Genomic DNA, 57,671 nt, shown 5'->3' on the forward strand with positions numbered 1-57,671 from the left:
GCAGCGCCGACCATTCGGTGATCGCGTTCATCTTGATCGTCTTCGCCTGCTCGTCGGTGAGCAGCGAAGCGTCGAACTTGTCCCACGGAATGTCCTTCTCCATGTCCCAACGGACGGCTTCGAGCGACCTGTAAAGTTCCGGATAAAGCATGGTGTTCATGATGGTCCCACCCCTGTTCTGCGCAATGCGACTTCTCTAAACGTGACTGTTGCCGCGCAAGCGCGCCACGCGCTTTTTGCAGCCAAGACTGTAATTTTACGCGGGAAACCGGCCCGCCGGACGCCGATTCCTTGTCCGGCGGCCAGGCGGCCGCGTTGCCGCCATGGAGCATGCCGCCACCCCGCTCAATTCGGACGGGGCCGGACGCGCATGCCTGAGTGGGGGCCGGCGCTGGCCGGCTCGATGGCGCACCCGTCCCCTGCCCCACGCGGGTTCCCCGAAAGGTCCCGTGCGGATGCCGAATCGGCGGGCTGCTCGATATGGTATATACGGCGGCGGCCATGATAGCACGCGTGCATGACGGTTCCGAGACGCCGGCCCGGTCGCGTGCCGCCAGCCGCGGTGCGGCGATCGGTCGCGGCCCACCGTCGCGAAAACACAACCTTACAGTGCGCCTGCGCGTGTCAGACCCGCATTTCGCCGGTCGCGAGTCCGTCTTCGGGCGGCGTGCCGGCCGCCGGCGCGCTGCCGCCGTCCGCGTGCGCGATCCAGTCGGCGAGCGTCTCCCGCTGCGCCCGGCCGTCGCGGTAGCCGAGCTCGATCAGCTCGCGCGTGAACGCCTCCTCGAACAGCAGGTAGCTGGCGAACGACGCGCCGGCCGGCTGGCTGCCGCCGATCGCGCCGAGCAGCCCGCGCATCGTCGCCGGCATCTGCTTCAGGTGCTTCGCGGCAATCAGCTCGATGCGCTCGGACGGCGCGATCGCGAGCACGTCGACGTGCCGCCAGCCGCTGTCGACTTCGACCTGGTGCGGCAGGTGCTCGATCATCCGGTTGATGTGCTCGATCCGTTCGATGTCCGAGCCGATCGAGTCGAGGAACACGCTCGCGAGCACCTGCTGGCCGATCTGCGCGAGCGTCGGGTAGCCGCGTGCCCGGCCCGCGCCGTTCGCGGCCGGAATCTCGGGCCGCGGATCGGCCGCGCCGATGACGACGATCCGGTGCGCGCCGAAGTGGATCGCCGGCGACAGCGGCGCGATCTGTCGGATCGAGCCGTCGCCGAAGTACTCGATCTGCCCGTCGAGCACGAGCGGCACGGCCGGAAACACGAACGGAATGGCCGACGACGCGAGCAGGTGCGACGCCGACAGGTCGACGAGCCGCGCGGTGCGTTGCGCGCGCCGCCACGCCTGGATCGGCTCGGCGGCCTGGTAGAACGTGAGATGCCGGCCGCTCGAATAGCTGAGCGCGGTGATCGCGAGCGCGTGCAGCAGGCGCGCCTCGAGCATCTGCTCGATCCGGTGAAAGCTCAGCTCGCGCTGCAGCAGGTGCGCGAGCGGCGTGTTGTCGAGCAGCCCGCGCGGCGAGCGGCGAGCCGCCCAGCCGAACGTCATCGTCGCGAGCCAGCGCGCGCCGGCGGCCGCGATGCCGAGCCAGTCGGTGCGGTACACGTATTCGGCGCGCAGCGGCTCCCAGAATTCGAGCAGGCGCCGCACGCCATGGGAAAAGTCGTCCGCGTGGCTGGCGATCGACGTCGCGTTGATCGCGCCGGCCGACGAGCCGCACACGACCGCGAACGGCAGCGTGTGCCGCCGCGGATCGGCCTCGCGCGCGATCTCGGCCAGCGCCTTGAGCACGCCGACCTGGTATGCGGCGCGCGCGCCGCCTCCCATCAGAACGAGCGCGAGTCGCATGATCGCCCTGCTACCTGCGCCGCATCACGTCGAGCGCTTCGGCGGACGCGTTTCGGGCGACGAAGCGGCCGCCGCGCGGGCCGCGGCCGAACCGGACGGCTTCGCACGCTTCGCGGCGGGCTTGCGCGGCGCAGCCGCGGCCGGCTTCGCGGCCGGTTCCGGCGCGGCAGCGGCCTGCGGCGGCGCGGCGCCCGGCGCGGCAGGCTGCATGCCCGGCTGCGCCATCGCGAGGCTCGCGAGCTGGTTGAATTGCGTTTGCAGCAGATTCCACCAGCCGGCCGGGTCGAACGGCTGCTGCGCGGGGTCGCCCGCCGGCGCATCCGGCGCATCCGGGGCGGACGCTGCGGCGGCCGATGCCGCAGGGTCGGGCGCGGGCGCGGGCGCGGCCTCGCCCGCCGACGCGGTTTTCGCGGCCTGCGCGGCGGCCACGGCCGCTTCCTCGGCCGCCGACATCGAGCTTTGCGCGAACGCACCGAACGCGCGCAGCGTCGCGAGCGTCGCGCGCTGCACCTCGAGCGCCTGGATCGCCGACTGCAGCATCCCGAGATTGAGCTTGAGCCACTGCTCGACCGCACGCAGGTCGGTGATCCGCTTGTCGAGCTCCTCGACGTTCGTGAGCGGCGACATCATGTCGGACATGCTCGACAGCGACGGCGGCAGCCCGTGCGCGGCGCCCGGAAACGGCGCCATCCCGCCGAACGGCGACATCCGGATCATGTCCCACATCCGGTCCATCATGTCGGCGGGCTGGAACCCGGCAAAACCGGCGAAAGGGTTGGCGCCGGAGGCATCGGTCGTCATACGGGCATCCTGGTTGACTGGGGGAGCGAGGCGGCCGCCGTGCGTCGCGCAGCCGCGCGTGGTTCGATCATAGCGCGCACGTCAGAACGGCACGTCGCCGGGAAACGCGGGCGGGCGCCGCTCGCGCAGCGAACGGATGCCTTCCTGCACGTCGGGCCCCGAAAAACCCATGAATTCGAGCGCGAGCGACGTATCGAAGGTCGGCCCGGCGGTGCGCAGCCAGTTGTTCAGCGCGTACTTGGTCCAGCGGATCGCCGACTGCGACCCGTGCGCGAGCCGCTCGGCCACTTCGTACGCCTTCGGCAGCAGGTCGGCCGGCTCGACCGCGAGCGAGACCAGCCCGATCCGCTCGGCCTCCTCGCCGCTCACGGGCTCGCACAGCATCAGGTAGTACTTCGCCTTCGCCATCCCGCACAGCAGCGGCCACACGATCGCCGCGTGGTCGCCGGCCGCGACGCCGAGCCGCGTGTGGCCGTCGATGATGCGCGCGTCCTTCGCGGCGATCGAGATATCGGCCAGCAGCCCGGCGACGAGCCCCGCGCCGACGGCCGGGCCATGCATCGCCGACACGATCGGCTTGCTGCAGTTGATCACGTTGTAGACGAGGTCGCGCGCCTCGCGCCATACGCGGGCGCGCACGTCGAAATCGTTCGCCATGTCCTCGACGAGCGCGAGATCGCCGCCCGCCGAAAAGCCCTTGCCTTCGCCGCGGATCACCGCGACGCGCGTGTCGGGATCGCGATCGACGTCGCGCCAGATGTCGGCGAGCTCGCGATGCATGCGTGCGTTCGCGGTCGCGAGGCCGCTGCGGTTCGCGCCCTCGCCGCTCATCACGATGTCGAGCACGCCATGGTCGCGGCGCGTCACCTTCAGTGCTTCGTAACCGCCGTACGCGGCAAGATCGGCCATCTGCTGCTCCTTGTTCGACGTGCTCGAACGCTTGAATCGAGTGTAGCCAAGCCCGCGCGGTCAAACATCGGGCGAAACCCGGCGCGCGGACCGAAGGGTTTCGCCGCTGCGTGGCGTGCGCCGCGCGGCTTATGCCGCGCCGTCGGGCGGGGCGACCGACTGCTCGATCGCGCCGAAGATCGACTTGCCGGCCGCGTCGAACATCTCGATGCGCACGGTATCGCCGTAGCGCATGAATTCGGTCTGCGGCGCGCCGTGCTCGATCGTCTCGAGGCAGCGCTTCTCGGCGATGCAGCAGTAGCCGCGCTTCGCGTCCTTGTTCGATACCGTCCCGGAGCCGACGATCGAGCCGGCACGCAGGTTGCGCGTTTTCGCCGCGTGCGCGATCAGCTGGCCGAAGTGGAACACCATGTCGGTGCCGGCGTCGGGCTGGCCGACCTTCTTGCCGTTCCAGTGGACGATCATCGGGCGGTGCACGCGGCCGGCGCGCCACTCGTCGCCGAGCTCGTCGGGCGTGACGGCGACCGGCGCGAACGCGGTGGCCGGCTTGCTCTGGAAGAAGCCGAAGCCCTTCGCGAGTTCGGCCGGAATCAGGTTGCGCAGCGACACGTCGTTTGCGAGCGTGACGAGCCGCACGGCCTTCAGCGCGTCGTCGGGCGACGCGCTCATCGGCACGTCGCCGGTGATCACCGCGACTTCCGCCTCGAAATCGATGCCCCATTCCTCGGACGGGCACACGACGTCGTCGCGCGGCCCCAGGAAATCGTCGCTGCCGCCCTGGTACATCAGCGGATCGGTCCAGAACTCGGGCGGCATCTCGGCACCGCGCGCGCGGCGCACCAGCTCGACGTGGTTCACGTACGCGGAGCCGTCGGCCCACTGGAACGCGCGCGGCAGCGGCGCCATGCAGTTGGCCGGATCGAACGCGAACGCATTGCGCGCGCGGCCGTGGTTCAGCGCGTCGTACAGGTCGCGCAGTTGCGGCGCGTAGAACGCCCAGTCGTCGAGGACGCGCTGCAGCGTCGGCGCGATCGCATCGGCAATCGCCGCGGTGTGCAGGTCGCGCGACACGACGATCAGTTGGCCGTCGCGCGTGCCGTCCTTCAGCGAAGCAAGTTTCATAAGGGATTGGCCGTTTTAGTGACGATGGAGGGAATCTATTTTACGATGGTGAATCCATGCGGCGCGCCATGATGGCGCACGCCGTTTTCGCCCCGTTTCCTGTCGCATTTTCGCGCACCCGTTGCCCATGCCCGCCAGCCCGCTTCCCGACGACGATCTCGCCGACTCCGATACCGACGACGCCGCCTCCGGCGAGCACGGCGAGAAGGTCCGTTCCGGCATCCAGTCGATCGAGGTCGGCTTCCGCCTGCTCGACGTGCTGACGAGCGAGCCGCGCGCGATGATGCTGCGCGATCTCGCGCAGCGCGCGGGCATGAGCCCGGCGAAGGCGCACCGCTATCTGGTCAGCTTCTCGCGGCTCGGCGTCGTGTCGCAGGATCCCGTCTCGGGCCGCTACGAGCTGGGCGGCTTCGCGTTGCAGATGGGCCTCGCGCGGCTCGCGCGCGTCGACGGCGTGAAGCTCGCGCGGATCGCGCTGACCGAATTCCGCGACCGTCTCGACCAGACGGTCGGCATCGCGGTATGGGGCAACCAGGGGCCGACGATCGTGCACTGGATGGAATCGAGCCATCCGGCGAAGGCGTCGCTGAAGCTCGGCGACGTGATGCCGCTGCTCGGCTCCGCGACGGGGCTGCTGTTCGCCGCGTACCTGCCGCGCAGCAAGACCGCCGCGATGCTCGAGCGCGAACTCGCCGATACGCGCCGCTCGCCGCACCACGGCGGCCCGCGCACGCTCGACGAAGTCGATGCGGTGCTCGCCGACGTGCGCGCGCACCAGGCCGCGCGCGTCGAAGGGATGCTGCTGCCGACGATCCACGCGTTCTGCATGCCGGTGTTCGACGCGGTCGGCGAACTCGCGCTCGCGATCGTCGCGCTCGGCCAGGAAGGCTCGTTCGACATCGCGTGGGGCGGCGAGATCGACACCGCGCTGCGCGCCTGCGCACGGAAACTGTCTTACGAACTCGGCTATAGTCCCGACGCACGCGACGCCTGACGCATCGGTTCACGCCACGTCACGCATCGCGAACGCGCGGCGCATCCGACGGTCCGATTCCTGTGGCGCGCGCCGCGCGCCCGACGTCAAGCAAGCGCCCCGATCCCGTTCCGATGCCCATGCAGCCTGCCGACCTTCGCCCGAGTCACGCCCTGCCCCGCCGCTGGCCGCGCGTGGCCGTCGCGCTCGTCGCCGTGCTGGCGCTGCATGCGCTCGCCGGGTTCTGGCTGATGCGCAACCGCGAATCGTTCACGCCGCCGCCGCCCGCCGACATCCCCGTGCAGATCGAATTGCTGAAACCGCAGCCGATCGAGCGCCGGCCGGAGCCGCCGGAGCCGAAGCCGGTCGAACGCCCGGCCGCGCCCAAGGCCGCCGCGCCGCAGGCGGCCCCGCCGAAACCCGCGCCGTCGCAGGAGCCGGTTCTCACGTCGACGCAGACGGCCGAGCACGGCGAACCGCCGGCTGCCGCCGCATCCGCCGCGAGCGGCGCATCGGGGCCCCCGGGCGCGTCGAGCACACACGCCGCCTCGTCCGCCAGCGCCGGCGCCGCGACACCGGGCCCCGCGACGAGCGGCGTGAAGTTCGCCGTACCGCCGTCCGGCGACCTGCAGTACGACACGTTCTACAACGGCATGCAGAACATGATCGGCACGATCCACTGGCGCACCGACGGGCACACCTACGACCTGTCGGTATCGATGCCCGTGCCGTTCGTCGGCCCGTTCGCCTATCGCAGCGAAGGCCGCATCGACGCATTCGGCGTCGCGCCCGACCGTTACGTCGAGAAGCGCGGCAAGCGGCCGGAAGACATCGCGATCTTCAATCGCGAGATCCGGCAGGTCGTGTTCACGCGCACGCCGAACAATGCGCCGCTGCCCGACGGCGTGCAGGACCGCTTCAGCATGCTGATGCAGTTGTCGGGACTCGTGCGCGGCAATCCCGCCGCCTACAAACCGGGCGTCACGCAGCAATTCTTCGTGATCGACAACAACAGCGGCGAGACCTGGCCGATCACCGTGATCGGCGACGAACAGGTGCAGACACAGGCCGGCATCATCGCCGCGCGGCACTTCATGCGCTTGCCGCGCCGCGCCGGCGACACGCGCCGCATCGACATGTGGCTCGCGCCGTCGCTCGGCTGGCTGCCCGCGCGGCTCGTGCAGAGCGAGCCGAACGGTGCGCAGATCGAGCTGCTGTGGCACGGCCGCCTCGCCGCACCGAACGTGCCTGCCGATACCGCACCGCCAGGCGGCGCAACGAACGCGCCCGCCGCCGCACCGGCCGCCGATGCATCGGCCGCGCCGCCCGCGCAAACTGCACCGCCCGCGACGATGCAACCGCCTGCCTCATCGGCTGTCACACAGTGAACGCGCACGAATCGGCAATTTCGACCGACTACAGATTTCCGGAAAATGGCCGATGACACTCTTTAACAACTATTTCAGTCCACCGGCTCACAATGAGAAACGTTTGATAGACATCGGCTTCTAACCGATACACCCCACGCAAACGGGAGAACGGGGTGTGCAGCGCAAGCCCCTTGAAACCGGCAAGGCTCGCCCCACCTAGGGGACAACAAGGCCAGATGCCACTGCGAAGAGGAGTGCCGCCATGCAAATGATCTACAACAGCCCCAACTACTGCGTCGTCGAATTTGCGCCGCAGGCCGGCCATCACCTGATGAATGCCGGCGGATACGAAATCGTCGACAAGAACGCGCAGCGCGAAATCTTCATCGACGGCGAACTTGCCGAGCGATTCCGCGCGCACGTGAAGCAGCTGATCGAGGATGAACCGTCGCTCGACGAAGTCGACGAATTCCTCGGACAATTCGACAGCCTGATGATGATGCCCGTCGTGCTGCACTGACGACTCGCGGCCCGGCGCGTCGCGCGGCCGGGCCATTCGCCGCGCACCGACGCGGCGCCGCGTGCACTCCGATCCTGCCCCCGTCCGGTTCGCCGGCGGGGGCTTTCATTTGACGGGCCGTCCGGCCGGCGCGGCAAGGGTCGGCACCCCCTTGACGCACCGGCTACAATGACGGTTTTCCGTCTTCGCCGGTCTTCCGCCCATGTCTGCGACTCCTCTCGCCGCTTCCGTCCCGCTCGACGCGCCCTACACGCGCGGCGCCGCCCTGCCCGCGCTGCTGAAATCGCGCATCCTGATCCTCGACGGCGCGATGGGCACGATGATCCAGCGCTACAAGCTCGACGAGGCCGCGTATCGCGGCGAGCGCTTCAAGGATTTCCCGCGCGACATCAAGGGCAACAACGAGCTGCTGTCGCTCACGCAGCCGCAGATCATCGGCGAGATTCACGACCAGTACTTCGCGGCCGGCGCCGACATCGTCGAAACCAACACGTTCGGCGCGACGACCGTCGCGCAGGCCGACTACGGGATGGAAGAGCTCGTCGTCGAGATGAACGTCGAATCCGCGAAGCTCGCACGCGAATCGGCCGCGAAATACGCGACGCCGGACAAGCCGCGCTTCGTCGCCGGCGCGATCGGGCCGACGCCGAAGACGGCCAGCATCTCGCCGGACGTCAACGATCCGGGCGCGCGCAACGTCACGTTCGACGAACTGCGCACGTCGTACTACCAGCAGGCGAAGGCGCTGCTCGACGGCGGCGTCGACCTGTTCCTCGTCGAGACGATCTTCGACACGCTGAACGCCAAGGCCGCGCTGTTCGCGCTCGACGAGCTGTTCGAGGACACCGGCGAGCGCCTGCCGATCATGATCTCGGGTACCGTCACCGATGCGTCCGGCCGAATCCTGTCGGGCCAGACGGTAGAAGCGTTCTGGAATTCGCTGCGTCACGCGAAGCCGCTCACGTTCGGCCTGAACTGCGCGCTCGGCGCGGCGCTGATGCGCCCGTACATCGCCGAGCTCGCGAAGCTGTGCGACACCTACGTGTCGTGCTACCCGAACGCGGGCCTGCCGAACCCGATGAGCGACACCGGTTTCGACGAAACCCCCGACGTCACGTCGGGCCTGCTGAAGGAATTCGCGCAGGCCGGGCTCGTGAACCTCGCGGGCGGCTGCTGCGGCACGACGCCCGAGCACATCGCCGAGATCGCGAAGGCGCTCGCCGGCGTGAAGCCGCGCCGCTGGCCGAACCAGTACAGCGACAACGCCTGACCCGACCGCCCCACGTCCTTCATCACCAGAATCTGCACCGCCATGACCGATCACATGATGCGCCTTGCCGGCCTCGAGCCGTTCAACGTCACGCCCGGGACGCTCTTCATCAACGTCGGCGAACGCACCAACGTCACCGGCTCGAAGGCGTTCGCACGGATGATCCTCAACGGCCAGTTCGACGAGGCGCTCGCCGTCGCACGCCAGCAGGTCGAGAACGGCGCGCAGGTGATCGACGTCAACATGGACGAGGCGATGCTCGATTCGAAGGCGGCGATGGTGCGCTTCCTCAACCTGATCGCGTCGGAGCCCGACATCGCGCGCGTGCCGATCATGATCGACTCGTCGAAGTGGGACGTGATCGAAGCCGGCCTCAAGTGCGTGCAGGGCAAGGCGATCGTGAACTCGATCTCGCTGAAGGAGGGCGAGGATGCGTTCCGCCACCACGCGAACCTGATCCGCCGCTACGGCGCGGCCGCGGTCGTGATGGCATTCGACGAAACCGGCCAGGCCGACACCTACGAACGCAAGACCGAGATCTGCAAGCGCTCGTACGACTTCCTCGTCAACGAAGTCGGCTTCCCGCCGGAAGACATCATCTTCGACCCGAACATCTTCGCGGTCGCGACCGGCATCGACGAGCACAACAACTACGCGGTCGACTTCATCGAGGCGACCCGTTGGATCAAGCAGAACCTGCCGTACGCGAAGGTGAGCGGCGGCGTGTCGAACGTGTCGTTCTCGTTCCGCGGCAACGACCCGGTGCGCGAGGCGATCCACACCGTGTTCCTGTATCACGCGATCCAGGCCGGGATGGACATGGGGATCGTGAACGCGGGCCAGCTCGGCGTGTACGCGGATCTCGATCCCGAGCTGCGCGAGCGCGTCGAGGACGTGATCCTGAACCGCCGGCCGGATTCGACCGACCGCCTGCTCGAGATCGCCGACAAGTTCAAGACCGGCGCCGCGAAGAAGGAAGAAAACCTCGAATGGCGCAACCAGCCGGTCGAGAAGCGGCTCGCGCATGCGCTCGTGCACGGGATCACGAACTTCATCGTCGAGGACACCGAAGAAGCGCGCGCGAAGATCGCCGCCGCCGGCGGCCGGCCGATCAACGTGATCGAAGGGCCGCTGATGGACGGGATGAACGTCGTCGGCGACCTGTTCGGCCAGGGCAAGATGTTCCTGCCGCAGGTCGTGAAGTCGGCGCGCGTGATGAAGCAGGCGGTCGCGCACCTGATCCCGTTCATCGAGGAAGAAAAGCGCCTGCTCGCGGAAGCCGGCGGCGACGTGCGCGCGAAGGGCAAGATCGTCATCGCGACCGTGAAGGGCGACGTGCACGACATCGGCAAGAACATCGTGTCGGTCGTGCTCCAGTGCAACAACTTCGAAGTGGTCAACATGGGCGTGATGGTCCCGTGCAACGAGATCCTCGCGAAGGCGAAGGTCGAAGGCGCGGACATCATCGGGCTGTCGGGCCTCATCACGCCGAGCCTCGAGGAAATGGCGTACGTCGCGTCCGAAATGCAGCGCGACGACTACTTCCGCGTGAAGAAGATCCCGCTCCTGATCGGCGGCGCCACGACGTCGCGCGTGCACACGGCCGTGAAGATCGCGCCGCACTACGAAGGCCCGGTCGTCTACGTGCCGGATGCGTCGCGCTCGGTGTCGGTCGCGTCGAACCTGCTGTCCGACGAAGGCGCCGCGAAGTACCTCGACGAGCTGAAGTCCGACTACGAACGCATCCGCGACCAGCACGCGAATCGCAAGGCGCAGCCGATGGTCACGCTCGAGCAGGCGCGCGCGAACAAGACCAAGGTCGACTGGGCCGGCTACCAGCCGGTGAAGCCGAAGTTCATCGGCCGTCGCGTGTTCAGGAATTACGACCTGAACGAGCTCGCGAACTACATCGACTGGGGCCCGTTCTTCCAGACCTGGGACCTCGCGGGGCCGTACCCGGCGATCCTGAACGACGAAATCGTCGGCGAATCGGCCCGGCGCGTGTTTTCGGACGCGAAGTCGATGCTCGCGCGCCTGATCCAGGGCCGCTGGCTGACCGCGAACGGCGTGATCGCGCTGTTGCCGGCGAACACGGTGAACGACGACGACATCGAGATCTACAGCGACGAGTCGCGCTCGGAAGTGCTGCTCACGTGGCGCAACCTGCGCCAGCAGAGCGTGCGCCCGGTGGTCGACGGCGTGATGCGGCCGAACCGCTCGCTCGCCGATTTCATCGCGCCGAAGGAATCGGGCGTCGCCGACTACATCGGGATGTTCGCGGTGACGGCCGGCCTCGGCGTCGACGCGAAGGAAAAGCAGTTCGAAGCCGACCACGACGATTACAGCGCGATCATGCTGAAGGCGCTCGCCGACCGTTTCGCGGAAGCGTTCGCGGAAGCGATGCACGCACGCGTGCGGCGCGAGCTGTGGGGTTACGCAAGCGGCGAGACGCTCGACAACGACGCGCTGATCGCCGAGAAGTACGCGGGCATCCGCCCCGCACCCGGCTACCCGGCCTGCCCCGATCACCTCGTGAAACGCGACATGTTCGACGTGCTGCATGCGGACGAGATCGGCATGAGCGTGACGGATTCGCTGGCGATGCTGCCGGCGGCGAGCGTGTCGGGCTTCTACCTCGCGCATCCGGACAGCCGCTATTTCTCGGTCGGCAAAATCGGGCAGGATCAGCTCGAGGACTACGCGCAGCGCATGGCGCTGTCGCTCGACGACGCGCGCCGCGCGCTCGCGCCGCAGCTCTGATCGATGCAAACGGGAGGCTCGGCCTCCTTTTGATCAGACAAAAGAAAAAGCCCGCTCGAAAGCGGGCTTTTTCGTGTCTGGCGAACCTGTCGACCCGCCAAGCAAGGAAGCTCAGAAGCCCCAGTGCACGTCGGCCTCGCCGGCCTTCGCCTCGCGCAGCATCGCCAGGAACGGCGCGACGCGCTGGGCCAGGCTCGGCGGCACTTCGTGGTGCGCGTGGTCGGCTTCGTCCTCGTGGAAATGGCCGGCGTGCTCGGCACGCTCCTGCTTCGCCTGCGCAACCGCGCCTTCCAGCTTGGCGATCGCGTGGTCCAGTTCGTCGTGCGTGATCACACCGCGCTCGCCCAGCTGCTTGCCGACGAGACCCAGCACATACACGGCGAAATCCTTCAGCACGTCGAGATCCTGTGCCGCCTTGCTCTTGAACGTAATCATGACAATTCCCTTTTCATCTTGTTGTGCCTGCGCGGCGCGGTTGGGGAACGCCGCCAGACCGGCGTCCGGCCTCGCGGACGCGGGCCGCCTGAGCGGCATATTAGCACCTGTTAAAATTCTGCGATCCCTGAAACGCGCGCTTAAAAAGCGCGCCGGCGGCCCGGCGTTTCCGGCCGCCACCAACGAAGCCTTCTACCAGCATGCTGCCAGCACACAAACAGACCCTCGAAGCCCTGCTCGCGGATAGCGTCAAGCAGGTCGCACACGCGCTGAAAGGCGCCGACGCGGCATTCGTCGCCCCGGCCATCACGCTGGAGCGCCCGAAGGTCGCCGCGCACGGCGACGTCGCGTGCAACGTCGCGATGCAGCTCGCGAAGCCGCTCGGCACGAACCCGCGCCAGCTCGCCGAACAGATCGTCGCCGCCCTCACCGCGCAGCCGGCCGCGCAAGGCCTCGTCGAAGCCGCCGAGATCGCCGGCCCCGGCTTCATCAACCTGCGCCTGTCGGCCGCCGCGAAGCAGGCGGTGATCGCCGCCGTGTTCGACCAGGGCCGCGCGTTCGGCACGTCGGATCGCGAAAAAGGCAAGCAGGTGCTGCTCGAATTCGTGTCGGCCAACCCGACCGGCCCGCTGCACGTCGGCCACGGCCGCCAGGCCGCGCTCGGCGACGTGCTCGCGAACGTGATCGCGAGCCAGGGCTACGCGGTGCACCGCGAGTTCTACTACAACGACGCGGGCGTGCAGATCGGCAACCTGGCGATCTCGACGCAGGCGCGTGCCCGCGGCCTGAAGCCGGGCGATGCGGGCTGGCCGGAAGCCGCGTACAACGGCGAATACATCGCCGACATCGCGCGCGACTACCTGAACGGCGAAACGGTCGCCGCATCGGACGGCGAGCCGGTCAAGGGCGCGGGCGACGTCGAGGATCTCGACGCGATCCGCAAGTTCGCGGTCACGTACCTGCGTCGCGAGCAGGACATGGACCTGCAGGCGTTCGGCGTGAAGTTCGACCAGTACTACCTCGAATCGTCGCTGTACAGCGAAGGCCGCGTCGAGAAGACGGTCGACGCGTTGATCAAGGCCGGCATGACCTACGAGCAGGACGGCGCGCTGTGGCTGCGCACGACCGACGAAGGCGACGACAAGGATCGCGTGATGCGCAAGTCGGACGGCACGTACACGTACTTCGTGCCGGACGTCGCGTATCACGTGACGAAGTGGGAGCGCGGCTTCACGAAGGTGATCAACATCCAGGGTTCGGACCACCACGGCACGATCGCGCGCGTGCGCGCCGGCCTGCAGGGGCTGCACATCGGGATCCCGAAGGGCTATCCCGACTACGTGCTGCACAAGATGGTCACCGTGATGCGCGACGGCCAGGAAGTGAAGATCTCGAAGCGCGCGGGCAGCTACGTGACGGTGCGCGACCTGATCGAATGGTCGGGCGGCGCGGCGGCGGGCCAGGAAGCGGCGCCCGACCTGATCGACGAGGCGACCATCACGCGCGGCCGCGACGCGGTGCGTTTCTTCCTGATCTCGCGCAAGGCCGATACCGAGTTCGTGTTCGACATCGACCTCGCGCTGAAACAGAACGACGAGAACCCGGTCTATTACGTCCAGTACGCGCACGCGCGGATCTGCTCGGTGCTCAACGAACTGAAGTCGCGCTACAACGTCGACGTCGCGCAACTGCCGGGCGCCGACCTGTCGCAGCTGACCAGCGCGCAAGCAGCATCGCTGATGCAGAAGCTGGCCGAGTACCCGGACATGCTCACGCATGCGGCGAACGAGCTCGCGCCGCACGCGGTCGCGTTCTACCTGCGCGATCTCGCTGGCGAATTCCACTCGTTCTACAATGCGGAGCGCGTGCTGGTCGACGACGAAGCGCCGCGCAACGCGCGCGCCGCGCTGCTTGCTGCGACCCGGCAGGTGCTCGAGAACGGCCTGGCGGTGCTCGGCGTATCCGCGCCCGTCAAGATGTAAGGATGTCAGCGCGGCCCCGAACCGGGCCGCGAATGGCCGCGGCAGCACCCGTCGCCGGATGCCCGTCGCAGCCTTTTCACGATTCTTTTTGCAGGTGACTCAAGCAATGGCACAACCACGCCGCACTTCGAAACAATCGAAACAAGCCGGAGGAACATTTCTTGGAATCGTGCTGGGCCTGATCGTCGGCCTCGCGATCGCCGTGGTGGTGGCACTCTACATCACGCGTTCGCCGTCGCCGTTCGTGTCGAAGGTCGCGCCGCCGCCGGCCGACAACGGCGCGAGCCAGCCGCAGCAGTTCGACCCGAACCGCGCGCTGCAGGGCAAGACGCCCGGCCAGCCGGTGCCGCAGGCCGCGCAGCCCGCACCGCCGAACACCGCGCCCGGCCAGGCCGCGAACCAGACCCAGGGCGGCCTGCTGCCCGAGCCGCAGATCGTCGAAGTGCCGCCGTCGGGTAACACGAACGGCGCCACCGGCTCGAGCAACACCACCGCATCGAACACGCCGTCGTCGGGCAACGGCGTCGCCGTCGCACCGAAGCCGGCCGACACCACGCCGCCGCCGAAGAAGACGCAACAGGCGCAGCAACAGCAGCAAGGCGGCGAGGACGACCTCGCACGCTTCGCCGCGCAGAAGCAGGCGCAGCAAGCCGCCGCGCAAAAGCAGCAGCAACAGCAGCAGGCCGCGAACACGCCGAAGCCGACGTCGTCGGCCACGGCCGCGGCGGCAGCGAAGCCGCCGACCGCGAACGACGCGAACACCGGCTACTTCCTGCAGGTCGGTGCGTACAAGACGGAAGGCGATGCCGAGCAGCAGCGTGCGCGCCTCGGCTTCCAGGGTTTCGAATCGAAGGTGTCGAAGCGCGACGTCAGCGGCGTGACCTATTTCCGCGTGCGCGTCGGCCCGTTCTCGAAGTTCGAGGATATGAACTCGGCCCGTCAGCGCCTGTCCGATGCAGGTGTCGATACGGCGGTGATCCGCTTCACGAAGCAGTAAGCAGCCGGCCGCACCCACGCAGAACCCGTTACGTTTCGTAACCCGAGCAACCGATTCGACGTCCACAACATGAAAAAACTGCTTAGCACGCTCCTTCTGTCCCTCGGCCTGGCTGCCGGCCTGGCCCAGGCGACGCCCGCCGCCCCGGTGTCCGGCAAGGACTTCGAGGTGATGAAGTCGCCGCAGCCGGTGTCCGCGCCGGCCGGCAAGGTCGAGGTGATCGAGTTCTTCTGGTACGGCTGCCCGCACTGCTACGAATTCGAGCCGACGATCGAAGCCTGGGTGAAGAAACAGGGCAACAACATCGACTTCAAGCGCGTGCCGGTCGCGTTCCGTGACGATTTCCTCCCGCACTCGAAGCTGTTCTATGCGGTGTCTGCACTCGGCATCTCCGAGAAGGTCACGCCGGCGATCTTCAACGCGATCCACAAGCAGAAGAACTACCTGCTGACGCCGCAGGCGCAGGCCGACTTCCTGACCACGCAGGGCGTCGACAAGAAGAAGTTCATGGACGCGTACAACTCGTTCAGCGTGCAGGGCGAGGTGAACCAGTCGGCCAAGCTGCTGAAGGACTACGCGATCGACGGCGTGCCGACGGTCGTCGTGCAGGGCAAGTACAAGACGGGCCCCGCTTACACGAACAGCATCCCGGGTACCGCGCAGGTGCTCGACTTCCTCGTGAAGCAGGTCCAGGACAAGAAGCTCTGATCCCCGCCCGCGCGCCGGCATGACTACTCCGCTGAAGGTCTTCATCACCGGCGCGTCGAGCGGCCTCGGCCTCGCGATGGCCGAGGAATACGCCCGCCAGGGCGCCACGCTCGCGCTCGTCGCGCGACGCACCGATGCACTCGATGCGTTCGCGCGGCGTTTCCCGAAGCTGTCCGTCTCCGTCTATTCCGCCGACGTGCGCGACGCCGATGCGCTCGCAACGGCCGCCGCGTCGTTCATCGCCGCGCACGGCTGCCCCGACGTCGTGATCGCGAATGCGGGCATCAGCCAGGGCGCCGTCACCGGCCAGGGCGATCTCGCGGCGTTCCGCGACGTGATGGACATCAACTACTACGGGATGGTCGCGACGTTCGAGCCGTTCGTCGGCCCGATGACGGCCGCGCGCCACGGCACGCTGGTCGGCGTCGCGAGCGTCGCCGGCGTGCGCGGACTGCCCGGCTCCGGCGCGTACAGCGCGTCGAAATCGGCCGCGATCAAGTATCTCGAGGCATTGCGCGTCGAGCTGCGCCCGGCCGGCGTAGGCGTCGTGACGATCGCGCCCGGCTACATTCGCACGCCGATGACCGCGCACAACCCGTACCGGATGCCGTTCCTGATGGACGCCGACCGCTTCGCCGCGCGCGCCGCACGCGCGATCGCCCGGCAGCACGCATTCCGCGTGATTCCGTGGCAGATGGGTGTCGTCGCGAAGGTGCTGCACGTGCTGCCGCGCTGGCTGTACGATCGCCTGTTCGAAAAGGCGCCGCGCAAGCCGAAGGCCGGCGCGCACTGACGATCCGCCGAAGCGGCGTGCGACGTACGCCGGGCCGTCTCGCCGCACCGACGCGCCGACGCGTCGACGCGCCGGTTTGCGACACCTTCCACGGCATCTTCACCGCGTTCGCCGCATGCTTCGGCGCGCCGGCCCGCCTCTGCGCCGCCCCGCTCTCCCACCTCCCCCGCCTCTCCCGCCTCTCCCGCCTCTCCCGCCTCTCCCGCCTCTCCCGCCTCTCCCCGCCTCGCCCCGCCCGCCGCTTCCGCCGCACCTTTCGCTGCATCGACGCCCGTTCCGTCGCGAACGCAGCCTTTTTTCGGTCAATTCGCCGCGTTCCGGCGCCTTTTTTCACGCGTCGCGCGCTTTGACGGTATGCTATTCGCCAGCCGCGCCGGCCCTGCCTGCTTTCGGGCCGCGCCCGCCTCCGTCATCCAGCGAAAAACACGAGCCACGTGGGAGATCCTATGCACGTCAAGCTGTTCGCCGCGGCCGCCGTCGCCGCCGCCCTTGCCGCCCCCGGCCTCGCCGCCGCCAAGCCGCTCACCGTCTGCACGGAATCGAGCCCGGACGGCTTCGACGTCGTGCAGTACAACTCGCTCGTCACGACCAACGCGTCGGCCGACGTGATCTTCAACACGCTCGTGTCCTACGACGAAGCCGCGAAGAAGGTGGTGCCCGCGCTCGCCGACAAATGGGAAGCCAGCGCCGACGGCCTCACGTACACGTTCCACCTGCGCCCGAACGTCGCGTTCCAGACCACCGACTATTTCAAGCCGGGCCGCCCACTGAACGCGGACGACGTCGTGTTCACATTCAGCCGGATGCTCGACGATGCGAACCCGTGGCACAAGGTGGCCGGCGCGAGCGGCTTCCCGCATGCGCAGTCGATGGGCCTCGTGAAGCTCGTGAAGTCGGTCGCGAAGGTCGACGACAGCACGGTGAAGTTCGTGCTGAACGAACCGAACGCGACGTTCGTGCCGATCCTGACGATGGGCTTCGCGTCGATCTACTCGGCCGAATACGCCGACCAGTTGCTGAAGGCCGGCAAGCAGGCCGACCTGAACGCGAAGCCGGTCGGCACCGGCCCGTTCGTGCTGAAGAGCTACACGAAGGACGCGCTGATCCGCTACGACGCGAATCCGACGTACTGGGGCACGAAGCCGAAGGTCGACCGGCTGATCTACGCGATCACGCCCGACCCGTCGGTGCGCCTGCAGAAGGTGAAGGCCGGCGAATGCCAGATCGCGCTGTCGCCGAAGCCGCAGGACGTGCTCGCCGCGAAGGGCGAAAGCGCGCTGAAGGTCGTGCAGACGCCTGCGTTCATGACCGCGTTCGTCGCGCTGAACACGCAGAAGAAACCGCTCGACAACGACAAGGTGCGCGAGGCGCTGAATCTCGCGTTCGACCGCGCGACCTACCTGAAGGTCGTGTTCGACAATACCGCGACGGCCGCGAACAACCCGTATCCGCCGAACACGTGGAGCTACGCGAAGGACGTCGCGCCGTATGCGTACGATCCCGCGAAGGCGAAACAGTTGCTCGCGCAGGCCGGCTTCCCGAACGGTTTCTCGACGACCATCTGGACGCGCCCGACCGGCAGCGTGCTGAACCCGAACCCGAAGGTCGGCGCGGAACTGCTGCAGGCCGACCTCGCGAAGATCGGCGTGAAGGCCGAGGTCAAGGTGATCGAATGGGGCGAGCTGATCAAGCAGGCGAAGCTCGGCCAGCATGACATGCTGTTCATGGGCTGGGCCGGCGACAACGGCGATCCGGACAACTATCTGTCGCCGCTGTTCAGTTGCAACGCGGTGAAGTCGGGCATCAACTTCGCGCGCTTCTGCGATGCGCAGCTCGACAAGCTGATCGCCGACGGCAAGTCGACCGCCGACCAGGCCAAGCGCGCGAAGCTGTACGAAAGCGCGCAGAAGATCATCCACGACCAAGCGCTGTGGATCCCGCTCGGCTACCCGACCGCGGCCGCGCTCACGCGCACGAACGTGAGCGGCTATCGCGTGAGTCCGTTCGGGCGGCAGAACTTCACGACGGTCGCCGTGCAGTAACCGCGCGTGGCGCGCAGGCGACGGCGCGTGCGCCGCTCGCTTGCGGCCCGCGCGCCGCGCTTGCTACACTGCGCGCCTGTTCCTCCTGCCGGACGCCAGCCAAAGTGAACAATTAAGCCTTCCCGAAATGTTTTCGCCGCCCGTGCCACGCACGCCGCGCGCGAAGGTCTTCACGCATTTTTGGAGGTGCTGATGGCTGCAGCCACGCCCACCGGCGCGCTCGTCGCGCTTCATCACGTTTCCTTCCGCTTCGACGACGGCGTCACGCTGTTCGATTCGCTCGACCTTTCCATCGACCGCACGCCGACCGGCATCGTCGGCCGCAACGGCGTCGGCAAGAGCCTGCTCGCGCAACTGATCGCGGGCCACCGCGCGCCGAGCGCGGGTGCCGTCGAGCGGCATACGCAGGTCGCCTACGTCGCGCAGCAGCACGACCACGACGACACGGCGGCCGCCCCGCGCACCGTCGCGCAGATCGCCGCGCTCGATGCGCCGCTCGGTGCGCTCGCGCGTCTCGCCAACGGCCACGCGGCGCCGCACGACTTCGACCTGATCGGCGATCGCTGGGATCTCGCGGCGCGGCTGCGCACCGCGCTCGACGCGGCCGGCCTGCACGACGTCCACGCCGACACGCCCGCGCATACGCTGAGCGGCGGCCAGCTCGCGCGCGTCGCGCTGATCGGCGCGCTGCTGTCGGACGCGGGCCTGCTCGTGCTCGACGAACCGACCAACCATCTCGACGCACCGGGACGCGCGTGGCTGCGCGCGGCGCTCGACGGCTGGCGCGGCGGGGTCGTCGTCGTGAGCCACGACCGCGCGCTGCTCGCCGGCGTGCAACGCATCGTCGAGCTGACGCCGCACGGCGCGCGCTCGTACAGCGGCAACTACGTGCTCTACCGCGCGCAGCGCGATGCGGAACAGGAAGCCGCGCAAGCGGCGCTCGACCATGCGTGCACCGAGCGCGATCGCGTGCGGCGCAGGCTCGAACAGGAACACGACACGATCCAGCGTCACGCGGCCGCGTCGCTGCGCGGCGCGAAGACGGCCAACCTGTCGTCGATGGCGAAACAGCGCCGCAAGGGTGCGGCGCGCAGCATCATGGGACAGGTCCGGCGCCAACAGGACGATTTCAAGGCAACGCTCGACGAACGCGTGCAGCAGGCGGCCGCGCGGGTCGACGCCGCCGCGCCCGTGCTGGTGTCGCTGCCGGGCACGGAGGTCAGCGCGCGCCGCCAGCTGTTCACGCTCGAACGCGCGCAACTGCCGTGGCGCGTCGCGGGCGACGCCGGCGAGATCACGTGGTCGGCGAGCGGCGCGGTGCGCATCGCGCTGACTGGCCCGAACGGCTGCGGCAAGTCGACGTTGCTGAGGATGCTCGCGGGCGAGCTCGCGCCGCGCGCCGGCACCTGCACGACGCACGTGAGCGCCGCGTATCTCGACCAGCGGCTCGCGCTGCTGGACCTGGAGCGCTCGATCGTCGAACAGTTGAGCCTGCTCGATACGCCGCTTGCCGAAGGCGACCTGCGCAGCCGCCTCGCGCTGCTGCAACTCGACGCGACGCGGGCGACGCAACCGGCGCGGCAACTGAGCGGCGGCGAACGGCTGAAGGCCGCGCTCGCATGCGCGTTGTGGCGCGGCACGCCCGCGCAACTGCTGCTGCTCGACGAGCCGACCAATCACCTCGATCTCGAATCGGTGCGCGCGATCGAAGCGGCGCTGGCCGGCTTCCCGGGTGCGATCGTGGTCGCGTCGCACGACGCCGCGTTTCTCGCGGCGCTCGAACCGACGCACACGATGCAGTGGCAGCGTGACGGATGGCGCTACGAACCCGTCGCGTAAGGAGAACGAAGCAGTCTCAGCCGGCGGTGCGGAACCGCAGCACCCCGTCGTCGCCCTGTTCGCGCACGAGTTCGCCCGCGAGCCACAGCAGGTTCAGGTGCGCGAGCGCCTCGCCGAGCGCGAACGTCATCTGGTGGATGTCGAGCTCGCGGCGGCGGAACATGATCGGCACGATGTCGGCCGCGCTCCGCGGCTGCTCCGCGCATGCGACGCGCACTTCGGCCAGGCGCGCATCGTGGTGTTCGCGCAGTTGCGCGATGCGCGTGCGCACGCCGCGAAACGGCTTGCCGTGCGACGGCAGCACGAGCGTGTCGGGCGCCATCGTCTCGTAGCGGCCGAGCGACTCGAGATACAACGCGAGCGGGTTCGCTTCCGGCTCGAGATCGAACACCGACACGTTCGTCGAGATGCGCGGCAGCACCATATCGCCGGAAATCAGCACGCCGTCCGCTTCGCTGTGGAGCGCGCAATGTTCAGGCGAATGGCCGAAGCCGGTGACGACGCGCCACGTACGCGCGCCGATCGCGACCGCGTCGCCTTCGCGCAGGCGCCGGTAGCGCGGCGGCACGGCCGGCACGAGATCCGAGTAATAGCTGCGGCGGTTGCGCAGCTTGTCGAGCGCGGCCGGATCGGTCAGCCCGTGGCGCGCGAAGTGATCGGCGGCGGCCGCGCCGCCCGCGTTCGAGCCGTTACCGGCCGCCATCAGGCAGCCGAACAGGTATTCGCCGAGCGTCATCCACAGCCGCACGTTCCAGCGGCCCTTGTCGCCGCCTTCGCACAGCCAGTTCGCGAGGCCGAAGTGATCGGGGTGGCAGTGCGTGACGAGTACGCGCAGCACCGGCAGGCCGTCGAGATGCGTGTCGAAGATCTGCTCCCAGTGCGTCCGGATCGCGTCCGACGCGATCCCGCAATCGACGATCGTCCAGCCGGCCTGCCCGTCGATCTCGTCGCGCAGCAGCCACAGATTGATGTGATCGAGCGAGAACGGCAGCGGCATGCGCAGCCAGCGCACGCCCGGTGCGACCTCGAACGTGTCGCCCGGGGCGGGCAGCGTATCGGCGAAGGGGTAGTCGAGTTGGTGTTCCAGGGCGTTCATCGGTGGGGCGTCTCGTCGTTATCGGTGCGAATGCGTGCCGGCGGGAGGGCGCGGCGGGCGGTGCGTCGATTCTATCGCCGTCGCGCGAAACAGGTGCCCGACGAGCGCCGGCCCGCCGGAAAAAAGTTCGTGTCAGAATCGGTTCCGTACCCGTATCTTTACGCGAAGATGCATCGAACGGCGCCCAACGGCGATCAACACGCCGATTGACGGCCATTCGCGCGTCACCGCGAAAGTCATTGAAACGCCGACTTGGGCGCTAAAATGGCGAGTGCTTACAGCCCCTTGAACGAGCCTGCACGCGATGAATCACTTCCCCAAACTGCTGTCGTCGCAGATCGGTTTCGACGTCGCGCAGACGATGCTCGAATACTTCGATCGCCATTACCGGATCTTCCGCGAAGCGGCGGTCGATGCGAAGACGCTGTTCGAGCGCGGCGACTGGCACGGACTGCAGCGGCTCGCGCGCGAGCGGATCACGTCGTACGACGATCGCGTGAAGGAATGCGTCGAGGTGCTGGAAGACGAGTACGACGCGGAGAACATCGACGACGAAGTGTGGCAGCAGATCAAGCTGCACTACATCGGGCTGCTCACGTCGCACCGCCAGCCCGAGTGCGCGGAAACCTTCTTCAATTCGGTGTGCTGCAAGATCCTGCACCGCTCGTATTTCAACAACGATTTCATCTTCGTGCGCCCGGCGATTTCGACCGAGTACCTGGAGAACGACGAGCCGGCCGCGAAGCCGACCTACCGCGCGTACTACCCGGGCACCGACGGGCTCGCGGTCACGCTCGAGCGCATCGTCACGAACTTCCAGCTCGAGCCGGCGTTCGAGGATCTCACGCGCGACATCGGCTGCGTGATGCAGGCGATCGACGACGAATTCGGCCACTTCGACGAAGCGCCGAATTTCCAGATCCACGTGCTGTCGTCGCTGTTCTTCCGCAACAAGAGCGCGTACATCGTCGGCCGCATCATCAACGCCGACCGCGTGCTGCCGTTCGCCGTGCCGATCCGTCACGTGCGCCCGGGCCTGCTCGCGCTCGACACCGTGCTGCTGCGCCGCGACCTGCTGCAGATCATCTTCAGCTTCTCGCATTCGTACTTCCTCGTCGACATGGGCGTGCCGTCCGCGTACGTGGATTTCCTCTGCACGATCATGCCGGGCAAGCCGAAGGCCGAGATCTACACGTCTGTCGGGCTGCAGAAGCAGGGCAAGAACCTGTTCTACCGCGACCTGCTGCATCACCTGTCGCATTCGAGCGACCGCTTCATCGTCGCGCCCGGGATCAAGGGCCTCGTGATGCTCGTGTTCACGCTGCCGTCGTTCCCGTACGTGTTCAAGATCATCAAGGATCACTTCCCGCCGCCGAAGGACACGACGCGCGCGCAGATCATGGAGAAGTACCAGCTCGTGAAGCGCCACGACCGCCTCGGGCGGATGGCCGACACGCTCGAGTATTCGAGCGTCGCGCTGCCGCTCGCGCGGCTCGATCACGCGCTCGTGCGCGAACTCGAGAAGGAAGTGCCGTCGCTGCTCGAATACGAGGACGACAAGCTCGTGATCAAGCACCTGTACATCGAGCGCCGGATGACGCCGCTCAACCTGTACCTGCAGAACGGCACCGACGCGGACGTCGAGCATGGCGTGAAGGAATACGGCAACGCGGTGAAGGAGCTGATGAAGGCCAACATCTTTCCGGGCGACATGCTGTACAAGAACTTCGGCGTCACGCGCCACGGCCGCGTCGTGTTCTACGACTACGACGAGATCGAGTACCTGACCGACTGCAACGTGCGGCGCGTGCCGCCGCCGCGCAACGAGGAAGACGAGCTGTCCGGCGAACCGTGGTATACCGTCGGCCCGCACGACATCTTTCCGGAGACCTACGGGCCGTTCCTGCTCGGCGACCCGCGCGTGCGCGGCGTCTTCATGAAGCATCACGCGGACTTTTTCGATCCCGCGCTGTGGCAGGCGAGCAAGGACAAGCTGATGCAGGGCGAGTTGCCCGATTTTTATCCGTACGACGCGGCGCTGCGCTTTTGCGTGCGCTACCCCGCGCGCTTCGGCGCGACGGACAGGAACGACGGCGAAGGCGACGCGCAGCGCGCCGCCTGACGCCGGCAACACCGCAATCATTATCGACCCGATTTCCGCCAACGGAATCCACACCGATGACTACCCAAGACAATCCGCTTTCACATCTGTTCGACAACAACGATGCCTGGGTCAAGCGCCAGCTCGCCGACGATCCCGATTTCTTCGCACGGCTCGCCGACCAGCAGGCGCCGGAATATCTGTGGATCGGCTGCTCGGATTCGCGCGTGCCGGCCAACCAGATCATCGGCCTGCCGCCGGGCGAAGTGTTCGTCCACCGCAACATCGCGAACGTCGTCGTGCACAGCGACCTGAACTGCCTGTCGGTGATCCAGTTCGCGGTCGACATCCTGCGCGTGAAGCACATCATGGTCGTCGGCCACTACGGCTGCTCGGGCGTGAACGCGGCGCTGCACAACCGCCGTGTCGGCCTCGCGGACAACTGGCTGCACCACGTGCAGGACGTGCGCGAGCGCCATGCGGCGCTGCTCGACGAATGGCCGGTCGGCGAAGCGCGGTACCGCCGCCTGATCGAGCTGAATTCGATCGAACAGGTCGTCAACGTGTGCCGCACGACGATCGTCAACGACGCATGGGCGCGGGGCCAGTCGCTGACCGTGCACGGGCTCGTGTACGGCGTGCACGACGGCCGGATGCGCAACCTCGGGATGTCCGTGTCGAACTTCGATGCGCTCGACGAAACCTACCGGCGCTGCGTGGCGGCGCTGACCGCACGCGGCCAGCATGCGCCCGACAACGACATGGTCGCAGCGGACGCCGCGCAGCTCGACGGCGTCGCGCAGGCAGTCGCCGCCACGCTCAAGCCGTGCGACGACGCGCAGTAACGCGCAATGACGGGCCGGCCGTCTGGCGGCGGCTACCGCGCGGGCGCGGCACGCGTCGAACGGATCTGACACCGGCGCTGCCACGGCGGCGCCAACCCAAGGAGCGACGGGCATGAAAACCGTATTGATCGTCGGTGCATCGCGCGGCCTCGGCCGCGAATTCGTCCGGCAATACCGGCGCGACGGCTGGAACGTGATCGCCACCGCGCGCGACGCGGCGTCGCTCGACGCGTTGCGCGCGCTCGGCGCGCAGCCGCATGCGCTCGACATCGCGCAGCCCGAGCAGATCGCGGCGCTCGGCTGGAAGCTCGACGGCGAGCGGCTCGATGCGGCCGTGCTCGTGTCGGGCGTGTACGGGCCGCGCACCGAAGGCGTCGAGACGATCACCGCCGAGGATTTCGACGCGGTGATGCATACGAACGTGCGCGGGCCGATGCAGTTGCTGCCGATCCTGCTGCCGCTCGTCGAGGACGCGCGCGGCGTGCTGGCCGTCGTGTCGAGCCGGATGGGCAGCATCGCGGAGGCGACCGGCACGACGGGCTGGCTGTACCGCGCGAGCAAGGCCGCGCTGAACGACGCGCTGCGCATCGCGTCGCTGCAGACGCGCCATGCCGCGTGCATTTCGCTGCATCCCGGCTGGGTGCGCACCGACATGGGCGGTGCGCAAGCCGCGATCGACCCGGAAACGAGCGTGACCGGCATGCGTCGCGTCATCGCCGAATCCGCTTCGGACCTGTCTCAGGCGAACGGCCGGTTCTTCCAGTACGACGGCATCGAGCTCAGTTGGTGAGCGGCGCCGGCAACCGGGCGTTGTCAACCGAGCGTTGTTAATTCACATTCCGCATGATTTTGAACCGACCTGATGCATGCCCGTGCGGCGGCGCGTCGCCCGCGCACGCCGGCAAAGCGCCGGCGCCCCGCTATGCGGCCTGCTGCGGCCGCTTCATCGATGGCGGCGAAGCCGCCCCGACCGCTCTCGAATTGATGCGTTCGCGGTACAGCGCGTACGTGCTGGGGGCGACCGCTTATCTGCGCGCGACATGGGCCGCGCGCACCTGCCCGCCCGATCTCGACACCGACCCGGACGCACCGGACGCGCCGCGCTGGCTGGGCCTCGCGGTCAAACGCCACGTGCCGCTCGACGACCGGCATGCGGAGGTCGAATTCGTGGCCCGTTACAAGGTCGGCGGACGCGCGTACCGGCTCCACGAGACGAGCCGCTTCGAGCGCGACGAGCAGGGATTCTGGCGCTATGTCGACGGCGAAGTAAGTGAACGCTGACAAATAGTTGCCCTGTCAGACGCCGGGTAATTCCCGCATTGCACAACCCGATTTTGTCGGGCTACGATGGCCTCGAATTGGTCATGTTGCATGGCAGGGCTTACGGATGGCGTTCAGCAAGGTATTGGTGGGATGGATGGCGGCCTGTGCGCTGTCGGCCGCTCAGGCCGGTACGCTGCCGAGCGCCAATACGGGTGCAGGCGCCAGCGGGTCGCTCGCCCACGCGGAGCACTTCGACTACGCCGACTCGAACCTGCCGCAGGTCGCTGCCGACCTCAACGAACAGATCCTCCGCATTCCGGCCGACGCGTCGGGCGCCGTCACGCTCGAGGCGACGCTTTTCAAGCCGAACGGCCCCGGCCCGTTCCCGCTCGTCGTCTTCAACCACGGTAAAAATACCGGCGATCTCCATCTGCAGCCGCGCAGCCGGCCGCTCGCGTTCGCGCGCGAATTCGTGCGCCGCGGCTATGCGGTGATCGCGCCGAATCGCCAGGGCTTCGCCGGTTCGGACGGCACGTACCGGCAGGAAGGCTGCAACGTCGGCAAGAATGGCCTCGCGCAGGCCGCCGACGTCGATGCGACGGTGCGCTACATGTCGCGCCAGCCGTACGTCGATGCGTCGCGCATCGTCGTCGCCGGCACGTCGCACGGCGGCCTCGTGTCGATCGCATACGGCACCGAAGCCGCGGCGGGCGTGCGCGGCATCATCAACTTCTCCGGCGGGCTGCGCCAGGACCTGTGCGATGGCTGGCAGCGCAACCTCGTCGACGCGTTCGACCAGTACGGCGCGCATACCGCCGTGCGGTCGCTGTGGCTGTACGGCGACAACGATTCGGTGTGGACGCCCGCGCTCGTCGCGCAAATGCACGACGCATACGTGTCGCACGGCACGCAGGCCCAGTTCATCGATTTCGGCCGCTACAAGGACGACGCGCACCGGCTGATCGTCGATCGCGACGGCGTGCCCGTGTGGTGGCCGGCCGTGCACGCGTTCCTCGCCGAACTGAACCTGCCGACCGCGGTGCGCTATGCCGTCGCGGATCCGCACGAACCGAAGGCCACCGGCTATGCGTCGATCGATGCGGTCAACGCGGTGCCCTACGTCGACGAAGCGGGCCGCGAAGGCTATCGCCGCTTCCTGAACCAGCATCCGAGCCGCGCGTTCGCGGTGTCGTCGGAAGGCGCGTGGTCATGGGCCGAAGGCGGCGACGATCCGATGGCGCTGGCGCTCGACAACTGCGCGAAGCAAGGGGCAGGCGCGTGCCGGCTGTATGCGGTCAACGACCGCGTCGTGTGGAGCGACAACGCGACGCAGACGGCCGACAACGGCGACGATCACACCCGCGACGTCGATACGCGCGCACTGGCTTCGCGCTGACGCGCGGCTGCCGTCCTCCCTTCGCGCTCCGCCCATCAAGGTCGTCGCGGCGCGCCACTACCGGCTCGTCAAATCGAGCACACACTGCGTCACGCTCGTTTTTACGAGCGATCGACGTGAATTCGCCCTTGCGCCGCCCCGTCGATCAGGCAAATCCGCGAAACGAGATCGCCCCTTGACGCCTCCCACGCGTCCCACGCCGCACCATCATCGTTCCCCTTATTTCACCGCTACGCCGCCCCCCGCCCTGCGATTTTTTTCCGTCGGGGGGTGTCACTCGAACGTCGTCATCTGCGCGCATTTCGCCCGATCCGCCGCGTTCCGTCCCGAGCCCCGCCGAACTGCGCCGAACTCCCGCCCCGCAAGGCTTTGCGGCGTTTGTAACCGCTAGTGCAACGTCCGGCGGAACACGCTAATCTCTGCGCGTTTCGTGTTCCGCCGCGCGGCATCCCGTCGATGCCGCGCGGCCGTTTTACCCCCGGAGTCGCCTTGAGTACGCCAGCCACCGACGACTGGGTCGCGCGCAGCCTGCGCGCGGTCTGGCATCCCTGCACCCAGATGAAGCATCACGAGCGCCTGCCGCTCGTCCCCGTCGCGCGCGGCGCGGGCGTGTGGCTGTACGACCGCGACGGCCGCCGCTACTTCGACGCGATCAGCTCGTGGTGGGTCAACCTGTTCGGCCATGCGAACCCGGACATCAACGCGGCGCTGAAGGACCAGCTCGACACGCTCGAACACGCGATGCTCGCCGGCTGCACGCACGAACCGGCGATCGAACTCGCCGAACGGCTGCATGCGCTCACCGCGCGCACGCTCGGCCATGCGTTCTTCGCGTCGGACGGCGCGTCGGCCGTCGAGATCGCGCTGAAGATGAGCTTCCACGCGTGGCGCAACCGCGGCCGCGCGAACAAGCAGGAATTCGTCTGCGTCGCGAACAGCTATCACGGCGAGACGATCGGCGCGCTCGGCGTGACCGACGTCGCGCTGTTCAAGGATGCGTACGATCCGCTGATCCGCCACGCGCACGTCGTCGCGTCGCCCGATGCGCGCGGCGCGCTGCCAGGCGAGACGGCCGCCGACGTCGCGGGCCGCGCGCTCGCGGACGTGCGGCGGCTGTTCGTCGAACGCGGCGACCGGATCGCCGCGCTGATCGTCGAGCCGCTCGTGCAGTGCGCGGCCGGCATGGCGATGCACGATCCGTCGTACGTGCGCGGGCTGCGCGCGCTGTGCGACGAATTCGGCGTGCACCTGATCGCCGACGAGATCGCGGTCGGCTGCGGCCGCACGGGCACCTTCTTCGCGTGCGAGCAGGCCGGCGTCTGGCCCGATTTCATGTGCCTGTCGAAAGGCATCAGCGGCGGCTACCTGCCGCTGTCGCTCGTGCTCACGCGCGACGACGTGTTCGCGGCGTTCTACGACGACGACACGACGCGCGGCTTCCTGCACTCGCATTCGTACACGGGCAACCCGCTCGCGTGCCGCGCGGCCGTCGCAACGCTCGATCTGTTCGCACGCGACGACGTGCTCGCGAGCAACGCCCGCAAATCGGCGACGCTGCGCGCGGCGCTCGCGCCGCTCGACGCGCATCCGCACGTGCGCCACCTGCGCGAGCGCGGCACGCTGTTCGCGTTCGACGTCGCGCTCGACGGCGATGCGGCACACAGCTTCTCGCGACGCTTCTTCGAACAGGCGCTCGCGCGCGAACTGCTGCTGCGCCCGATCGGCACGACCGTGTACCTGATGCCGCCGTACGTGATGAGCGACGACGACATCGCGTGGCTCGCGCAACACACGCGCGACACGCTCGACGCCACGCTGGAGGACCTTGGCCGATGAGCCTGCTCGACACCCTGCAACGCGGCCTCGCCGATCTCGACGCCCAAGGGCTGCGCCGCGTGCGCCGCATCGCCGATACCGCGTGCGACGCGCGCATGACCGTGAACGGCCGCGAGATCGTCGGCTTCGCGAGCAACGACTACCTCGGCCTCGCCGCGCATCCGGCGCTCGTCGCCGCGTTCGCGCAAGGCGCGCAGCGCTACGGCTCCGGCAGCGGCGGCTCGCACCTGCTCGGCGGGCATTCGCGCGCGCATGCCCGGCTCGAGGACGAACTCGCGGGTTTCGCGGGCGGCTTCTCCGATGCGCCGCGCGCGCTGTACTTCAGCACCGGCTACATGGCGAATCTCGCCGCGATGACGGCGCTCGCCGGCAAGGGCGCGACGATCTTTTCCGACGCACTGAACCACGCATCGCTGATCGACGGCATGCGGCTGTCGCGCGCGAACGTGCAGGTCTATCCGCACGCCGATACGGCCGCGCTCGCCGCGCTGCTCGATGCGTCGGACGCCGAAACGAAGCTGATCGTCAGCGATACCGTGTTCAGCATGGACGGCGACGTCGCGCCGCTCGCCGAACTCGTCGCGCTGGCCGAACGCCACCGCGCGTGGCTCGTCGTCGACGACGCGCACGGCTTCGGCGTGCTCGGCCCGCAGGGTCGCGGCGCGCTCGCGGCCGCCGCGCTGCGTTCGCCGCATCTCGTGTACGTCGGCACGCTCGGCAAGGCGGCCGGCGTCGCCGGCGCGTTCGTGATCGCGCATGAAACCGTGATCGAATGGCTGATCCAGCGCGCACGCAGCTACATCTTCACGACCGCCGCGCCGCCGGCCGTCGCGCATGCGGTCTCGGCGAGCCTGAAGCTGATCGCGGGCGACGAAGGCGACGCGCGCCGCGCGCACCTCGCCGCGCTGATCGAACGCGCGCGCGCCCTGCTGCGCAACACGCGCTGGCAGCCGGTCGATTCGCACACGGCCGTGCAGCCGCTCGTGATCGGCAGCAACGACGCGACGCTCGCCGCGATGCGCGCGCTCGACGCGCACGGCCTGTGGGTGCCTGCGATCCGGCCGCCGACGGTGCCGGCCGGCACGTCGCGGCTGCGCGTGTCGCTGTCGGCCGCGCATTCGTTCGACGATCTCGCGCGGCTCGAAGCCGCGTTGATCGAAGCCAGCGAGGCAGCCGCATGACCGCCGCCCCGCTTTCCGTCTTCGTCACCGGCACCGACACCGAAATCGGCAAGACCTTCGTGTCCGCCGCGATGCTGCACGGCTTCGCGCGGCACGGCCTGCGCGCGGCCGCGCTGAAGCCGGTCGCGGCCGGCGCGTACGAACGCGACGGCGTGTGGCGCAACGAGGATGCCGATCAGCTCGACGCCGCCGCGAACGTCGCGCTGCCGCCCGAGCTGCGCACGCCGTTTCTGCTGAAGGCGCCCGCCGCGCCGCACATCGTCGCCGCGCAAGAAGGCGTGACGCTCGACCTCGACACGATCGTCGCGTGCCATCGCGAAGCGCTGACGCGCGCGGACGTCGTCGTCGTCGAAGGCGTCGGCGGCTTTCGCGTGCCGCTGAACGACACGCAGGACACCGCCGATCTCGCGGTCGCGCTCGGCCTGCCCGTCGTGCTCGTCGTCGGCGTGCGGCTCGGCTGCATCAGCCATGCGCTGCTGACGGCCGACGCGATTCGCGCACGCGGCCTCACGCTCGCGGGCTGGGTCGCGAACCACGTCGACCCGGCCATGTCGTTCGCCGACGAGAACGTCGCGACGATCCGCGACTGGCTAGCACGCGAGCACCGCGCGCCGCTCGTCGGCCGCATCGCGCACATGACGCCGGCCGCCCCCGAATCCGCCGCGGCGATGCTCGACATCGCCGCGCTCGTCGAGTCGCTGCGCGCCGCGCGGCATTGACCCGACCGATCCCCCCATCCCGCCCAGGACAGGAAAACGAAATGACCCAAGCCCAGACCGCCGCCATGCAACCCGACTCGATTCCCGTCGCTGCACCGGCCCCGCAACGCTGGCGCGTCGCCGACGTCGTCGCGCTGTTCGAGTTGCCGTTCAACGACCTGATGTTCCGCGCGCAGCAGGTGCATCGCGAGCACTTCGACGCGAATGCGGTGCAGTTGTCGACGCTGCTGTCGATCAAGACGGGCGGCTGCGAGGAAGATTGCGGCTACTGCTCGCAGTCGTCGCATCACGATACGGGCCTGAAGGCCGAGAAGCTGATGGACGTCGACGCGGTGCTCGACGCCGCGCGCGCGGCGAAGGCAAACGGCGCGAGCCGCTTCTGCATGGGCGCCGCATGGCGCAACCCGAAGGAGCGCCACATGCCGGCGCTGACCGAAATGGTGCGCGGCGTGAAGGAACTCGGCCTCGAAACCTGCATGACGCTCGGCATGCTCGAGGACGAGCAGGCGCAGCAGCTCGCCGACGCGGGCCTCGACTACTACAACCACAACCTCGACACGTCGCCGGAGTTCTACGGTCAGGTGATCTCGACGCGCACCTACCAGGATCGTCTCGACACGCTCGATCGCGTGCGCGACGCGGGCATCAACGTGTGCTGCGGCGGCATCATCGGGATGGGCGAATCGCGCCGCGAGCGCGCGGGCCTGATCTCGCAGCTCGCGAACCTGAACCCGTATCCGGAATCGGTGCCGATCAACAACCTCGTCGCGATCGAAGGCACGCCGCTCGAAGGCACCGCGCCGCTCGATCCGTTCGAGTTCGTGCGCACGATCGCGGTCGCGCGCATCACGATGCCGAAGGCGGTCGTGCGCCTGTCGGCCGGCCGCGAGCAGCTCGACGACGCGATGCAGGCGATGTGCTTCCTCGCCGGTGCGAACTCGATGTTCTACGGCGACCAGCTGCTGACGACGAGCAACCCGCAGACGCAGCGCGATCGCGCGCTGTTCGAGCGCCTCGGGATTCGCGCGAGCCAGGCCGATGCGCTGGCGGAAAACGCGTAAGCGGCAGTTTCATTGCTGCGACGAAAGCCGGGACGTGTCCCGGCTTTTTTTGTCAACGAACGTCACGGGCTGTGTGCATCGCCATCGCGTCCGCACTAATATTTCCCCCGTTCGCCGTAGCGATCGCGCGCGGGGCGACACACGGCCCGTCGGGCCGACATCCAATCACACTCGGGGGAAACAGGAATGAACAAAATCGCCGTCGCCGTGCTCGGCTTCGTCGCGGCTACCGCGCACGCCGCAGAACCGAAATGTTCAACGCAGACGCTGAACGGACACACCAGCGAGCTGTGCGTGACGAGCGTACCGTTCCAGCACGACTACTACACGCTGAAGGTCGATCGCGCACTGATCTTCACGTTGCCGGACGATTACGTCGAAGACGTCGCGCTGACGCACACGATTCCACAGGACGCGGCGATCGAGTTCCCGCTGTCGCGGCAAGGCACGCCGACGGTGAAGATCTCGGGCGGCTGCGCGCCGGTCAGCGAGACGCGCGACGGCACGGCGCTCGAGGTCGGCCGCCGCTGTTCGTTCAAATGGGGAAGCGTCGACATTCTGAAGGATCTGACGATCCGCTACGACTGACGAGCACGCACGCGTGTTGTCAACGCGGCACGCGCGCCACGTCGTCGAGCGCTGCGCGCGCCCTCGCGACGAGCCGCTCGTCGACCGGTGCCAGCACCTCGCCGCGCGGCCGCACGCCCGAGCCGAAGTGCACCGCGCGCACGCCCGTCGTACGGACGAAATCGCCGACCGCATCGACGGTCAGCCCCGAGCCGGCCAGCACCGTGCACGTCGAGCCTTCCGCGTGCCGCACCATCCGCGCGATCGTCGCGGCCGCATCGAGCACCGACGGATGACCGCCCGACGTCAGCACCGACGTGACGGCCGGCACGCGCAGCAGCGCGTCGAATGCGGCGTTCAGGTCGCGCGCGACGTCGAATGCGCGGTGGAACGTCAGGTCGCGGCCGTCCGCGGCGGCCGCGATGCGCGCGAGCGCGTCGAGATCGATGTCGCCGCGCGCATCGAGCGCGCCGAACACGATGCCGTTCGCGCCGGCAGCGACAGCTGCGCGTACGTCGCGCTCGATCACGCGCAGATCGTCGGCGTCGTAGACGAACGAACGGCTGTGCGGCCGCACGATCACGTTCACCGGAATCGGCACGGCGGCCACGACGGCTTCGATCAGGCCGACGCTCGGCGTCAGCCCGCCTTCGCCGATCGCGGTCACGAGTTCGAGCCGGTCGGCACCCGCGCGGGCGGCGGTCTTCGCATCGCCGACGGTCGTGGCGATCACTTCGAGGAGCACGGAAGAAGCAGCGGTTCGGATCATCGGCGGCTCGCGTATCGTCAGGACAATGCGCGCATCGTAGCGGAGCGGCGCGACCCGCGCCAGCGGGCAGGCCGCCGCCCGCGTCAGCCGCGCCGCACGAGCCAGGCGCCAGCCAGGCCGGACAACGCCGTCACCGCGAAACCGGGCATGAACCGGAACATCCGCACGCTGACGTGCAGCCCCTGCTGCCGCATCACGTCGACGAACTCAGGCGACATCAGCATCGCCACCCAACCGATCATCCCGAGCGCGGTGGTCGCGGTCGCGACGAGCAACGCGATGCCCACGCCGCGCGCACGCGGCCGAAATGCGCCGGCGAACGCGCCCACGGCAAGGAGCACGGCCGACACCGCGAACAGCACGGCGCCGAATACGATCATGAAGCCCGGATGGCCGATCCTGATGAACGCCATCGTCTGCGCGCAGAGCACGCACATGCCAGCGATCGCGAACAGTGCGATCGCCAGTGCGTTACGCAGAACCTTCATGCGAGCGCCTGCCGGAAATACGCGGTCGCCGGGCGCCGGAACAGCAGGTAGACGAACAGCGCGAACAGCAGCACGCCGGGAATCATCGCGACGAACATCGTCGACGGCATGTTGACGAGCGAGAACGCGAAGCCGAACCCGGACGTCGCCAAGTACGCGTTGCGCGACCACTCGCGGCCCTTGAGGATCGCGACGCCGATCGCGACGTTCGCCGCTTCGACGATCACGCTGACGCCGAGCGTCGCCCAGACGGGCAGCAGATAGTGCGACATCAGCGCCTGCGCAGCCGGCGCGCGGATCGAGAACGGCGTATAGATGCACGCGATCGCATTGGTCACGATCAGGATCCACGCGAGGATCGTCAGCGAAATCGGTCTTTTCATTTGTTTTCCTGTTGTTATCCGCCGTCATGGTGCCCCCGGGACGGCGCGATCGCGGCCACGGCGGCCGCGATCGCGCCATTGTCGAGGAAGCACGCGTCGAGCGCAACGATGGTGCGGCGCCGGCGCGTCCGGATCGTGACAATCGCCGCATGCGCGGCGCACGGCGCTAACCGGCCGGCGCTTCCTCGTCGCTCCAGTCGATATCGCCGCACAGCACGCGCTGCGCATCGCCGACGCGCACGGCCACCGACAGCGTCACGCACGGCTGCGCCTCGTTGATCGACAGGTACGGCCGCGTGACCTGCACGCGCCCCGGTTCGGCGATCGCCGAGCGGAAATACGGCCGGCGCAGCCAGTTCGCGCCCTGCGCGTCCGCCAGCGGCGAAAAGCGCGCCTCGGCCAGCGCGCGATCGGCGCGCAGCACGACGTTGCGGCCCGACTGCCGGCCCTGCGCGTCGAGCAGGAAACAGCGCGCGGCCGCGTCGAGCGCGAGGAAGTTCCAGCACACCTCGTCGAGCGGCTCGCCGGCCTCGAGGCGTTCGGCCGCCCGTTCGAACGCACGCAGGTACGGGGCGAGCCGCTGCGTGTCGCGCCGCTCGCGCGCTTCGGTCTGCTGACGAAAGCGCTCGGTCAGCTCGCCGATGCAGCCGGTCGCGGCCGCGCTGTCGGGCAGCCCCGGCGCGGGCCGGCCGAAGTAGTAGCCCTGCACGAAATCGGCCTCGCACGACAGCGCGATCTGCGCTTCGTGCTCGGTCTCGATCCCTTCGACGAGCACCAGCTTGCCGGCCTCGTGCAACAGCGTCACGAGCCCGTGCAGGATCGCGGTAAGCCCCGTCCGGTGCGCCGCGTGCGACAGCATGATCCGGTCGAGCTTCACGATGTCCGGGTTCAGTTGCCAGATCCGCTCGAGGTTCGAGTGGCCCGCGCCGAAATCGTCGAGCGCGATCAGGAAGCCGTGCGTGCGGAATTCGCGCACGGCCTCCGCGAGCCGCTCGATGTCGTCCGCGCGCTGTTCGAGCACTTCGAGCACGACGCGTCGCGGCGGCATGCCGAGCCGCTTCAGGTTCGCGAGCAGCGCGGCCGCCTGGAACGGATCCGTGAGCACGCCCGGATGGACGTTGAGAAACAGCCACTCGCGCTCCGCGCCGAGCAGCGCGAAGTTCTCCAGATGCAGCGCCTGCGCGAGCCGGTCGAGCTGCAGCAGTTCGCCGCGGCGCGCGGCCTCGCCGAACACGTCGAGCGGCGACACGGCGCGGTCGAGCGCATCGTGCGCGCGCAGCAACGCCTCGTAGCCGACCGCACGCTGGTGCGACAGGCTGAATATCGGCTGGAATACGGTCGTGAGCGTCAGGTCGCGGTGCTGCGTCGCGAGCCGTTCGAAGCCGGAGCTCATCTCCCGCTCGAACCGGTACGGCGACGCGGTGGCCGGACGCTCCTGTTGCACGATCGTCATGCCCTTCTCCTGGTGATGCAGTCGAACGCGGCGTCCGGCGAAACGGACGACGAACGGGACGGCGCGCGCAATGTCATGGTTGGACCCTCGGTTGCCCGGCTCGGGCCGGGCGGCTGCCTACCTTCAAGCAAGCTCCGTGCAAGGTGCGCGGACCCCATGCGCCGCACGGCCGCGCCGGGCCGCCGCACCATCGTGGCGCACCGCCGACGCACCATTTCCGTGCGCACGCACCGGCCGCTCGAGCGCATCCGTCACGTCGGCACGCTACACTCCGTACGACCGTTTCATTCTGCCTACCCGCCGTATCGATGGAAATCGTCTTCACAGTCCTCATCCTGCTGCTGACCGTCGCGCTGTCCGGCGCCGTCACGCGCCTCCTGCCGTTGCAACTGCCGCTGCCGCTGATGCAGATCGCGTTCGGCGCGATGCTCGCGTGGCCGAAGCTGAACCTGCACGTCACGTTCGACCCCGAAATCTTCATGCTGCTGTTCATTCCGCCGCTGCTGTTCGCGGACGGCTGGCGAATTCCCAAACGCGAGCTTTACCTGCAGCGCCGCGCGATCCTGATGCTCGCGTTCGGGCTCGTGTTCATGACGGTACTCGCAGTCGGCTACTTCGCGCATTGGCTGATTCCCGAGTTGCCGCTGCCGATCGCGTTCGCGCTCGCGGCGGTGCTGTCGCCGACCGACGCGGTCGCGCTGTCCGGCATCGCAGGCAAGGGGCGCATTCCGCCGCAACTGATGCACATCCTCGAAGGCGAGGCGTTGATGAACGACGCGTCGGGCCTCGTCGCGCTGAAGTTCGCGATCGCGGCCGCGCTGACCGGCGTGTTCTCGCTGCGCGCCGCATCGGTCACGTTCGTGATCGTCGCGGCCGGCGGGCTCGCGACGGGTGCGATCGTGTCGTGGGTGTTCAGCGCGCTGTCGACGCGCTTCCTGAATGCCGAGCAGGAAGGCGACCCGGCCCCCGGCATCGTGATGACGCTGCTGGTGCCGTTCGCGGCCTACCTGTTCGCCGAGCACCTCGACCTGTCGGGCGTGCTCGCGGCCGTGTCGGCCGGGATGATGATGAACTACACGAGCTTTTCGCGCAAAAGCACCGTCGCGTCGCGCGTGCGCGCCGAAAGCACGTGGGCGATGATCGAGTTCGTGTTCAACGGCATGGTGTTCATCATGCTCGGGCTGCAGTTGCCGCACATCATCGGCCGCGCACTCGTCGATGCGCACCATACGAGCGACGCGCTGGTCGGCCGCATGATCTTCAACGTATGCGCGATGATGCTCGCGCTGTACGCGATCCGCTTCCTGTGGGTGTGGCTGCTGCGCTGGTTCGCGAGCCGCCGCGCCGCGCGCCATGGCCTCGCCGGCACGATGGCCGGCGTGCGCACGATCGCGGTGATGACGGTCGGCGGCGTGCGCGGCGCGGTCACGCTCGCCGGTGTGCTGTCGATCCCGGTCGCGCTGTCCGACGGCGTGCCGCTGCCGGGCCGCGACACCGCGGTCTTCATCGCGTCGGCCGTGATCCTGGGCTCGCTGATCGTCGCGGTGATCGGCCTGCCACTGCTGCTGCGCGGCGTGCGCTCGACGCGCAACCCGCTCGGCGACGAGGAGCGCATCGCACGCTCGGCCGCCGCGCAGGCCGCGATCCGCGCTGTCGATTCGTCGCACGACGCGATCTCGGCCGATCTCGACGAATCGGGCGCGGCACGCTGCGCGGACATCTCCGCACGCGTGATGGACCAGTACCGCCGCCGGCTGGCCGCGCTGGCCGAGGACGGCCCCACGCCGCGCGCGCAAGCGCAGCAGGCCGAAACGATGGAGCTGCAGATGCGGATCGCGGCCGTGCGTGCGGAACGCTCGGCGCTGTATCGGCTGCGCAGCGACAGCAAGATTTCCGACGAGACGCTGACGAAGCTGCTTCGCGAGATCGACCTGTCCGAAACCGCGCTGTCGACGCGCAAGAAAGGCATTCTTTGAGCGACCGGCCGCGGCCTGCGCGCCGCCGCCCGCGGGCATGAAAAAGCGGCGACGCATCGGCGTCGCCGTCCTCACCTCCGCTCGCGATCGCGTTACTTCGCGACGACGACCGGGATCCCCTTCAGCATCCCCGCGCCCTTCATCTCGTCGAGCGCGTGCTGCACGGCCGCGCTCGTCGCCGCGTCGATGCCGAGCTGCAATGCGAGCTCGCGTTCCGCGCGCTTCACGCCGGCGAGGTTGCGCACCTTCACGTGGCCGAAGCCGCGCACGCGGGCGTGCAGGTCGGCCAGTTGCACGACCTGCGCCGCATTGCCGGCCGTCATCGCGGCGAACGCACGCGCGAGCGTGGTCTCGTAGTCGTCGGCCAGCGCGCGCTCCATCCTGCGCTCGACCGTGCGGCCGAACGGATCGAGCCACGTGCCGCGCAGGCTGCGCACGCGCGCCAGCATGCCGAGCACCGGCCACATCCACTGGCCGAACACGCGCTTCTTCGGCGCGGCGCCGTCGCTGCCGGCCTTCGCGACCGTCGGCGGCGCCAGGTTGAACTTCACGCGGTACGCGTGGCCCGGCACGCCTTCGAACTGCGCTTCGAGCGCCGTGCGGAACGCGTCGTCCGTGTACAGCCGCGCGACTTCGTATTCGTCCTTCACCGCGAGCAGCCGGTAGAACGTCGTCGCGACCGCGCGCGTGAGCGCGTCGTCGCCCTTCGCGCGCGCCGCGTTCACCAGCGCACGGTAACGCTCGACGTAGCGCGCGCCGCCGTATGCGTCGAGGCGCGCTTCGCGATCGGCGATCAGCTCCGCGAGCGTCTCCGGCGCGGCGTGGGCGGCCACCGCATGCCGCGCGTTCCACAACGCGTCGAGGCCCGCCGCGTCGCCGGCCGCCATCCGGCCGATCGAGAACGCGAGCGTGTTCATCGGCACCGCGACGTTGTTCAGCTCGATCGCGCGCATCATCGCGGCGAGCGACACCGGTACGAGGCCGAGCTGCCATGCGAAGCCGAGCATCAGGATGTTCGCGCCGATCGAGTCGCCGAGGAACTTCGCGGCGAGCGCCTGCGCGTCGCAGCTCGACAGGTAGCCGTCGCCGGCAGCGTGGCGCATCTTCTCGAGCAGCGCATCCGCGTGCAGGTTCGCGTCGGGGTTCTGCACGAACGACGCATTCGGGATCCGGTGCGTGTTGACGACGATCCGCGAACGCGCGTGACGCACCGTCTGCAGCGCTTCGGCGCTCGCGCCGACGACCATGTCGCATGCGAGCAGTACGTCGGCCTGCTGCGTGTCGATGCGCACCTGGTTCAGCCACCGGTCGCTCGATGCGATCCGCACGAACGACAGCACCGAGCCGCCCTTCTGCGCGAAGCCCATGAAGTCGAGCACCGAGGCGCTCTTGCCTTCGAGGTGCGCGGCCATGCTGATCAGCGCGCCGACCGTCACGACGCCCGTGCCGCCGACGCCCGTCACGAGCATGTCGAACGGCGCCGCGTCGAGATGCGTCGCCGGCACCGGCAGCGCGTCGACGCGCGCGGCGAGCGCCGCTTCGTCGAATGCGGCGCCGGCCGCCTTCTTCAGCGCCGCGCCTTCGACCGTCACGAAGCTCGGGCAGAAGCCGTTCACGCACGAATAGTCCTTGTTGCACGACGACTGGTCGATGCGGCGCTTGCGGCCGAGCGGCGTTTCGAGCGGCTCGACCGACAGGCAGTTCGACTGCACGCCGCAATCGCCGCAGCCTTCGCACACCGCGTCGTTGATGAACAGGCGCTTGTCCGGGTCGGGGAATTCGCCTTTCTTGCGGCGGCGGCGCTTCTCGGCCGCGCAGGTCTGGTCGTAGATCAGCACGGTGACGCCCGGCGTCTCGCGCAATTCGCGCTGCACCGCGTCGAGTTCGCTGCGGTGATGGAACGTCGTGCCGGCCGGGAACTGCCCGTGATGGCCGTCGTACTTCTCCGGTTCGTCGGACACCACGACGAAGCGCGACACGCCTTCGGCCTCGACCTGCCGCGCGATCTGCGGCACCGAGATGCTGCCGTCGACCGGCTGGCCGCCCGTCATCGCGACCGCGTCGTTGTAGAGGATCTTGTACGTGATGTTCGCTTTCGCGGCGACCGCCTGGCGGATCGCGAGGATGCCCGAGTGGAAGTAGGTGCCGTCGCCGAGGTTCTGGAACACGTGCTTCGTGTTGGTGAACATCGCGTGCGCGGCCCAGTCGACGCCCTCGCCGCCCATCTGGATCAGCCCCGTGGTGTCGCGCTCCATCCACGACGCCATGAAGTGGCAGCCGATGCCGGCCTGCGCGATCGAGCCTTCCGGCACCTTCGTCGACGTGTTGTGCGGGCAGCCCGAGCAGAAGTACGGCGTGCGCTTCACCGCATCGGCCTCGTTCGACAGGATCTGCGGCGCGACGAGATCGACGACCCGTTCGCGGCGGTCGAGCGCCGGCTTGTGCCGTGCGAGCCAGTCGGCGAACACCGGCAGGATGCGCGACGGGCGCAGCTCGCCGAGCTCGGAGAGCAGGCACGCGCCGGCCGCGTCATGCTTGCCGAGCACGCGCGGGCGCGCGCCTTCGGTGCGGTTGTACAGGTAGTCCTTGATCTGCTGCTCGATGACCGGCCCCTTCTCCTCGATCACCAGCACTTCGGCGAGCCCGTCGACGAAGGTCTCGACGCGCGTCATCTCGAGCGGATACGACAGGCCGACCTTGTAGATCCGCACGCCGGCCGCGTCGAGATCGGCGACCGTCAGGTCGAGGCGGCGCAGCGCTTCCATCAGGTCGAGGTGCGCCTTGCCGCAGGTGACGATCCCGACGTTCGCGTGCGCGCTCGGCGCGATCCACTTGTCGATGCTGTTGGCGCGCGCGAAATGGCGAACCGCGTCGAGCTTCGCCGCGAGGCGCGCCTCGATCGTGAGGCTCGGCAGGTCGGGCCAGCGGTTGTGCAGGCCGCCCGCGGGCGGCGTGAACCCTGCCGGTGCCGGCCAGCGCGTCTGCAACGCATCGAGGTCGACGGTCGAGCCCGACTCGACCGTTTCCGAGATCGCCTTGAAGCCGACCCACGCGCCCGAGTAGCGCGACAGCGCCCAGCCGTACAGGCCGAATTCGAGCATGTCGGCGATGTTCGACGGGTTCACGACCGGCATGTGCCACGCCATCATCGCGAAGTCGCTCTGGTGCGGCATCGACGACGACACGCAGCCATGGTCGTCGCCCGCGACGACCAGCACGCCGCCGTGCGGCGACGAACCGTACGCGTTGCCGTGCTTCAGCGCGTCGCCCGCGCGATCGACACCCGGGCCCTTGCCGTACCACATCGCATACACGCCCTCGACCGTGCGCTCGGGGTCGGCCTCGACCCGCTGCGTGCCGAGCACGGCCGTGCCGCCGAGTTCCTCGTTGATCGCGGGCAGGAAGCGCACGCCGCTCGCGTCGAGCAGTTTCTTCGCCTTCCACAGCTGCTGGTCGACCATGCCGAGCGGCGAGCCGCGGTAGCCGCTGACGAAGCCGGCCGTGTTCAGGCCCTGCTCGACGTCGGCCGCGCGCTGCATCAGCAGCAGGCGAATCAGCGCCTGCGTGCCGGTCAGGAAGATTCGGCCGCGCGTCGCGGTCAGGTTGTCGGTCAGGCGGTAGTCGGACAGGGCGGGCGTGCCGTCGACGGGCAGGCGGGCGGTCATGGGGGGAGTCTCCGGATTGTGCTGTTCTGGGCCGTGCGCGGCGGGGCGTCGGGTGACGCGGGGCGCCGGCAGCGAATGGCTCTATTTTTTCGCGCGCAGCCGAGAATGTTTTTCCTCATCTTGCTCGGAGCGGCGCGCGGCGAGAAAAACTGCGCAGCTTTCTGCCGATATTTGAGAGAGTTTTCGCGCGGGCAGCGGGAGCGCGGTGGGTGATGCGTCGGGGGCGGTCGACGCTCGGGCGGAAAAGCCGGCGCAGGTCGCAAGGGTCGCCGCCCGACCGGCGATCGGCGCTCGAACCCCGACCGGCAAGGGTTTCGGCGGCATCGGCCGTCATCCTCACCATTGAAATGCACAGCGTTCCGAGTGGCCGGAAGCGACGGATGTCCACAATGCCGCGCCCTTCGGCCGATCGGGCTCGCGCGCTCACCGTTCGATTGCACAGCATTTCGAGTGGCGTCGGGGCCGGGATGTCCACATCCGGAATCGACATGCTGGGTGCTCGGGCAGCGGCGCTCACCGTTGAAATTCACAGCTTGGCGAGTGGGTCGCGGCGATGGATATCCACATCGGAAATCGCGGGGTTTCGTCGGTCCTCTGCTTGCGCTCACCGCTCGAGTACACAGCGTCGAGCGTGGGTTTGGAGGGCGAATAACCTCGCCGGAACCCGCATGCCGCGCGATTGCCGGCTCGCACTCACCGTTGAAATACACAGGGGTTCGACTGGCTGCAGTGGCAGTTGTCCACGTCCAGGTCTACGTTGCCTCCTGGCCATCCGGGCACCCTCACCGTTGAAAACCACAGCGTCTCGAGTGATGGAGTGGGCCGGATGTCCTCGCCTGAACACGCAGACCATGCGATTGCCGACTCACTCTCACCGTTGATATGCACAGGGACTCGACTGGCTGCGGTGGCGGTTGTCCACGTCCGGATCTGCGTTGCCTCCTGGCCATCCGGGCGCCCTCACCGTTGAAAACCACAGCGCTTCGAGTGATTGACCGGGCCCGATGTCCTCGCCTGAACACGCAGGCCGTGCGATTGTCGACTCACTCTCGCCGTTGATATGCACAGAGACTCAACTGGCTGCGGTGGCCGTTGTCAACGTGCGGATCTGCGTTGCCTGCTGGCCATCCGGGCACTCTCACCGTTGAAAACCACAGCGCTTCGAGTGATTGACCGGGCCCGATGTCCTCGCCTGAACACGCAGGCCATACGATTGCCGACTCACTCTCACCATTGATATACACAGGGGTTCAACTGGCTGCGGTGGCAGTTGTCCACGTCGGATCTACGTTGCCTCCTGGCCATCCGGGCACCCTCACCGTTGAAAACCACAGCGCTTCGAGTGGTGGAGTGGGCCGGATATCCACATGGACGAGCGTTCTCCGGTCGATAACCGCCGCGCGCCTCGAAGAACGACGACGACCGGCAGTCCATACTGGAAGCGGCTCATCACGCGATCAGGCACCGATGCTCACCGTCGAGATACACAGTGCCGCGAGTCGTTTCGGCGGACGGATATCGACACGGAAATGCGCGTAGCCGTTGCTCGCAATCTGACTCCTCGGCCTGACGGGAACATCGCTTCGCGTGGCGTCGGCGGTCGAACAGCCGCATCCTGAAGGGCGGCGCGCCGTCGCGAACTCACGCTCACCATTGAATTGCACAGCGCGCAGAGTCGCTGGAAAAAGCCGACAAGCGCGTCGAAATCCGCGCGTTGCGAACCACGCACCGGCGCTCACCGTTAGAATGCACAGCCGTTCGATTGGGGGCCGGAGCCGGATATCGACGTCGCCCTGCCCGCATGCTTGGGGGCGCACACGCGCGCCATCGGCTAGAATGCGCGTCGCCCTGCACCGCGACACTGGCGCGAAACCCGCGCCGGGGCGGGCGCGCAGCCGGATCGGTCGCGGCGCTCACCATTGAATTTCACAGCATTTCGCTTCGTCCGGACGCGAGTTGTCCACAACCCGCTTCATGTCTCACGCAGCATCCGGTCATCCTCACCTGTGAAAACCACAGGGCGTCGAGTCGTTTCGACGCGCGGATATCCACAACCGCGGGCGCGACCGGATCTTCATCTGCCGATCGACGGACGCCTTGGCGCACGAAATCCCGGAAAAGCCGAAAAGGCTTGTCCGGACGGCCTCCGCGGCACACTCACCGTTCAATTGCACAGCGTTTCGAGTGGCTTTGGCGGCGTGTTGTCCACATCCCGCCGACGATGCTTCGTCGCGCCGGCACGCCTGGGCGACGTTATTCCGCGATCGACCGGATGACCTTCGCCGGATTGCCGCCGACCAGCGTATTCGGCGGCACGTCCCGGGTGACGACGGCCGCGGCTGCGACGACCGCGTTTTCGCCGATCGTCACGCCGCCGATGACCGTCGCACCCGCGCCGATCCACACGTTCCGCCCGATCACGATCGGCTTCGCGACCACGCAGTCGCGTCGCCGCGACGGCTCGACCGGATGACCGGACGTGATGAGGCTGACGTTCGGGCCGATCATCACGTCGTCGCCGATCTCGAGTCCGCCCAGGTCGTAGAACGTGCAGTTCTGGTTGACGAACACGTTGCGCCCGAGCTTCATGCCCGCGCCGCCCGTCGCATGGAACGGCGGGATCAGCACGAAATCGTCGTCCACCTGCGTGCCGATCAGTTCGCCGAACAATGCGCGCACGTCCGCCGCATCGTCGAACGTCAGGCGGTTGAGCCGCGCGGTGATCGCCATCGCCCGTTTGATCTCGGCCACCATGGCCGCCGATTCGGGTGTCCTGCGCGGAATGATGGTGGTGCGATCGTCGTTTGCCATGCGTGACGGGTCTCCAGTAGGTGCGGGGTTGCGCGATGCGTTGACGATCGCGGACGAACGGCCGATTGCGTTGCCGCGTGCGCGGAGGCTGCGGGCGGGCCCGGCACATTGTAGTGATGCCGCTTTTTCGCCGGGTTTTCTGGGTTTTCTTCAAATAACTAGTTTTTTTATAACTAGTTATTTACAGAACCCCTGTCACATAAGGGTTTCATCGCGTCTTCCGCCGGCTTCACCGCATGCAGCCGACCCGCGCGCCCCTGTCCCAACCACCCGGGCTCGGGTACGCTTGAGCCTCCCCCGGCTCGACACCTGCACCCAAACGCGGAGGCGCGATGAAGCTCTACTACTGGCCGAAGACCCGGGCATTCCGGGCGCTGTGGATGCTCGAGGAAATCGGTGTGGTGTACGAACTCGTGCCGGTCGATCTGCGCTCGCACGAACAGGGCAGCGATGCGTTCGTGCAGGTCAACCCGATGGCCAAGCTGCCCGCGCTCGACGACGGCAGCGCCCCGTTCGCCGAATCGGGCGCCGTGCTGCTCTATCTCGCCGATCGCTGCCCGGGCGCCGGGCTCGGCATCGCCCCCGACGATCCGCTGCGCGGCCGTTTCCTCCAGTGGATGTTCTTCACGCCGACCTGCCTCGAACCGGCGATGGCCGAGAAATTCACCGGCGCGTCGGGCAATCCGGTTGCGTTCGGCTGGGGCAACATCACCCGCGTGCAGCGCGCCCTCGCACAAGCGCTCGCCCACAGTCGCTGGCTCGTCGGCGAGCGCTTCACCGCGGCCGACCTGCTGCTCGCCAGCACGCTGAAGATCGCGTTCGACGCGCATCTGCTGCCGCACGAAGGCGTGCTCGGCGACTACGTCGCGCGCGCCGAGGACCGCGACGCGTTCCGCCGCGCGGTCGAGATCGAACGGCGCGAAGCGGCGCGTCTGCTGCACGGGTGAGGCGCAACGGGGGCGGCCCCCGTCGCCCTCGATCACGTCTGCGCGGCCGGCCCCGGCGCCGACGCGTCCGCGTCGATCACCACGCCCGGCGAACCGCGCTCGTCGGTATCGACGTCGATCGGCACGACGTCGTGAAAATGCGTGTAATCGATGTGCGTGATGCCGTCCTCGTCGTGCATCAGGTCGACATAGCGGTGGCGCCAGCGGATCTCGCCATGCGCCCATGCATGACGCGCCTGCATGACCTGCGCGGTGGTCTCGTCCGAGCCCTCGATCGTGATCAGCAATTGCGCGTCGCGCGCGGCGAGCGATTCGGGCGTCTCGCCGAACAGCGCGCTCGACTCGTCGATCACGTGCATCAGGTTCCAGCCGAGCAGGAAGATCGGATGCTCGTTGCGCACGAGCGGCAGGTCGTGAATCTTGCGCAGCGAATAGCCCTCGTGCGTGCCTTCGACGCGCATCAGCCGCAGTTTCGCCTGCGCCTCGGCAATCACGTTCTGGCGGGCATTCGCTGCGCGCACCATCAGCGTCATCCGGCCGTTCAGCGGCCGCACGATCGCGTAGCGCGCGAACAGGATCTTCGCCTGCGGCCGCGAAAACCGCGCGAACACGAGTCCCGTGGCCAGCGCGATGCCCGACATCCCGACGAAGATCTCGAACGTCGCGACGAGGTGCGCATACACCGTCTGCGGATGCATGTCGCCGTAGCCGACGGTCGCGAGCGTCTCGACGCTGAAGAAGAACGCGCCGCCGAAGCCGGCCGGCGACTGGTTCGCGATCGGCGCATGGCCCAGCAGGTAGAGCGTCGCGAAACCGCCGTTGAGCAGCAGGAACAGCACCGCGAGCGACAGGAAGAACACGGGCCAGCTCACCGTCAGCGCGCGGTGATAGAAATCGCGCCAGCCGAGCGGCGGCATCCCGTACGCGATCACCGGGCGGGTGCCCGACCAGATCTTGCGGCCACGGCCGCGGGAGGCTGGGGAGGACGAATCGACGTTCATCGCGCGGCGCCGGTTGCAGGGAGGCGATGAGCGTAGCACGCGCGGCAGCGGCGGGGAATGCGGGGCGGTTCGGAACGGCAAACCGCCGCGCAGCCGCAAAAAAAGCCGGCCGCGCGAGCGGCCGGCTGCATCGTCATGCGGGCTGGCGCGTGGCGCCCGCCGCAATCACTTCCGGTCGACGATCACCTGGTCGAACGTGCCGCCGTCGGCGAAATGGGTCTTCTGCGCGTTCGCCCAGCTGCCGAAGACCTGCTCGACGCTGAATGTCTTCAGCGGCTTGAACTCGGCCGCATGTTTCTTCAGCACGGCCGCGTCGCGCGGGCGCAGATGGTGCTGCGCGATGATCTCCTGCGCTTGCGGCGTGTACAGGTAGTCGAGATACGCCTGCGCGACCTTGCGCGTGCCTTTCTTGTCGACCACCTTGTCGACGACGGCGACGGGCGGCTCCGCGAGGATGCTCGCCGACGGATACACCGCGTCGAACTGCGCGCCCGACGCGCCCGTGTCCATCAGCGCGACCTCGTTCTCGAACGTGACGAGCACGTCGCCGATGCCGCGCTGCGTGAACGTCGTCGTCGCGCCGCGGCCGCCCGAATCGAGCACCGGCACGTTGCGGAAGATCGCCTTCTCGAAGTCGAGCGCCTGCTGGTCGGTCGCGCCCTTCTGCTTCTGGAAGCCCCATGCGGCGAGATACGCATAGCGGCCGTTGCCCGACGTCTTCGGGTTCGCGATGATCACCTGGACGCCCGGCTTCGCGAGATCGCTCCAGTCCTTGATCGCCTTCGGGTTGCCCTTGCGCACGAGGAACACCATCGTCGTCGAATACGGCGAGCTGTTGTCCGGGAAGCGCGGGCGCCAGTCCTTCGGCAGCAGTTGGCCGCGCTCGGCGAGCAGGTCGATGTCGTTCGGCTGGTTCATCGTCACGACGTCGGCCTGCAGCCCCTGCAGCACCGACAGCGCCTGCGCGCTCGACGCGCCGTGCGACTGCTTGATCGTGACCGTCTCGCCGGTCTTCTGCTTGTAGGCGGCGGCAAAGCTCGCGTTGATGTCCTTGTACAGCTCGCGCGTCACGTCGTACGACACGTTCAGGATCGACGTGTCCGCATGCGCGGCCGCCGCCGCCACGACCAGCGCCGCCGCCGCGCCCGTGTGCAGCCAGCGGCCGATCCCCTTGATGCTTGCCATCGTGATATGCCCCGTTTCCAGTGGAGGTGAATGTGCGTGACCGCACGCGTACGCGCCGTCATCGAAACGTAAGCGGGCATTCTAGCGGCCGGGCGCAGCGCGCCTTCCAATCAGTCGTGGAAAGCAAATCTCGAATCCTGCTAAACGACGGCCGGGGCTCGCGCACCCTGCCGCCGCGGTGTTAAGATCGCCGCTCAGCCCACTCACGGTTCATCCATGTCCGCTACTCTGCGCTCGCCCTCGATCCTCGCCGCCGTCGCGGCAGGTGCGTGCGCGGCCGGGCTGAAACTGAAAAAACGACTCCTCGACTGACGGGGACGTCGCGTCCCGTCAGGCGAATGCCGGACGGGATGCCCGCAGGTCGTTTCACTCTCCCTGCACGCACGCCTCGCTCCGGCCCCCGCCGGCGGAACGGTTCCTTCCCACTCCGTTTCCACCATGAGGCTTTGCATGAACACACGTTTCGAAGGTATCTGGCTGCCGATCGTCACGCCGTTCCACCACGGCGAGGTCGATCACGCGGCGCTCGCGCGGCTCGCGCGCCGTTATGCGGCCGCCGGCATCGCGGGCTTCGTCGCGGGCGCGACGACCGGCGAAGGCGTGCTGCTCGACGCGCGCGAACAGGACGCGGTATTCGCGACGCTGCGCGACGCGGCGCCCGCGCTGCCGATCGTCGTCGGGCTGACCGCGAGCGCGACGCATTTCGCGACCGCCCGCGCGCGGGAGCTCGCGGCGCTGCGCCCCGACGGGCTGCTCGTCACGCCGCCCGTCTACGTGCGGCCGACGCAGGACGGCATCCGCCGTCATGTCGAGGCGATCGTCGACGCGGCCGACCTGCCCGTGCTCGTCTACAACATCCCGTACCGCACCGGCGTGAACGTCGAACTGGACACGCTGCAGGCGCTCGCGCGCGATCCGCGCGTCGCGGGCATCAAGGAATGCGGCGGCACGCTCGATCGGATGAGCCGGCTCGTGCACGACACGCCGCTCGCGATCCTGTCCGGCGACGACAACCAGAACTTCGCGGCGATGTGCGCGGGCGCGCACGGCGCGATCGCGAGCAGCGCGCACGTGCTGCCCGAATGGCATGTGCGGATTCATGCGTGGCTGCGCGACGGGCGGCTCGCCGACGCGCGGCGCCTGTCGGTCGCGCTGCAGCCGCTCGTCGCGGCGCTGTTCGCGGAACCGAACCCGGCGCCGGTGAAGGCCGTGCTCGCCGCGCAAGGGTGGTGCGAGGACGGGTTGCGGCTGCCGTTCGTGCCGGCGAGCGACGGGTTGCGGGAGAAGCTGGGCAGGCTCCGTGCGGAACTCGAGGAAATCGAACCGCACGCTGCGGCTGTATGAACGGCCCGTCATGCATCGGGGGCCGGCGACCGCCGGCTTCCCGCCTGCCAGATTGTTTCAGACTGTCAGAACCACAGACATGCCGTACCGGGCGAGATGCCCATCGGCAGTGACGAGCTGCAGGGGTTCATGCTGGGCCTGCGCAACGAGCAGCCGATCGAACGGGTCGCGATGATGGCTCGGCAAGCTGCGTACGGCGGCCCCGTGTACGGCCCGGACCGGCAGTTCGCGGAACCCGCTCGCCCGAAGCACGCGAACTAGCCGATCCACGTCGACATCGAGCTTCCCCAAGCCGGCCTTGATCGCGGCTTCCCAGATACTCGCGCTGCTGACGAACCGCTCGTCGGCATCCGCGATCACCCTGCGTGCTCGGGCGCTGAGCTTCGGGTCATCGGTCACGCTCCACAAGAAGATGTGCGTATCGAGCAGCAATCGCATCAGCGCCCTTCAAAAGCAGCCAGCAAGTCGTCGGGCAGCGGTGCGTCGAAGTCTTCCGCAATCCGAACCTGACCTTGCAGGAGGCCGAACCGAACGGGCCGTTTGACGGATACGGACCGGTCCCCGGATGCTGGCGGGTTCGAGATCGCGGTTTCCTCGCCGGAGATCGGAACGTCGACTTGTTGCGATGGATTGGCCGTGGTGCCGGGGATATTTGCGCGTTGCATGATGACCTCCGCTTTGGATGCCACCACTGTAGTCAAGTCCGTCCGAACGATCCATTCAGCCGGATGGGGGATGCCTGCCGGATCTCGGCGGCTCGTCACGCCGCGAGCGCTACGCCGCCCTCCTCCGTCGCTCCCCGCACCGCCTGCGTCACGATCCGCGCGAGCCGGTCGACCGTCGGGGTCGCCGACGACGTGCGCCGCAGCAGGATCAGCGGCAAGCTCGGCAGCGCCGGCAACCCGCACGACGCGGCATCGAGCACGCGCACCGACGCCGGCAGCCCGTAATGCGAGCGCACCGTCAGCCCGAGCCCCGCCGCCGCGGCCGCCCATAGCCCGGCCAGGCTCGGCGTCGTGAACGCGACGCGCCACGGCACGCCGGCACGATCGAGCGCATCGGTCGCTGCGCCGAAGAAGCGGCACGGCCGGTCGAACACGACGAGCGGCAACGGCTCGCCCGTCGCCCGCACGGCGCGACCGCCGGGCTCGCCGGCGCCGCCCGCCCCACCCGCGCCCCCATCGCCATTCGGCACACCGAAACCACCGCCCGCCGCCGCGCCGATCCATTGCATCGGCACCTGCGCGATCGCTTCGCTGTCGATTCCCGCCCGCGACACGAGCGCCGCCGACGCCGGATCGCCCCACACGAGCGCCAGATCGAGCTGGTTCGCATCGAGCCGGTCGAGCAGATCGGCGTTGCGCGCCACGCGCGCCTCGATCTTCACCTTCGGATGCGCACGCGCGAACCGCCCGAGCACGTCCGGCAGGATCGCCTCGCCGAAATCCTCCTGCAGCCCGACCCGTACCCAGCCGTCGAGATTCACGCCGCGCACGGCCGCGGCCGCCTCGTCGTTCAGCTCGATCATCCGCCGCGCGTAGCGCAGCATCGCGTCGCCGGCATCGGTCAGCGCGAGCCCGCGCCCGGCTTTCACGAACAGCGGCGTGCCGGCCTGCTCCTCGAGCTTGCGGATCTGCGCGCTCACCGCCGACGACGAGCGCGCGACGCGATCCGCCGCCTTCGCGAAACTGCCGAGATCCACGCCTGCGACGAGGCTGCGCAGCGCCGCGACGTCGAAGTTGGGCCGCGCCAGCGCGGCATCGGCCGCCGCGAGCGGCTCGCCGCCGTCGCGCGGAATGTCTTGTCCGGGCATCTCAATCATCCTGTTTTATCGAATGATTCATCAAAAACTTTCCGATTTTCAGGATGAATGTAGGCGGCCAAACTGTGCACGTCAACCTCGAACCGGGCCTGCCGTCATGGATACCTCGTGCATCGCTTCTCCTTCTTCGCCTGCCCGCGACGTGCGCGGGCCGGCCCATCGCTGGCGCGTGCTGGCCGCCGGCGTCGCCGCCAACATGAGCTTTTCGGCCGCCGCGGCCGGCATTCCGACCACGGCCGTGTGGATGCGCGCCGCCTACCATCTCGACAACGGCGCACTCGGCCTCGTGCTCGGTGCGCTCGGCTTCGGCGTCGCGCTGTCCGAGCTGCCGTGGGGGATCGCCGCCGACCGCTTCGGCGACCGCCGCGTGCTGCTGGCCGGGCTCGTCGCGACGGCCGCGATGCTCGCGCTGATGGTGTGCACGATCGTCCCGACCGCGCAAGCGGCGCCGCCGCTGATGCGCGTCGTCGCGGCCATGGGCTGCGTCGGCCTGCTCGGCGGCAGCGTGAACGGTTCGAGCGGGCGCGCGGTGATGCGCTGGTTCGGCGAGCGGGAGCGCGGGCTCGCGATGAGCATCCGCCAGACGGCCGTGCCGCTCGGCGGCGGCCTCGGCGCGGCGCTGCTCCCGTCGCTTGCATCGCACGCCGGCTTCGCCGCGGTGTTCGGCGCGCTGATGCTGCTGTGCGCGGGATCGGCCGCGCTCACGTGGCGCTGGCTGCACGAGCCGCCCGCCGAGCCGGCTACGGCGTACCTCGCCACGCATCGCGCCGCCCGACGGCCGCAGGTCGCCGGCCACGCGCGCAACCCGCTCGCGAGCGGCCCCGTGTGGCGCATCGTGCTCGGCATCGGCCTGCTGTGCGCGCCGCAATTTGCGGTGCTCACGTTCGCGACGGTGTTCCTGCACGACTTCGGCCGGCTCGGCCTTGCCGGCATCAGCACGGCGATGGTCGCGCTGCAGCTTGGCGCGATGGCGATGCGCGTCTGGAGCGGCCGCCATACCGACCGGCACGGCAATCGGCGCGCGTACCTGCGCGGTTCCGTGCTCGTCGCGGCCGGGTCGTTCGCGCTGCTCGCGGCGGCGACGGCCGGCAGCCCGCATGTGCCGCTCGCCGCGATCGTCGCGATTCTCGTGTTCGCCGGCATCTGCGTGTCGGCATGGCACGGCGTCGCGTACACGGAGTTGGCGACGCTCGCGGGCGCGAACCATGCGGGCACCGCGCTCGGGATGGCGAACACGATCGTCTATCTCGGGCTGTTCGCGACGCCGCTCGCGATTCCGCCGCTGCTCGCCGCGAGTTCGTGGAGCATGGTGTGGCTCGCGGCGGCGTTGATCGCGGGCGCGACCTATCCGCTGTTTGCGCGATGACGGGCGCGCGCGGCGCCCGACCGGGCGGAGCGCGGGCCGCCGCCGCACGGCGCGGTCAGAACTTGTACACGGCTGACAGCATCGCCGAACGGCCGTCGCCGAGCTCGACCGCCGACGACCGCGATTCGCTGCCCGACACCTGCCGGACGCGCTCGACGTAAGCACGATCGAACAGATTGTCGACGTTCAGCTGGAGGCGCAGCCGGCGGCTCACGTCGTAACTCGCCATCAGGTTGTGCACCCAGTACGCGCCGAGCTTGCCGTCGCCCTGCGACGTCACGTTGCGCCGGCCGACGAAGTGCGAGCCGTAGCCGAGCGTCCAGCCCGCCGGCAGCCGATAGGTCGTCCATACGTTGAACGCGTGCCGCGGCGTGTTGCCGAGCGCCTGCCCGTCGCGCCGCGGCGACGACGGCGAGCTGAGGGTCACGCTCGCCAGGTACGTGTAGTTCGCGAACACGTCCCAGCGCGGCGTCACCTTGCCGGCGGCGCCGAGCTCGGCGCCGCGCACGCGTTGCCGGCCCGCGAGCGCATAGCTGCCGTCGGCCATTCGTTCGCGCGCGTTCTTCTTTTCGGTCTGGAACAACGCGCCGTTCAGCGCGATGCCCGCAAGCCCTTCCCATTTCGCGCCGAGTTCGACGCTCTCGTTTTTCTCGGGCGCGAGCGCGCCGGTCGCCGCGCTCACGCCGGAGCCGGTGGTCACGAGGAATTCGGCGGACGGGTTGAACGACGTGCCGTACGCGAAATACGCACGACCGTTGTCGGTCGGCTTGAACACGAGCCCCGCGCGCGTGCTCAGATGCCGATCGGCGGTATCCGCGCGCTCGGTGGGCTTGCCAGCCGCGGTGCCTTCCGACCAGCCATCGATCCAGTCGTGCCGCAGCCCGACGTCGATGTCCCAATAGCGGCCGACCGAGATCGTGTCGAACGCGTACAGCGCCTTCACGACCAGCGCGGTGTCGTTGCGCGCACTGTCCTGGCGCCGCGCCGGGCCACGCCACACGCCGGGCGGCGCGGCGAGCGCGAAGCCGTCGGCCGGGTAGAAGCGGTTGAGCCCGTACGAATAGGTCGTGCGGCCGTACGTCTCGCGCGAGATCTCGAAGCCCGTGACCAGCGTATGCCCGATGCCGAACGTCGAGAACGCGCTGGTGACGTTCGTCTGGTTCGCCCACATCGCGGTCGACGCATCGCGGCCATAGCCTTGCGGCCCGGCCGGCTTGTAGCGCCCCGGCGGCAGGCCCTGCAGGTTCACGTGCGACGCCGAAATCACCGTGTCGCGATTCAGGTGCGCATAGCGGCTCAGGTTCTGCACCTTCAGGCCGGACGACACGTCGTGTTCGGCCTTCACGGTGAACGTATCCGACGTGATGCGTTCGCGGTCGAGATTGCGCCAGCCGAAATAGCGCTCGCGCGACACGCCGGCCAGCACCTGGCCGTCGTGCGCAGGCAGCCCGTAGTCGGGCAGGTAGTTGTCGTACTGGTGGAAATAGCCGAGCGTGACGCGCGTCGGCGTGCCGAGACCGAACGCGAGCGACGGCGCGATGCCCCAGCGCCGCTTGCGGATGTCGTCGCGGCCGGGCACGTCGTTGACGTGCGCCATCGCATTCAGGCGGAACGCCGCGCGGCCGTCGGCGCCGGGCAGCGGCCGGTTCGCATCGAGCGTCACGCGGCGGTAGTCCGACGTGCCGAGCATCGTGCCGGCCTCGATGAACGTGCCGGCCTTCGGTGTCTTGCTGACCAGATTCACCGAGCCGCCCGTCGTGCCGGCGCCGCCGAATACCGAATTCGGCCCCTTGATCACCTCGACCGCCTCGACGTTGAACAGGTCGCTGCGATTGTTCTGCGCGCTGTCGCGCAGCCCGTCGAGCTGCATGTTCGCGTTCGCGCCGAAACCGCGGATATTGAACATGTCGCCCGACCCGCCGCCGCCCTCGCCCGCGTTGAACGTGATGCCCGCGACGTTCGACAGCGCTTCGCGCAAGCTCAGCGCCTGCTGTTCGTCGAGCACCGCGCGCGGCACCACGGTGATCGTCTGCGGCACGTCGAGCAGCGGCGTCGCATACTTGGCGGAACCCGATCGGTCGACGCGCGAACCGGCGTCGCGCGCGCCGTGCACGACGATCGGGTCCAGTTGCGGCGCGTGGCGCGGCTCGCCTTCCTCCGCGCATGCCGGCGCGGCCGCACAGGTCATCATCGCGAACGCGACGGATGCGGTCGCGCGCCGCGGCGGCGTCGCGCTCGACTGGATGCAACGGCTCATGTTCACTCCACTTTATTGATGAGAATGATTCTCATTCAATAGAATTGGATGCGACATGGCAATTGGACACGTCCGAACTTCGTCATCCGAACGAACTGCCGAACGAAACGGCCGGGCCACCGGCCGGCCGCGCACCGCCGAGTCAAATCGCCTCGCGCGCCAGCGCACGCCGCGCGGCCGGCCGTTCGGCCTCGCGCTGCGCATAGGCGGTCCATGCGGGATGCCGCGTCATGTCGAGCCCGATCGCGATACCCCAGCGATACAGCACGAGCAGGAACGGATCGACGATCGAATGGCCGCCTGGCTCGGCCCACGTGCGCCCGTCGGCCAGCGCCGCTTCGATCGATACGTTCGCCGCGTCGATCGTGCTGCGCCCGTGCGCGCTGACCGCGCCGTGCAGCGCCGGATCGCCGATGAAGCGCCCCGGCCGCCACAACGCGCCGTACCCGACGCCGTGCACCCAGCCGACCAGCCACGCGAGCCATTCGTGGCACCGCGCTTCGCGCAGCGGATCGTCGAGCGGCAGCAGGCGTGCGTTCGGATGCGCACGCGCCAGATACGTGAGGATCGCCGGCGTTTCGGTCAGCACGCGCGGCTCGCCCGGAATCGCGAGCACGGGTACGCGCGCCTTCGGATTGATCGCGAGATAGTCCGCGGTCAGGTTCTGCTGCTCGCGGACCGACACGATCTCGACGTCGAACGGCGCGCCGGTTTCTTCCAGCGCGATGTGGGCGGCGAGCGAGCAGGCGCCCGGCGAAAGATAAAGACGATATGCGTTCATGGTGGCGTTGCCCGTCGGGCCTGTGGAAGACGCAACGAGTGTAGGAACGCGCGGGCCGCCGCCGCAAACGATGAATTGTCGTGCTCGGGCATTAGTGATACTAATGCGCGATGCGACGCATCCATCTCCCTCCGCTACAGACGCTGCGCGCGTTCGAAGCCGCCGTGCGGCTGCAGAGCTTCACGCGCGCGGCCGACGAACTCGCGCTCACGCAGGGCGCGGTCAGCCAGCACATCCGCACGCTCGAAGCGCAGCTCGGCTATCCGCTTTTCACGCGTGAGCGCAACGGCGCGACGCCGACGCACGCCGCGCATGCCCTCGCGCTGCAGGTGCGCCAGGGCCTGAGCGTGCTCGAACGCGCGTTCGAGCCGACGCTGGCGGTGCGCCGCCGCCCGCGCACCTGCGACGTGACGCTGAACGTGAGCGTGCTGCCGAGCGTCGCCGAGCGCTGGCTCGCGCCGCGCCTGCCGCGCTTCGCGGCCGCGCATCCGCACATCTCGATCTCGCTGCATCCGGACGTGGCGCTCGCGCCGCTGCGCAAGCGCGACCGCATCGACGTCGCGCTGCGCTACGGGCCCGGCACGTGGCCCGGCGTCGTCGCCGAGAAGCTGATGAACGAGACGATCTTTCCGGTCGCGAGCCCGGCGTATCGCAATCGCGACGGCGTCGTGCCGCGCACGCCGGCCGACCTCGTGCGCGCGACGCTGCTGCGCCATCCCGCGCAGCCGTGGGAACCGTGGTTCCAGGCCGCGCGGCTCGACCTCACCGAATCCGCGCGCGCGCCGCGCTTCACCGATGCGAACGCGCTGATCGATGCGGCGCGGCAAGGCCGCGGCGTCGCGCTCGCACGGCGCTCGCTGATCGAGCCCGAACTCGCGGACGGCACGCTCGTGCGCGTGTCGACGGTGCGCATCACCGACGTGTACGCGCACTACGTCGTGTGGCGCCCCGGCCATCCTCGCGAAGCGGCGATCCGCACCTGGCTCGACTGGCTGCGCAGCGAAGTGCGGCGCAGGACGCCGCGGCGCTGACGCCGCCTGCCGGCACGCTCATGCGCGCGTCGGCGGCACGACCTTGTCGAGCGTGATCGGCAGATCCCGCACCCGCACGCCGGTCGCGTGATAGACCGCGTTGGCGATCGCGGCCGGCACGCCGGTGATCCCGATCTCGCCGATGCCGCGAATGCCGAGCGGATTGAAATGCGTGTCGCTTTCGTCGACGAAACTCACGTCGAGCTCGCCGATGTCCGCGTTCACGGGGACGTGATATTCGGCGAGATTCGCGTTCGTGAAGCGGCCGTGCCGCACGTCGAGATGCGAGCCCTCCTCGAGCGCCGTGCCGAACCCCCACACCATTCCGCCGATCAACTGGCTGCGCGCCGTCTTCGCGTTGAGCACGCTGCCGACGCTGTAGACGCCGACGATGCGCGGTACGCGAAGCGTGCCGAGCGCGGCATCGACGTGCACTTCGGCAAACACCGCGCCGAACGAATGGGACGCATAGCGCGACTTCTCGTCGCCCGGCTTCGTCGTCGCCTGCGCGTCGATCGGCCGGCCGCCGGCACGCGCGATCACCGCCGCCGCCGGATCGCGCCGCGCCGGGTCGCCGCGCTGCACGACCCAGCCGTCGTCGACCGTCACGTCGTCGGCCGCGGCGCCGTGCAGCGGCGACCCGGGATCGGCGATCGCCAGCGCAACCAGCTTGGCGCGCGCCTGCAACGCGGCCTCGCGCACGGCCGGCGCCACGCTCGCCGCCGACTGCGAGCCGCCCGACACCGGCGCGCGCGGCAGGCTGGAATCGCCGAGCACGAAGCGCACGCTCTGCGGCGCGAAGCCGAGCGCGTCGGCCGCGACCTGCGTCATCACCGTGTAGGTGCCGGTGCCGATGTCCTGCGTGCCCGACGCGACTTCGGCCGTGCCGTCCGGCAAGATGCGCGCGCTCGCCGACGCCTCGCTGCGGTTGGCCGGATACGTGGCGGCCGCCATCCCGAGGCCGATCAGCGTGTGGCCGTCTCGCATCGTGCGCGGCGCGCCGGTGCGGCGCGACCAGCCGAAGCGCCGCGCGCCGACCTCGTAGCACTCGCGCAGCTTGTTGCTCGACCACGGCTTGCCGTCCTGCGGATCGACCTGCGCGTAATTCGCGAGCCGCAGCGCGACCGGGTCCATGCCGAGCCGCCACGCGAGCTCGTCCATCGCCGATTCCAGCGCGAACGAGCCGGACGCCTCGCCGGGCGCGCGCATGAACGTCGGCGTGCCGACGTTCAGCGACACGATCCGGTGCGTGGTCGCCTGGTTCGGCACCGCGTACATGATCCGCGCAGGCATCCCGCACATTTCCGTCCAGTCCTCGAACGTCGACGTCGTGACGATCGAGTCGTGACGCATCGCCGTCAACGTTCCGTCCCGGCGTGCGGCCAGCACGACGCGCTGCTCGGTGAACGGCCGACCGCCGACCGGACCGAACATCTGCGGCCGCGTCAGCGCAAGGCGAACCGGGCGCCCCACCTGCTTCGCGGCCATCGCGCACAACGACACGTGCGACCACGACGAACCCTTGCAGCCGAAGCCGCCGCCGAGGAACGGCGAAATCACGCGCACCTGTTCCGGCGCAATGCCGAACACGGCGGCCACCGCCGTGCTCGCGCCCGACACGCCCTGCGTCGCATCGTGCAGCGTGAGCGTCGGGCCGTCCCAGTGCGCCATCGTCGCGTGCGGCTCGATCGGGTTGTGGTGCTGCATCGGCGTCGTATAGGTTGCGTCGATGCGCACCGCGCCTTCGCGCAGGCCGGCATCGACGTCGCCGCGCTGCGTGTCCATCGGGCGCCCCTGCTGCTTCGGCGGCACGCGTGCGCCGCGCTTCGCATGCGCGAAATCGAGCGCGGCATCGGTCGCGCGATAGCGCACCCGCACGGCATTCGCGGCGTCGGTCGCCTGCTCGAGCGTTTCGGCGACGACGACCGCAACGGGTTCGTTGCTGTAGCGCACCG

47 protein-coding genes and 1 pseudogene (1 of these 48 running past the window's edge) are annotated in these 57,671 nt (G+C 68.7%); 26 read left to right on the plus strand and 22 right to left on the minus strand.

Annotated elements, in window-relative coordinates; genetic code table 11:
* From WS61_RS34560 to WS61_RS31090, 5 genes and pseudogenes are all read right to left on the minus strand, one after another.
* Positions 1 to 160: pseudogene (locus WS61_RS34560) on the minus strand (ferritin-like domain-containing protein); the annotation flags it as partial.
* A 464-nt stretch (positions 161 to 624) separates the two neighbouring features.
* Positions 625 to 1,851, minus strand: coding sequence for a patatin-like phospholipase family protein (locus tag WS61_RS31075; RefSeq protein WP_059506346.1), 1,227 nt, complete (start codon positions 1,849 to 1,851; stop codon positions 625 to 627).
* Between the two features lie 24 nt (positions 1,852 to 1,875).
* Positions 1,876 to 2,652, minus strand: a complete 777-nt coding sequence (locus WS61_RS31080) for a PhaM family polyhydroxyalkanoate granule multifunctional regulatory protein (RefSeq protein WP_059506348.1) — start codon at positions 2,650 to 2,652, stop codon at positions 1,876 to 1,878.
* A gap of 81 nt (positions 2,653 to 2,733) precedes the next feature.
* Positions 2,734 to 3,561: an enoyl-CoA hydratase/isomerase family protein gene (locus tag WS61_RS31085; protein WP_059506350.1), complete on the minus strand. Its 828-nt coding sequence runs from the start codon at positions 3,559 to 3,561 to the stop codon at positions 2,734 to 2,736.
* Positions 3,562 to 3,690: 129 nt separating this feature from the next.
* Positions 3,691 to 4,683: a fumarylacetoacetate hydrolase family protein gene (locus WS61_RS31090; RefSeq protein WP_059506352.1), complete on the minus strand. Its 993-nt coding sequence runs from the start codon at positions 4,681 to 4,683 to the stop codon at positions 3,691 to 3,693.
* Positions 4,684 to 4,810: 127 nt separating this feature from the next.
* Here WS61_RS31090 and WS61_RS31095 point away from each other — a divergent pair, with 127 nt between their 5' ends.
* The 5 genes from WS61_RS31095 (at position 4,811) to metH (ending at position 11,576) form a co-directional block, all read left to right on the plus strand.
* Positions 4,811 to 5,677, plus strand: a complete 867-nt coding sequence (locus WS61_RS31095) for an IclR family transcriptional regulator (RefSeq protein WP_059506354.1) — start codon at positions 4,811 to 4,813, stop codon at positions 5,675 to 5,677.
* Between the two features lie 113 nt (positions 5,678 to 5,790).
* Positions 5,791 to 7,044: a DUF3108 domain-containing protein gene (locus tag WS61_RS31100; RefSeq protein WP_059506488.1), complete on the plus strand. Its 1,254-nt coding sequence runs from the start codon at positions 5,791 to 5,793 to the stop codon at positions 7,042 to 7,044.
* Between the two features lie 244 nt (positions 7,045 to 7,288).
* Positions 7,289 to 7,546, plus strand: a complete 258-nt coding sequence (locus WS61_RS31105) for a DUF3567 domain-containing protein (RefSeq protein WP_006477667.1) — start codon at positions 7,289 to 7,291, stop codon at positions 7,544 to 7,546.
* A gap of 202 nt (positions 7,547 to 7,748) precedes the next feature.
* The gene (locus WS61_RS31110; protein WP_059506355.1) at positions 7,749 to 8,816 is read left to right on the plus strand and encodes a homocysteine S-methyltransferase family protein; all 1,068 of its coding nucleotides are present in this window, start codon (positions 7,749 to 7,751) and stop codon (positions 8,814 to 8,816) included.
* Between the two features lie 42 nt (positions 8,817 to 8,858).
* A complete protein-coding gene (gene metH / locus WS61_RS31115; protein ID WP_059506358.1) occupies positions 8,859 to 11,576 on the plus strand; it encodes a methionine synthase in 2,718 nt (905 codons plus the stop codon).
* Between the two features lie 111 nt (positions 11,577 to 11,687).
* On the opposite strand, the gene WS61_RS31120 is transcribed toward metH, so the two are convergent.
* Positions 11,688 to 12,011 (minus strand): DUF1840 domain-containing protein, encoded by a 324-nt coding sequence (locus WS61_RS31120; protein WP_059506360.1) that lies wholly within the window; start codon positions 12,009 to 12,011, stop codon positions 11,688 to 11,690.
* Between the two features lie 200 nt (positions 12,012 to 12,211).
* Here WS61_RS31120 and argS point away from each other — a divergent pair, with 200 nt between their 5' ends.
* The 6 genes from argS (at position 12,212) to WS61_RS31150 (ending at position 20,372) form a co-directional block, all read left to right on the plus strand.
* Entirely contained in the window at positions 12,212 to 13,993 is a 1,782-nt protein-coding gene (gene argS, locus WS61_RS31125; RefSeq protein ID WP_059506362.1) for an arginine--tRNA ligase, read from the plus strand.
* Between the two features lie 106 nt (positions 13,994 to 14,099).
* Positions 14,100 to 14,990 carry an SPOR domain-containing protein gene (locus WS61_RS31130; protein WP_034201311.1) on the plus strand — a complete coding sequence of 297 codons (891 nt, stop codon included), beginning with the start codon at positions 14,100 to 14,102 and terminating at the stop codon, positions 14,988 to 14,990.
* A gap of 69 nt (positions 14,991 to 15,059) precedes the next feature.
* On the plus strand, positions 15,060 to 15,698 hold the full coding sequence (locus WS61_RS31135; RefSeq protein WP_059506364.1) for a thiol:disulfide interchange protein DsbA/DsbL: 639 nt from the start codon (positions 15,060 to 15,062) through the stop codon (positions 15,696 to 15,698).
* A gap of 19 nt (positions 15,699 to 15,717) precedes the next feature.
* Complete coding sequence (locus WS61_RS31140) at positions 15,718 to 16,491, plus strand: SDR family oxidoreductase (protein ID WP_059506366.1); 774 nt, start codon at positions 15,718 to 15,720, stop codon at positions 16,489 to 16,491.
* A 446-nt stretch (positions 16,492 to 16,937) separates the two neighbouring features.
* The gene (locus tag WS61_RS31145) at positions 16,938 to 18,533 is read left to right on the plus strand and encodes an ABC transporter substrate-binding protein (protein ID WP_059506368.1); all 1,596 of its coding nucleotides are present in this window, start codon (positions 16,938 to 16,940) and stop codon (positions 18,531 to 18,533) included.
* A 192-nt stretch (positions 18,534 to 18,725) separates the two neighbouring features.
* Positions 18,726 to 20,372: an ABC-F family ATP-binding cassette domain-containing protein gene (locus WS61_RS31150; RefSeq protein WP_059506369.1), complete on the plus strand. Its 1,647-nt coding sequence runs from the start codon at positions 18,726 to 18,728 to the stop codon at positions 20,370 to 20,372.
* A 16-nt stretch (positions 20,373 to 20,388) separates the two neighbouring features.
* On the opposite strand, the gene WS61_RS31155 is transcribed toward WS61_RS31150, so the two are convergent.
* Positions 20,389 to 21,468: an MBL fold metallo-hydrolase gene (locus WS61_RS31155; RefSeq protein ID WP_059506371.1), complete on the minus strand. Its 1,080-nt coding sequence runs from the start codon at positions 21,466 to 21,468 to the stop codon at positions 20,389 to 20,391.
* A 304-nt stretch (positions 21,469 to 21,772) separates the two neighbouring features.
* On the opposite strand from WS61_RS31155, the gene aceK reads away from it, so the two are divergent.
* From aceK to WS61_RS31205, 10 genes are all read left to right on the plus strand, one after another.
* On the plus strand, positions 21,773 to 23,590 hold the full coding sequence (gene aceK, locus WS61_RS31160) for a bifunctional isocitrate dehydrogenase kinase/phosphatase (protein ID WP_059506373.1): 1,818 nt from the start codon (positions 21,773 to 21,775) through the stop codon (positions 23,588 to 23,590).
* Between the two features lie 56 nt (positions 23,591 to 23,646).
* Positions 23,647 to 24,414 (plus strand): carbonate dehydratase, encoded by a 768-nt coding sequence (can, locus tag WS61_RS31165; RefSeq protein ID WP_059506375.1) that lies wholly within the window; start codon positions 23,647 to 23,649, stop codon positions 24,412 to 24,414.
* A gap of 112 nt (positions 24,415 to 24,526) precedes the next feature.
* Positions 24,527 to 25,204 carry an SDR family oxidoreductase gene (locus tag WS61_RS31170; protein ID WP_059506377.1) on the plus strand — a complete coding sequence of 226 codons (678 nt, stop codon included), beginning with the start codon at positions 24,527 to 24,529 and terminating at the stop codon, positions 25,202 to 25,204.
* 53 nt (positions 25,205 to 25,257) lie between these two features.
* Positions 25,258 to 25,695: a YchJ family protein gene (locus WS61_RS31175; protein WP_059506379.1), complete on the plus strand. Its 438-nt coding sequence runs from the start codon at positions 25,258 to 25,260 to the stop codon at positions 25,693 to 25,695.
* A gap of 106 nt (positions 25,696 to 25,801) precedes the next feature.
* A complete protein-coding gene (locus WS61_RS31180; RefSeq protein ID WP_059506382.1) occupies positions 25,802 to 27,073 on the plus strand; it encodes a dienelactone hydrolase family protein in 1,272 nt (423 codons plus the stop codon).
* Between the two features lie 489 nt (positions 27,074 to 27,562).
* Entirely contained in the window at positions 27,563 to 28,909 is a 1,347-nt protein-coding gene (gene bioA / locus WS61_RS31185) for an adenosylmethionine--8-amino-7-oxononanoate transaminase (RefSeq protein WP_179949724.1), read from the plus strand.
* Positions 28,906 to 30,090: an 8-amino-7-oxononanoate synthase gene (gene bioF / locus WS61_RS31190; protein ID WP_059506386.1), complete on the plus strand. Its 1,185-nt coding sequence runs from the start codon at positions 28,906 to 28,908 to the stop codon at positions 30,088 to 30,090. Before bioA ends, bioF begins: the two co-directional genes overlap by 4 nt.
* Positions 30,087 to 30,809, plus strand: a complete 723-nt coding sequence (gene bioD / locus WS61_RS31195; RefSeq protein ID WP_059506388.1) for a dethiobiotin synthase — start codon at positions 30,087 to 30,089, stop codon at positions 30,807 to 30,809. Before bioF ends, bioD begins: the two co-directional genes overlap by 4 nt.
* A gap of 41 nt (positions 30,810 to 30,850) precedes the next feature.
* The gene (gene bioB / locus WS61_RS31200) at positions 30,851 to 31,870 is read left to right on the plus strand and encodes a biotin synthase BioB (protein ID WP_059506390.1); all 1,020 of its coding nucleotides are present in this window, start codon (positions 30,851 to 30,853) and stop codon (positions 31,868 to 31,870) included.
* 186 nt (positions 31,871 to 32,056) lie between these two features.
* Positions 32,057 to 32,458 carry a hypothetical protein gene (locus WS61_RS31205; protein ID WP_059506392.1) on the plus strand — a complete coding sequence of 134 codons (402 nt, stop codon included), beginning with the start codon at positions 32,057 to 32,059 and terminating at the stop codon, positions 32,456 to 32,458.
* A 19-nt stretch (positions 32,459 to 32,477) separates the two neighbouring features.
* Here WS61_RS31205 and WS61_RS31210 read toward each other — a convergent pair whose 3' ends face one another.
* From WS61_RS31210 to WS61_RS31225, 4 genes are all read right to left on the minus strand, one after another.
* A complete protein-coding gene (locus WS61_RS31210; protein ID WP_059506394.1) occupies positions 32,478 to 33,206 on the minus strand; it encodes a copper homeostasis protein CutC in 729 nt (242 codons plus the stop codon).
* Positions 33,207 to 33,289: 83 nt separating this feature from the next.
* On the minus strand, positions 33,290 to 33,694 hold the full coding sequence (locus tag WS61_RS31215; RefSeq protein WP_059506396.1) for a hypothetical protein: 405 nt from the start codon (positions 33,692 to 33,694) through the stop codon (positions 33,290 to 33,292).
* Positions 33,691 to 34,077, minus strand: a complete 387-nt coding sequence (locus WS61_RS31220) for a hypothetical protein (protein WP_059506398.1) — start codon at positions 34,075 to 34,077, stop codon at positions 33,691 to 33,693. The genes WS61_RS31215 and WS61_RS31220 overlap by 4 nt, the downstream gene beginning before the upstream one ends.
* A 166-nt stretch (positions 34,078 to 34,243) precedes the next feature.
* Entirely contained in the window at positions 34,244 to 35,530 is a 1,287-nt protein-coding gene (locus WS61_RS31225; protein WP_059506401.1) for an EAL domain-containing protein, read from the minus strand.
* 308 nt (positions 35,531 to 35,838) lie between these two features.
* Here WS61_RS31225 and WS61_RS31230 point away from each other — a divergent pair, with 308 nt between their 5' ends.
* Complete coding sequence (locus tag WS61_RS31230; RefSeq protein WP_059506402.1) at positions 35,839 to 37,506, plus strand: Na+/H+ antiporter; 1,668 nt, start codon at positions 35,839 to 35,841, stop codon at positions 37,504 to 37,506.
* A gap of 92 nt (positions 37,507 to 37,598) precedes the next feature.
* On the opposite strand, the gene WS61_RS31235 is transcribed toward WS61_RS31230, so the two are convergent.
* The 3 genes from WS61_RS31235 to WS61_RS31240 all read right to left on the minus strand — a co-directional run bounded on the left by WS61_RS31235 (position 37,599) and on the right by WS61_RS31240 (position 43,982).
* Positions 37,599 to 41,171, minus strand: a complete 3,573-nt coding sequence (locus WS61_RS31235; RefSeq protein WP_059506403.1) for an indolepyruvate ferredoxin oxidoreductase family protein — start codon at positions 41,169 to 41,171, stop codon at positions 37,599 to 37,601.
* A gap of 115 nt (positions 41,172 to 41,286) precedes the next feature.
* Positions 41,287 to 41,661: a hypothetical protein gene (locus tag WS61_RS35115; protein ID WP_157692798.1), complete on the minus strand. Its 375-nt coding sequence runs from the start codon at positions 41,659 to 41,661 to the stop codon at positions 41,287 to 41,289.
* A 1,763-nt stretch (positions 41,662 to 43,424) separates the two neighbouring features.
* Positions 43,425 to 43,982, minus strand: a complete 558-nt coding sequence (locus WS61_RS31240) for a DapH/DapD/GlmU-related protein (RefSeq protein ID WP_059506405.1) — start codon at positions 43,980 to 43,982, stop codon at positions 43,425 to 43,427.
* A gap of 332 nt (positions 43,983 to 44,314) precedes the next feature.
* Here WS61_RS31240 and WS61_RS31245 point away from each other — a divergent pair, with 332 nt between their 5' ends.
* Positions 44,315 to 44,929 carry a glutathione S-transferase family protein gene (locus tag WS61_RS31245; RefSeq protein ID WP_059506407.1) on the plus strand — a complete coding sequence of 205 codons (615 nt, stop codon included), beginning with the start codon at positions 44,315 to 44,317 and terminating at the stop codon, positions 44,927 to 44,929.
* Positions 44,930 to 44,961: 32 nt separating this feature from the next.
* On the opposite strand, the gene WS61_RS31250 is transcribed toward WS61_RS31245, so the two are convergent.
* On the minus strand, positions 44,962 to 45,930 hold the full coding sequence (locus tag WS61_RS31250; protein WP_059506409.1) for an ion channel: 969 nt from the start codon (positions 45,928 to 45,930) through the stop codon (positions 44,962 to 44,964).
* Positions 45,931 to 46,095: 165 nt separating this feature from the next.
* A complete protein-coding gene (locus WS61_RS31255; protein WP_059506411.1) occupies positions 46,096 to 47,115 on the minus strand; it encodes a sulfate ABC transporter substrate-binding protein in 1,020 nt (339 codons plus the stop codon).
* A gap of 450 nt (positions 47,116 to 47,565) precedes the next feature.
* On the opposite strand from WS61_RS31255, the gene dapA reads away from it, so the two are divergent.
* Positions 47,566 to 48,459, plus strand: coding sequence for a 4-hydroxy-tetrahydrodipicolinate synthase (gene dapA / locus WS61_RS31260; RefSeq protein ID WP_059506413.1), 894 nt, complete (start codon positions 47,566 to 47,568; stop codon positions 48,457 to 48,459).
* Between the two features lie 57 nt (positions 48,460 to 48,516).
* Here dapA and WS61_RS31265 read toward each other — a convergent pair whose 3' ends face one another.
* The 3 genes from WS61_RS31265 to WS61_RS31270 all read right to left on the minus strand — a co-directional run bounded on the left by WS61_RS31265 (position 48,517) and on the right by WS61_RS31270 (position 50,272).
* A complete protein-coding gene (locus WS61_RS31265; protein ID WP_059506415.1) occupies positions 48,517 to 48,897 on the minus strand; it encodes a type II toxin-antitoxin system VapC family toxin in 381 nt (126 codons plus the stop codon).
* Positions 48,897 to 49,124 (minus strand): hypothetical protein, encoded by a 228-nt coding sequence (locus tag WS61_RS34595; protein WP_095211884.1) that lies wholly within the window; start codon positions 49,122 to 49,124, stop codon positions 48,897 to 48,899. Before WS61_RS34595 ends, WS61_RS31265 begins: the two co-directional genes overlap by 1 nt.
* Before the next feature lie 95 nt (positions 49,125 to 49,219).
* Positions 49,220 to 50,272, minus strand: a complete 1,053-nt coding sequence (locus tag WS61_RS31270) for a LysR substrate-binding domain-containing protein (protein ID WP_059506417.1) — start codon at positions 50,270 to 50,272, stop codon at positions 49,220 to 49,222.
* Positions 50,273 to 50,378: 106 nt separating this feature from the next.
* On the opposite strand from WS61_RS31270, the gene WS61_RS31275 reads away from it, so the two are divergent.
* Positions 50,379 to 51,647, plus strand: coding sequence for an MFS transporter (locus tag WS61_RS31275; protein ID WP_059506419.1), 1,269 nt, complete (start codon positions 50,379 to 50,381; stop codon positions 51,645 to 51,647).
* 55 nt (positions 51,648 to 51,702) lie between these two features.
* On the opposite strand, the gene WS61_RS31280 is transcribed toward WS61_RS31275, so the two are convergent.
* Complete coding sequence (locus WS61_RS31280) at positions 51,703 to 53,904, minus strand: TonB-dependent siderophore receptor (protein ID WP_059506421.1); 2,202 nt, start codon at positions 53,902 to 53,904, stop codon at positions 51,703 to 51,705.
* A 142-nt stretch (positions 53,905 to 54,046) separates the two neighbouring features.
* Positions 54,047 to 54,685 carry a glutathione S-transferase family protein gene (locus WS61_RS31285; RefSeq protein WP_059506423.1) on the minus strand — a complete coding sequence of 213 codons (639 nt, stop codon included), beginning with the start codon at positions 54,683 to 54,685 and terminating at the stop codon, positions 54,047 to 54,049.
* Positions 54,686 to 54,795: 110 nt separating this feature from the next.
* Between WS61_RS31285 and WS61_RS31290 the strand changes: the two genes are divergently transcribed.
* Positions 54,796 to 55,716, plus strand: a complete 921-nt coding sequence (locus tag WS61_RS31290; protein WP_059506426.1) for a LysR substrate-binding domain-containing protein — start codon at positions 54,796 to 54,798, stop codon at positions 55,714 to 55,716.
* A gap of 18 nt (positions 55,717 to 55,734) precedes the next feature.
* Here the strand turns inward: WS61_RS31290 and WS61_RS31295 are convergent, their stop codons facing one another.
* Positions 55,735 to 57,671 carry the 3' portion of a xanthine dehydrogenase family protein molybdopterin-binding subunit gene (locus WS61_RS31295; RefSeq protein ID WP_059506428.1) on the minus strand. The gene runs 289 nt beyond the window's last position, so 1,937 of the gene's 2,226 nt are visible here — the last part of the coding sequence; the start codon falls outside the window, past its right edge; its stop codon occupies positions 55,735 to 55,737.

Source organism: Burkholderia sp. ABCPW 11 (assembly GCF_001523445.1).
GTDB lineage: Bacteria > Pseudomonadota > Gammaproteobacteria > Burkholderiales > Burkholderiaceae > Burkholderia.

Coding starts and splice junctions, on each gene's coding strand:
- WS61_RS31075 (WP_059506346.1), bottom strand. CDS start 1,851: ATGCGACTCGCGCTCGTTCTGATGGGAGGCGGCGCGCGCGCCGCATAC.
- WS61_RS31080 (WP_059506348.1), bottom strand. CDS start 2,652: ATGACGACCGATGCCTCCGGCGCCAACCCTTTCGCCGGTTTTGCCGGG.
- WS61_RS31085 (WP_059506350.1), bottom strand. CDS start 3,561: ATGGCCGATCTTGCCGCGTACGGCGGTTACGAAGCACTGAAGGTGACG.
- WS61_RS31090 (WP_059506352.1), bottom strand. CDS start 4,683: ATGAAACTTGCTTCGCTGAAGGACGGCACGCGCGACGGCCAACTGATC.
- WS61_RS31095 (WP_059506354.1), top strand. CDS start 4,811: ATGCCCGCCAGCCCGCTTCCCGACGACGATCTCGCCGACTCCGATACC.
- WS61_RS31100 (WP_059506488.1), top strand. CDS start 5,791: ATGCCCATGCAGCCTGCCGACCTTCGCCCGAGTCACGCCCTGCCCCGC.
- WS61_RS31105 (WP_006477667.1), top strand. CDS start 7,289: ATGCAAATGATCTACAACAGCCCCAACTACTGCGTCGTCGAATTTGCG.
- WS61_RS31110 (WP_059506355.1), top strand. CDS start 7,749: ATGTCTGCGACTCCTCTCGCCGCTTCCGTCCCGCTCGACGCGCCCTAC.
- metH (WP_059506358.1), top strand. CDS start 8,859: ATGACCGATCACATGATGCGCCTTGCCGGCCTCGAGCCGTTCAACGTC.
- WS61_RS31120 (WP_059506360.1), bottom strand. CDS start 12,011: ATGATTACGTTCAAGAGCAAGGCGGCACAGGATCTCGACGTGCTGAAG.
- argS (WP_059506362.1), top strand. CDS start 12,212: ATGCTGCCAGCACACAAACAGACCCTCGAAGCCCTGCTCGCGGATAGC.
- WS61_RS31130 (WP_034201311.1), top strand. CDS start 14,100: ATGGCACAACCACGCCGCACTTCGAAACAATCGAAACAAGCCGGAGGA.
- WS61_RS31135 (WP_059506364.1), top strand. CDS start 15,060: ATGAAAAAACTGCTTAGCACGCTCCTTCTGTCCCTCGGCCTGGCTGCC.
- WS61_RS31140 (WP_059506366.1), top strand. CDS start 15,718: ATGACTACTCCGCTGAAGGTCTTCATCACCGGCGCGTCGAGCGGCCTC.
- WS61_RS31145 (WP_059506368.1), top strand. CDS start 16,938: ATGCACGTCAAGCTGTTCGCCGCGGCCGCCGTCGCCGCCGCCCTTGCC.
- WS61_RS31150 (WP_059506369.1), top strand. CDS start 18,726: ATGGCTGCAGCCACGCCCACCGGCGCGCTCGTCGCGCTTCATCACGTT.
- WS61_RS31155 (WP_059506371.1), bottom strand. CDS start 21,468: ATGAACGCCCTGGAACACCAACTCGACTACCCCTTCGCCGATACGCTG.
- aceK (WP_059506373.1), top strand. CDS start 21,773: ATGAATCACTTCCCCAAACTGCTGTCGTCGCAGATCGGTTTCGACGTC.
- can (WP_059506375.1), top strand. CDS start 23,647: ATGACTACCCAAGACAATCCGCTTTCACATCTGTTCGACAACAACGAT.
- WS61_RS31170 (WP_059506377.1), top strand. CDS start 24,527: ATGAAAACCGTATTGATCGTCGGTGCATCGCGCGGCCTCGGCCGCGAA.
- WS61_RS31175 (WP_059506379.1), top strand. CDS start 25,258: ATGATTTTGAACCGACCTGATGCATGCCCGTGCGGCGGCGCGTCGCCC.
- WS61_RS31180 (WP_059506382.1), top strand. CDS start 25,802: ATGGCGTTCAGCAAGGTATTGGTGGGATGGATGGCGGCCTGTGCGCTG.
- bioF (WP_059506386.1), top strand. CDS start 28,906: ATGAGCCTGCTCGACACCCTGCAACGCGGCCTCGCCGATCTCGACGCC.
- bioD (WP_059506388.1), top strand. CDS start 30,087: ATGACCGCCGCCCCGCTTTCCGTCTTCGTCACCGGCACCGACACCGAA.
- bioB (WP_059506390.1), top strand. CDS start 30,851: ATGACCCAAGCCCAGACCGCCGCCATGCAACCCGACTCGATTCCCGTC.
- WS61_RS31205 (WP_059506392.1), top strand. CDS start 32,057: ATGAACAAAATCGCCGTCGCCGTGCTCGGCTTCGTCGCGGCTACCGCG.
- WS61_RS31210 (WP_059506394.1), bottom strand. CDS start 33,206: ATGATCCGAACCGCTGCTTCTTCCGTGCTCCTCGAAGTGATCGCCACG.
- WS61_RS31215 (WP_059506396.1), bottom strand. CDS start 33,694: ATGAAGGTTCTGCGTAACGCACTGGCGATCGCACTGTTCGCGATCGCT.
- WS61_RS31220 (WP_059506398.1), bottom strand. CDS start 34,077: ATGAAAAGACCGATTTCGCTGACGATCCTCGCGTGGATCCTGATCGTG.
- WS61_RS31225 (WP_059506401.1), bottom strand. CDS start 35,530: ATGACGATCGTGCAACAGGAGCGTCCGGCCACCGCGTCGCCGTACCGG.
- WS61_RS31230 (WP_059506402.1), top strand. CDS start 35,839: ATGGAAATCGTCTTCACAGTCCTCATCCTGCTGCTGACCGTCGCGCTG.
- WS61_RS31235 (WP_059506403.1), bottom strand. CDS start 41,171: ATGACCGCCCGCCTGCCCGTCGACGGCACGCCCGCCCTGTCCGACTAC.
- WS61_RS35115 (WP_157692798.1), bottom strand. CDS start 41,661: ATGTCGATTCCGGATGTGGACATCCCGGCCCCGACGCCACTCGAAATG.
- WS61_RS31240 (WP_059506405.1), bottom strand. CDS start 43,982: ATGGCAAACGACGATCGCACCACCATCATTCCGCGCAGGACACCCGAA.
- WS61_RS31245 (WP_059506407.1), top strand. CDS start 44,315: ATGAAGCTCTACTACTGGCCGAAGACCCGGGCATTCCGGGCGCTGTGG.
- WS61_RS31250 (WP_059506409.1), bottom strand. CDS start 45,930: ATGAACGTCGATTCGTCCTCCCCAGCCTCCCGCGGCCGTGGCCGCAAG.
- WS61_RS31255 (WP_059506411.1), bottom strand. CDS start 47,115: ATGGCAAGCATCAAGGGGATCGGCCGCTGGCTGCACACGGGCGCGGCG.
- dapA (WP_059506413.1), top strand. CDS start 47,566: ATGAACACACGTTTCGAAGGTATCTGGCTGCCGATCGTCACGCCGTTC.
- WS61_RS31265 (WP_059506415.1), bottom strand. CDS start 48,897: ATGCGATTGCTGCTCGATACGCACATCTTCTTGTGGAGCGTGACCGAT.
- WS61_RS34595 (WP_095211884.1), bottom strand. CDS start 49,124: ATGCAACGCGCAAATATCCCCGGCACCACGGCCAATCCATCGCAACAA.
- WS61_RS31270 (WP_059506417.1), bottom strand. CDS start 50,272: ATGCCCGGACAAGACATTCCGCGCGACGGCGGCGAGCCGCTCGCGGCG.
- WS61_RS31275 (WP_059506419.1), top strand. CDS start 50,379: ATGGATACCTCGTGCATCGCTTCTCCTTCTTCGCCTGCCCGCGACGTG.
- WS61_RS31280 (WP_059506421.1), bottom strand. CDS start 53,904: ATGAGCCGTTGCATCCAGTCGAGCGCGACGCCGCCGCGGCGCGCGACC.
- WS61_RS31285 (WP_059506423.1), bottom strand. CDS start 54,685: ATGAACGCATATCGTCTTTATCTTTCGCCGGGCGCCTGCTCGCTCGCC.
- WS61_RS31290 (WP_059506426.1), top strand. CDS start 54,796: ATGCGACGCATCCATCTCCCTCCGCTACAGACGCTGCGCGCGTTCGAA.